The following is a 57,671-nucleotide window of genomic DNA, read 5'->3' as shown; positions in this document are numbered from 1 at the left end:
TTTTATTAAACAAAGATGATCTGCTGATACCAATATCTAGTGAAAATTGCTCAACGGAAAAATCAGGGTTATCTATGTTTTTTTTAATTATTTTTAATGACTTTTCTAGAAAATCTTGATCTAATTTACTGGATAATTCTTTCCATGATTCAGAACTAGATTCAGTGTTAAATTTCTGAGCCCATAATCGTTTTGTTCGCAGAATATTATCAACTCTAAGCTTTAAAACTTCAACATTAAAAGGTTTTAAAATAAATTCATCAGCTCCTGTTTCTAATCCTTCTTTTTCATTTTCTATACCGGCTTTAGCAGTTAATATAATTACTGGAATATGACTTGTATTTAAATCAGTTTTTATTTTTTTACACATTTCAATACCATTCATTTTTGGCATCATTAAATCACTAATAATAATGTCTGGCATATTTTTTATAGTATATTCTAAACCCTCAATACCATTATTCGCGGCAATGACATTAAAATAATTTCCAAAATAATTAAATAAGTATTCTTGTAAATCTTTATTGTCCTCTACAATTAATATGGTTGGTGTTTTAGAGGGGTGTTCAATAGTTTTATTTTCTTTTTGTAATGTTAATATGTTTTCTTTTATATCGATTACTTCTTTTTTTGTAAAACTAAAATCGTATTGCTTTGGTAAAAGTTCTATAATTGAATCGTCAATATAATCACTTTTTAAAATTGGAATTATTATTGAGCAAGTTGTTCCTTTATCTTCATCACTTTCAATGGTGATATTGCCCTTGTGAATTTCGACCAAATGTTTCGTATAGGCCAATCCTAAACCTGAGCCAATGTGAATGGAGCTATTTTCTTTTTTAGTTTGATAAAATCGTTCAAAAATACTTTCCAATTCATCTTTTGGTATCCCGATTCCTTCATCAGTAACTTTAATTAGGGCTTGTTTTTTGTTATTAATAAATACTTCTTCAATACTTATTGAAATTGTTTTATTGGGAGGCGTAAATTTAAATGCATTGGATAATAAATTGTAAAGAATTTTTTCAATTTTATCATTATCAAACCAGGCATCTATAGAATTTTTTTTGGAGATGAATTCAAATTTTATTGATTTTTCTGTGGATATTTCTTCAAATGCAAAATAAATTTCTTTTACAAAAGAAACTAAGTCACCATTTTGAACAATTAAATTGATAGAGCCCGATTCAGCTTTTCTAAAATCTAACAATTGATTGATCAATTTTAATAATCTCACCGAATTTTTGTACATAATTGAATTTAATTTATGTAAGTATTCAGGATTTGTATTGCCCCTCATAATTTGTTGTAATGGGCCAATAATTAGGGTAAGCGGAGTTCTTAATTCATGAGAAATATTTGTAAAAAACTGAAGTTTCATTTTAGTGATTTCTTCTGATTTTTCGTGTAATGCACTTTCTAAAATCAATTCATTTTTAAGTTTTATTTGGTTCATTCTAAATTGAATGATTAGAACTGTAATACCCAAAATGATTAGCGTAAACAGTATAAGTGCTATAGGTGTAAGATACCAAGGGTTTTTAATAGTTATTGAAATTTGTTTGGGTGTATCTGTCCAAATTCCTGCACTATTAGAACCATAAACTTTAAAAGTATAATTTCCTGGAAGTAAATTTGTGTATGAAGCAAATCGACGATTATTGCCAGTTGCATATTGCCATTTTTGATTAAATCCTTCTAAAATATATTTATACTTATTTTTTTTAGGGTTTGAAAAATGCATACTTGAAAATGCAAATTCTATAGAATTTAGATAATGAGGTAAAACAATATTATCAGTTTTATCAATACTTTTTGTCAATATAATATTGTCTTTTACGCTTTGAAATGGTTTAATTGATTCGTCAAAGAGTTTAAAATTTGTAATTGTTAATTGGGGCTTAAACTTGTTCACTGACAAATTGTTTGGTTGAAAAAAAGTTAAGCCATTTACCCCTCCACAAAGCATAATTCCTGAGGATGAAAAGATCATAGCATTGTCTCTAAATTCATTTACATTAAAGCCATCTTGTTTTTCAAAATGTGTAATTTCACCTGTAGAAGGATTTAATTTAGAGATTTCTCGTACGTGCATCATCCAAATATTACCGTCAAAATCCTCTTTAATTTGGTAAACAACATCACTAGGTAAACCATTTTCAACAGAATAGTGAGTAAATTTTAATTCTTTATTTTTTGATATTTCAATTTGATTTAATCCGCCACCAAAAGTTCCAACATATAATTTTCCATCTTTAGATTGAAAAATATCAAGCACATAATTGTTGCTTATACTATTTTTATTATTTGATTGATGCAGATAGCGAATAAATTTATCATTTCCATAGTTTGAATTTTCTAATTTGTTTAAACCTCCGATTGTTCCAACCCAGATATTTCCTTCATAATCTTCAAGAATATCTCTTACATAGTTATTTGATAAACTATTTGTGTCATTAGCTATTGGGTTGTAATTAATAGTTTTATAAGGTTGATTTTTTTCATCAAAAGAAATTTTCAATAGTCCATTATTCCAATAACCAGCCCAAATATTTCCATGATTGTCTTCTTCTAATCCAAATACAGCATTTACTATTGGTTCTCCTAAGTTATCTTTAAAATTGTTGAAGGTTTCAACCATGTAAGTATTTGTTTTTTCAGACAATTGGATTCTACTTAGGCCGTTTTTGGCTCCTACCCATATATTTCCATTATGGTCATTCATTAAACGCTTTACTTCAAATAATTCAGGAACGTTTAACTTTTCATTCTTCTCAGTCAAATAATTATAAACCCAAGGGGTATTTGAATTGTTGAAAATACTCTGTTTAAGTTCCTTTTTATTAATGACAGCAATACCTCCTTCTCCTTGAGAACCTAACCAAATATTTCCTTCTGTATCTTCACACATAGAGAGGATGGGGAAAGATTGGAATATCGCCTCATTTTTAGGATCTAAAAACTCAGTTGAATTAAAAAAAGTATGGCTTTCTAAGTCAATTTTATATAAACCATAATTTAAAGTTCCTAGCCATAAAATATTAGTTTTATCAATTAATAATTCTTGAGCTTGTTGCGTGTATATTAATTTTTTTAGCTGATTGTTTTTGCCAAAATTCGTGATTTCCCCCTTATTAGTATCATAGTTTAAAAGAAGTCCATTACCCGCAATCCATAAGCGCTCATTTTTATCAACCACCATGTTTAACTTTCTATAAACTTTACTAGTCTTCATTTCATCATTTGAAACTAAATTTATCAATTGTTTATCAATTACCTGTAGTTGTTCGTTTAACTTTATTTTTAACATTTGCAGTTTACTGCTAACTATCCAAATAGTGTTTTTAGGATATTCAAAAAAATCTACAGCATAACCTTCTTTAAAAAGGTTTTCTTTTAGATTGGTCTGCGTAATATTTATTTCAGGAAAATCTAGTTCGTTAGTTATTTCAACTTGGTGTATTTTTGTTTTTCTTTCGGGAGTTAAAAACCAATGCTTCCCGTTTTTAGCAGGAATAATTTTTTTGATACTTAAATCAAACCCTTTGGTTTCTTTTAAAAATTTCTGAAACAATAGTTCTCCATTTTCATTGACCTTAAAAAAATTAAGTCCTTTGAGCGTATTAATAAAAAAAATACCACTGGTTGATTGGTAAATATTGTTGATATCAAAAATAGAATTGGGTTGGTTTGAATTGTTGAAATAAACGTTAATTTCTCCTGTGTCAGGGTTAATTCTATTTAATCCGGCATCTGTAGTCCCAGCCCATATATATCCATCTTTGTCTTCGAATAGTTTAATTATTATATTACTGCTTAATCCACGAACATCAGTTTCGTATTTATAATGCTCCATGGAATATCCATCATATTTATTAATTCCGTTATAGGTGCCTATCCAGATAAAACCATTTTTATCTTGGATAATACTCTTAATGGTGTTTTGCGACAAACCTTCTTCTCCAGAAATTTGGTTAAGTCTCCATTGAGAATAAATAGTGTTACTTATAAATAAGTAGATGAAAAATAATATTATTCTAATTGAATTTGTCATTTAAAGCTTTTAAAATATAATTTAGCAATAAAGTTAATGTTTTTTGAAATGATGAATTAGGATTAATTTCCTAATATATTTTTACTATAATTTTTATGAAGTGTGTTGTGTAAAGTATTCACAATTTGAGCATAGTCACTATATTCTGCTACATTTTCATTTTCGTCAGGATCAATTTCGTGGTCAAACAACATGCGAGCAAATGTTTCATTGTTATTTGGATTTATATATTCTGTATAACTGTATCGCAGTGTTTTAATACTATACCCATTAGAGTTGTTAAAAAATACTTCAGTTTTTCCTTTTAAGTTTAGGTTCTCTAAAATGGGCAATAAACTTTCTCCTTCCAATTGGTTTTTGGGAATTTCTAAATTACACATAGCTGCCAACGTAGGAAAAATATCAACCAATTCAACCAAAGCATTGGTAATTCCTTTATTTTTGTTAAAAGGTGAGTAAATGATTAATGGAACTTGTGTTGAGGTTCTGTGACTTGTCCATTTAGCCCATTGCCCATGTTCTTGTAAATTATAACCGTGGTCAGAAACAAATACTACAATCGTGTTTTTATCCAATCCAGTAGCTTTTAGTTTTGCAAGTATTTCACCTATTAAGGTATCAACATAGCTAACAGTTGCGTAATAGCCGTGTATTAATGAAATGGCCGTATCATCACTAACAGTTTCTCCAATTGGAGGAATTCCAGTATACTGTCTTAATTCTGCAGAGTTGCTTATAGAAATGGCAGGTGCATTTTTGGGAGAATAATTATTGTATGGCTTATGAATAACATTTTCAGGATATTTATCCCAATGACGGGCAGGTGCATTAAAAGGTAAATGTGGACTAATGAAGCCAGCAGTTAATAAAAAAGGTTGATTGCTATTTTTTAGTTTGTCTAAATCTCCAATCACTTTTTGAGTCATTAAACCATCAATATAATCTGTGTCATTTACAGCTGCTTTTTCATACGCGGGTCCGGTATTGGTTTCTTTATATGTTAAAACATTTTCTGGAAGCAAATAATCTCTCCATAAACTTTGCCACCAATCTGTAGGTGCTAAACCATCTGGATTTTCATCAAAAGCATATGGGCGCCATACTTCAGTCCAGTCGTTTATTCTGTCATCTAAATGGTGATATATTTTGCCATTTGAAATGGTAATATATCCATTTTCTTTAAAAAGTTGAGGAAGTGTGATTGCTTCTGGTGTGTCATCCTGAACAAAAACTTTATAATCTCTAAAAATATTTTTTGTAGGCCTAATTCCCGTTAACATACTGGCTCGTGATGCACCACAAACGGCAACATTACAATAGGCATTTTTAAATAAGACACCTTCTTTTGCAAGTTTGTCTATATTTGGGGATTGCATTTGAGTCTGCCCATAACAACCTAATTGTGGTCTTAGGTCGTCCATATATAAAATGAGGACATTTGGTTTTGGAGTTCCTGTAGCATTTGAAATATTAAATAGTAAGCCAAAACAGCAAGTGAGAATAATTTTTAAAGTATTCATATTTTTATTTAATTTTTTATGAAGTATTAAAAATACGATGTAATAATAAATCGTATCATATTTTTTGGATGAAATGTTAAATGTCTAAATCTATTTAATCTTTAATAAAACGTCTTATTAAGTTGGTATTGTTTTCTGGGTAAATTTTAGCAAGGTAAATACCTTTATTCAAGCTACTAACATCTATAGTATCACTATTTTCTTTGCTTAACATTTTTTGGCCTAAAATGTTGAAAACCTCAATTTTCAGCAATTCTTTTGAAGAGTTAATTTGCAAAGTGTTTTGTACTGGGTTAGGATAAATTTCAATCTTTTGTAAATCTAAATATTCAGTTGATAATGATTTTTGTGTCATACTTATAGCCGCTTTATTAAAACGAACGGCTCCATAGCCTTGGGTTATTTCAATTCCTAATTGAATATGATAAATATATTGATTAGGATTAATGTATCCTTCTGCCTGGAATCTGTCAAATAGGTTTTTAATATTTAAAGAGCCATTTAATAGTTTATTATTATCTTTTATAATCACTCTTCGCCATTCATAATTATCTTGAATGTCATATAGCCATGCAAATGGTTTTCCAAGTATTTGAGTATCGGGAAGGGTATATGGGTAGGGTGGAATCCAAGTGCCATTTTGATCAAAGACAAAGAAAAAATCACCATCATTTTTTGAAAAATTGGTTAAATAGCTTTCATCTGTTAAAAACATATTCATAGCTATTTTATATTCTTCAGTTCCAAATAAGTGTTCAAAATCAAAATCTAATGATAAAGACTCCAGCGAACTAATTTGAAAAGGAAAGCTTGATAAATCTTCTCTTATATTTTTTCTATTGCCCCAAAATACATTTACATAACTCCAAACGGAAGCACCTCCATAAGCATTTGCTTTTGAGGGTGTATCCCATAAAAATATGGTGGATTCCGGGGCGTTTGTTTTATAAATTGTTGCCATTCTAAAATCTACATTCGGAACGGCTGTTCCTCGTCCCCATAAATTATTTAATACAGTCCAATCATTTGCTGAATTTATATAAGATTCATTGTGTAGATCCAAAATTTGATATGAACTATCTAAATTTTGAATAGTATAATCGTATCCATCGACAATTTCAATTGTATAGTTTGTTGCTGAAGCATTTATTTGAAGGATATCTGTGTGTATTACATTATATGTATCTGGTATTATATTGTTAATTTTAATAACGCCAGTACTTTGATTAATAGTATAGTATGAATTGTTGTTACCAGAAGTTATACTATAAGTGACAGAACCTTCTTGGGAATCGTTAATATCATAAATTACATCTCCAATTTTTTCATATTCACTTCTAAAAACTAAAGCCATTGTTTGGGCTTTCAAATTTAAAATTGGAATAAACACTAATAATATTAAAAGAATTCTATGTTTCATTTTTGATTCTATTTAAAATGCCTTCTTGGTTGCTTCTCCAATAGATACAATGCGTAATATTTAATTTAAAAGTATAATTTTATAAAACAAGCCAATAAATATATTTATTGGCTTGTTTTATAAAAAGGTTAAAAAATTATTCTTTAATAAAACGTTTTGTTGAAATTATATTATTTTCTTGGTAAATTTTAGCAATGTAAGTGCCTTTATTTAAGCCACTAACATCTATTGAAGAATCATTCTCTTTGCTTAACACTTTTTGACCTAAAATATTAAATACTTCTATTTTTTCTATTTCATTTAAAGCATTTACATTTAATATATTTTGTACTGGGTTGGGGTAAATCAAAATGCTGGCATCATCTTTAAAATCAATATCATCAAGACTTAATGTAGCTGAATTATTAAAAACTATTCTATCAATTATAATATCTTCTAATGAAGCCGCATTACTTGCATTATTTGTATTTCTAATTATAATTTGGATATCTTGTGTAATTCCTGTCCATTCAGTTTTTGCAGTTGCTAAATCAATTGGAATTGATTCAAATGTTGACATATTTTGATTTATACTAACATTTGTACCAATAAAGCCAACGTAATTATCAGCCGAATGTCTAAATTGAATTCTGAATTGATTATTATTTGCATTCTCATTTTTATAAACAATATGCATAAATGTATTTGCATCAGCATCAACAGAGTTTACTAGGTTAGTAATTTTAGAGCCAATCCCGTTACCTGTTGGAGTTATTGTTAAAACATTCGCACTTACATTAATTGTACTAGTTACTTCAGACCATCCTTCTGAATCTCCATCAGTGTTAAATTCATAAATTAATTTTTCTGATCTTGGAATTGCATTTAAAAACTCAATTTTATCAATGTTAAGAGTCACACCGCCAGCTGGAGTTGTATAATTTGCATTTCCAGCAGCTTTAAAATGCATTTGTATATCATTTTCAGGGACATCATTTCCCCAATCAGCATTTGTTAAATTAAAATAATACGTTACATACCCAGTATCACCTGAAGTAATATCTTGTTCAATGTATATACGACCACCTGCAGCCTTTGCAAATGAAATTCTTAAAAATGTTGGTCCTTCGGTACTTAAATTTTGAAGTGTAACGGCACAAATTTTATTAGTTACTCCATCTACTCCAGCAGTTGAAGAACCAATTTTAGGATTTGATACAGCTTCAGTTAAATTTACTGCAACAAAAGTTGGGCTTGCTGTTAAAGTTGCACCCGTTATTGTAGCATCCCAGTTATCAACTGAATTGGTGAAATTAAAAGTTTGCCCAAACCCACTAAAAGGCAGTGCAGTTAATAAAAATAAAATGTAAAGTTTTTTCATAATAAATAGTTTTAAATTAATTGTTGATTATGACTAATTTTTTGTGTTGTTGTGAGCTATTGCTTAAAAATAATTGTAAAAAATAAACATTAGTACTTAGGTTTGAAACGTCTAAAGTATTCTTGTTAAAGGCACATTTTTTTTCCGACCCAGTTAAATCGTACACTTTAATTTTTACAATCTCTTGTGTTGTTTTGAAAAATACGTTTCCTTTTGCAGGGTTTGGATACATCATTACTTTTTCTATCAAAAGGTTTGTTTCATTAGATATGCTTAATGTTTGGTTAGTAAAAGCGTTAAAGTTGTCAAAATAATATATACCCGTTTTGGCGCCACATAATATTTGAAATTCCACTTCCTTTGTATTTAATGGGATGTCACAAGTGTATTCAAATAATTGGTAATCAGTTGTTAAGTTAAAAGCATTAGAAATTAAAGTATAGGAAACGGCATCACTGTTATCAGTTACTTTTAAACGAAATTTAAAATTTTGTGAGCTCGTACTGCCTTTTGCGACTGTTCTGAAAGTATAAGTTTTCCCTGAAATATTTTGGGTATATGGCTCATTCTTAAGTACTACTTTACTATGAGCAGTTCCTGCTGTTGTAACTTCTATTTTTAAAGATTCTAGATCTTCATAAATGTTTGGGCTTGTAGTATTTGAAATAGAAGCGACAGGACCATCATTGGCAACATAAAGATTCCAATTGCTGTTATAACCACATTCTATATCAGCATTTTTTATCATTTCAATATCTAAACAATTAATTCCTAATACCGCATTTCGGACATCACTTACCCAGGTTCTGTCAGTCACTTTATAAATAGTTTTATTTGCTTGGTCACCAGCATCCCAAACAGTGAATGCAAAACCTAAATCAATTGCTTTTTGTGCTAAATAACGGTGAAACTCAACTCTGGAAGCATTTTCAGGGCCACCAAAATCGCCATAGGTTTTAGTGCTATAATTATAACCACCTTCATTATCGGCACCAAACTCTCCAAATAAAATGGGAATATTGTTTGCTGTTGACCAAGTTTTAACTGCACCAAAATCCGTATCAACTTCTAATTTATCAGCATCTGTACCCCAATCATAATCTGTGTGTTGAGAACTCGAAGAAGCTGTAAATGCTCTTGGCCAATAATAATGATATGTGGCTATTAAATTGTCATCTAAACTTAATACACTGCTTCCAATTTGTAAAGGCGCTTCATAAGCATTTTTGGAACCTCCAGTAATTACAATATTTCTATCAGCGTTATTACTGCCAGTACTTCTAATAATGTTAATAATATCGGTATTTAAAACATCCATTTCAATATCAGTTATATTGAAATAAGGCTCATTTATTATTTCAAACAATAAATCATAGGAGAAATTTTTTAATCTATTTGAAATTTGTGTCCAAATGGCTCTAAATTTTGCGTTGTCAGCAGCTCTTTTTGCAGAAGTGGGATGTGTATATAATGCTGGATTTTTAGATTCATTAAAAGTTTCAATAAATTCATCTTTTAACGTGCTTCCATGAAAATCTAAAATAACTACTAAATTTCTATTCAAAGCCCAAGTTAGTACTTCTTCAATTCTATCTAAATAAGTAGAAGAAACAGTAAAAGTTAATGGGTTATTCGTGTAGTCGCTTGCCGTATTTGCATCTTTTGAATATCCAGAAGTATCACCTGAGGTTCTAGTCCCAAAAAAATCTGCAGGAATTCTAACTGTTTTAAAACCTACCGAAGCAATATCATCAAAATAAGATTCTTCAACAGCAGGAGCCCAGTTACCTTCAACAGGGGCACTTAAGGTATTTCCTAAATTAATACCTCTACCCATTTTAGCCACCATTTGTTGCGGTGTACTTTGGGAAAGCACCAATAGAGGAAAACTAATAGATAAAATTAAAAGATGTATTTTTCTTTTCATAGAGGAGTTTTTAACTTTTTTCTTTGGCGGCTTTTTTAGCAACTTGTTGTTGTTTATTTAATAAGCCATAAACTTTTTTGCCAAGCGCTTTATTAAGTGCTTGTATTTGTTCTTTTTGTTCGTTTTTGTCAGTTACTTCTTCTTTAATTTTTTTTATAGCCTTGCTTTTTTCAACATAAAGAGCAGTGATTTCTTTTTGCTGTTCATCTGTTAATGCTGCAGATTTATCAACTGATACAAGCTCCTTGTTTAATTCATCAACTTTTTTAGTAGCTTCAATTGTTGCTTTGTCTTGTGCAAAAGCATTAGCTGTTATTGAAACAAACAGAATGGTACTCAATAATAATTTTATTGTTTTCATAATTAATGTAAAATTTAAATTTGATTTATTTTGACGAAGTTAAATTATGAACCGAAATGTGAAGGGGAGAAATGTTTTTTTAGAAGGGCATTATGGTTTTAATACCTTATTTTGAGTGTTTTAAAAAATATGGATAATGTGTTGTTGTAAAATATTTAACTTTTATGTAGGTAAAATTAAAGTTGTTTTACAATTGTTGGATTTCCTTTAAGATATCCAAGTGAAGTTAAAAATAAGTCAGTTTCATATAAGGTTTCATCAAAATATTTCCCTTTATTAAAAAAGGAGTGTTCTTGCCCTTCATATAAAAACAAATCACAACGACTTCCAACTTCTTCCATTTTTTTCTTGTATTCTTTTGAAGATGCTACAGGGGTTGTTTTATCTTTTGTTCCAAAAAACACAATAGTTGGGGGTGCACCCATACTAATATTATGCAAAGGTGAAATTTCTAAATACCGACCTTCCATTCTTTGATGAGCAAAGCCGTTTGGGCCTAAATCATAAACAGGATTGAATAATACCAATGCATTTGGAACAGAACTAATACTTAAATCTTCAGAAGGGTCTTCTAAACCAATGATGTTTCCGCAGGAAGCAGCCAAATGCCCTCCAGCTGAGCCTCCTCCAGCAGCAATCATATCAGGGTTAATATGCAATTCCTTTGCATGTTTTCTAACATATCTTATAGCTGATTTGGCATCATTTACGGCATCAAAAGGTGTAGTTCCATGGGTGTTTTTAATTCTGTAATCTGCTGAAATTGCAATCATTCCTCTAGAAGCTAAATAGCTAGACTGTCAAGAAAAAGCCGTGTAATTTCCGTTGTTCCAGCCTCCGCCATGAAAAAAGATAATAGTATTATAGACTTTTGTTGTGTCAAAATCTATTGGGTAATACACATGTAATTTTAATGAAATCGTATCTATTTTTTTATATTCAATAGTTATAGGATTTATTTTTAGTATAGAGGTCTGACAGTGACCAATTGTTACAATTATAAAAAACAGGAAGAATTTTGTTTTCAAGAAATTCATATTTAGCTGTTTTAAAAAACAATGCTGGATTACTTAATTTTATTTTATTTGATGCATAACAATGTCACTTTCTTTAAAACCAATTCTTTCAGCAATGGTATAGATATACATGTTTTTTTCGGCTTTTATTGGAGTTGAATACAATTTCCAATGACTGTTATAATCTAATTCCAAATTAGGATTGTCACTTAAAATATAAGCAATTGAAGCTCCTTCTGTTGTTGTTGAAAGATAAATGGTTTCTTCTTCTTGTAGTAGTGTAACAATATCAGTTTGTGGTTGTTCAAAATTTGGCCACATCCTATTAATTAATTGTGCCTCGGGAATCATTCCTAAATCCGGAAAATTTTTAAAGTGTTCATCATTTACATTTCTTAAATCAATCAACACTTTATGATAATCAGGATTTTCAGCTAAATTTATTAAATTATAAGGATCCTTTTCGCAATCATACAATTCTTCTGTAGTTTTTGTATTGAACCAGTCAAGTTGTATTTCATTTAATTTATTTTGTTCTTTCAAATCTAAGAGCTCATTCATCATTGGAATGTTTTTTCTGTAGCTAATATCCTTGTATTTAGTTTTTTTAGGAAAATAATTTTTTAAGTATAAATATTGTTTATTTCTTACTGAGCGAATTCTGTCTGAACTTTCATCAAATCTATCAGAACTTCCAAAAACATAATCTCTCGGTTTTGCAATGTATTTACCTAGAAAAGCTGACCCATCCATATAATTTGGAGGTTGAATACCCGCTAAACTTAAAACAGTTGGAGCCAAATCGGTAAAAGAAATCAATCTGTCCGTTCTACCAATATCTGAACTTCCAATATTTTTCACCATAAAAGGAACTTTAAGACCTGAGTCTAAAATGGCTCTTTTTTGTCTTGGTAATGGGCCACCGTGATCACTATAAAAAAATATAATCGTATTTTCATACAAGCCATCTTCCTTTAATTGCTGAATAAGTTGACCAACTTCAGCGTCCATTATTTCAACATTGCTGTAATGACGAGCAATATCGTTACGAGCTATTTCTGTATCTTGAAAATAAGGGGGTACAGGTACAGTTTCTGGATTTACTGTTAGTGGTTTTTTTTGTAACCAAATTTTACTTTCATGTGTAGAACCAAAATTAAAAACTGAAAAAAATGGCATCCCTTTAGGCGTATTTCTCCAATGAGCTTTTGAGTTATTTTCATCCCAGGCCGTTATTGGTGCAGCAAATTGGTAATCGGTTTTTTGATTGTTCGTGCAATAATAGCCATCAGCTCTTAAATACTCTGTAAAACATTTTACGTTTGAAGGAACCACTGCAGAATATTGTCGAATGGTATCTCCTTCAATATCTGTAATTTGAATTTTATTTTCATATTTCCTAACACCCCAGGATTGAATATCTTTCCCTGTGCGCATATTCATAGTGCCAATACTTATTGGATACATTCCTGTAATTATTGAAGATCTAGTAGGCGCACAAACACCTACAGGTGCAAAAGCGTTGTCATAAACAATTGATTCACCTGCAAGTTTATCAAGATTTGGCGTTTTAGCCGTAAAGTCACCATACATAGATAATGTTGGACTTATATCTTCGCAAACAATCCAAACAATATTTGGTTTAATTGAATTGATGTGGTTTTGTGAATTAGATGTATTTACAACTAAAACCAGCGAAATTATAAAAAGTATGTTTTTTACGTAAATCATATAGGTCTAAATTAAGTTCTTTGTTGCCCGTAGTTTTATTTTACTATTAAATTTTGTTGTTGAACAATAAAATCAAAAGCCAATTCTTCCAATTTCTTATTGTTTACTGTTGCATCCCAAGCACCATGCTTTTTTCCCTCTAAGGCATAATAGGCAAAAGGCACTCCGTTGGTTTTATAAATAGATTTTAATTCTTCAGCATTACTGTAAGGTACTACTGTGTCTTCAGTTCCATGTGCAATAAACAATGAAGGGTCATTAGTATCAAATCGATGATATCCTAAAATTTCCTCAAGTGCATTTAATGCAATTTTTGACCCCCAGAGGTCTATTATAGTTCTTATTTGATATGATTGCTCCAAATTTGTACTAGCAAGGGTTGGATCTTGGCTGGTATCTATTTCATCTCTAAAATCTTCTTGATTTGAGATTCCAAGAGTTATCGCAGTGATTGCTCCTGCAGAACCACCGCCCACTGTTATATAGTTTGTGTTGATGCTATAAGTATGGGCGTTGGCAACAATATATCTTAATGCTGCCTTTGCATCGCGTATAGCAGGATATATTGATAAGAACTGACTAACTTTGTCTTTAGGAACTTTAGTTGAGTAATTTTCCCATAGTTGTGGTACTGTACCATTATTATTTTTTAATCTATAATCAATAGAGATAAATACCCAGCCTCTTGAAGTGTAATATTTAGCTAAATTTTTAATCTGAGCTTGTTGTTTTGATCCTCCAGCAAAACCTCCGCCATGGATAAACATATAAGCAGGTCTGTTTTTCAAATCATTATCTGGAACATAAATATCCAACTTTAATGGTATTATAGTGGCATTAGAACTATTGACACTCTCATGGCTCAGTCCCTCAGCATATATGATATCTTCCTTTAAGATTACATTATATGTAGCAGTAGATTGTACCATAGGAATTTCATTTTGTGAGCCTGTGGAAACACCATTTTCATTATGGCTAAAAGCTAAAAGATGAAATATTGATAGGGCAAATAGAAATAATATTTTCATTTTGACATTTTAAATATTTTTTTAGTTGGGCTGATTTTCTTTAAAATGACTAGTTACTAACAACAAATAGGCTATCTCTACTACAACTAGCTTTGATAGCCTTTTTGAAATAACTAAACCACTAGTATTAATGTTTTATAACAGCATTTACTTCTTTTCTCCAATCTTGTATCAGTTTTGTAAGTTCTTTTGTTTTTTCAGGCATTGATGCTGCCAGATTTTTTGTTTCACCAGGATCTTTGGCAATATTGTACAATTCAACATAACCATCTTCATAAAAATCCAAAAGTTTAAAATCTCCTTTTCTTACTGTTGTATTTGCAGTATCGCCTGTGCTGGTAGGTCTTGGTAATGGTGAATGCCAAAAAACAGTTCTTTCATTATCTTTTGTGTTAGTTCCTTTTAAAACTTCCGCAAAACTCACGCCATCTAAATATTGTTCTGGGTGAGGATTTAAATTTGCCATATCTACCAATGTTGGGTAATAATCTGTTCCAGTAACTATAGCATCAGTTGTTGAATTTTCTTGAGTAACACCAGGCCATTTTACGAACATTGGTACGCGAATACCTCCTTCGTAATTATGCCCTTTTCCAGCTCTGAGCGGAAGGTTTGAGGTGGCTAATTGTCTTTTATTACCTCTGTTTGACAATCCTCCGTGGTCTGAAGTGAAAACAATAATGGTATTTTCGTCTAGGTTCAGATCTTTCAACAATGCTACTATTTTAGCTAAACTTTCATCAACACTTTGAATCATAGCAGCATAAGTTGCATTGTCTTGATATATTTTAGTCTCACCAGTGTTGCCAACTGTTGCATATTGGGGACCATCTGGAACAGGATTTTCTTTTAGTTTTTCTTGATAATATTTTTCAAGTTTATCTTTTCCTTCAAAAGGAGTATGTACTCCATAATGAGATAAATAAATAAAGAATGGTTTGTCTTTATTTTCTTTTATAAAATCTAATGTTTTACGAGTCAAATGATCGGTTAAATAATCACCTTCTTTGGCGTCATCTAAATTTTCAATATTTCTTTCTTTTCCATTTCCACTGTTCCCTTTGGCAACATTATATGGGTAAAAATAGCTTTTTGGAGCACCCGCATGACCGCCACCAAAATTATAATCAAACCCTTCATCTTCAGGATATACCTCATTTGAAGCCAAATGCCATTTACCAGTAAAAAATGTGGTATAACCTTTTTCTTTGAAGGCTTTAGCAATCCCAAATTCTGATTTTTGTAAATTGCCAGCATCTCTTCCACCTTTTCCAGGCATACCTTCTCTGGCAGGATATTTTCCTGTAATCATGGCAAAACGTGATGGGACGCACCGCGGATGGGCTGCATACGCTTGATTGAAACGCATACTTTCATGTGCTAATTTGTCAATATTTGGTGTTTCATAAAAAGAACTTCCTTGATAACCAGTATCCATCCATCCAAAATCATCTACTAAAAAGAAAATAACATTTGGTTGTTTACTTTTATTTTGTGCATTGCTAGAAAATAATCCAACAAACAAAAAGATTATAAATATTTTTTTCATAATTTAAATTTTAAAGTCAATTATATTTTTGAAGATGTTTTTTTAATTTGCTCTTTAATTCAATAACTATAGAAGCGTATTCTGCTTCATTTACTAAATTTTTTGATTCCAATGGGTCTACTTCGTAATCATACAATTCTCGGGCAATAACAACACCTTCATCATAGGGTTTATAAGATCTGTAGCCTTCATCAAACCATTCTGTGTAACGATAACGATTTGTGCGCAACGAATAACCCATTTTTTCCTTATGTCTTCTGTATTGACTAACTGCAAAATCGACATCTATGGTTGATTTTTCATCATTATCCATTAAAGGAACCAATGATTTACCATCTACTTTAGGCGTTTTTACTCCAGCCAATTCAAATAAAGTAGGGAAAATATCTACCAATTCTACAGGGTTTTCAACTTTTCTATTTTTTGAAATTCCAGGGCCTGCGAACATTAAAACTGTTCTAGTTGCCTGTTCAAAATTTGAATGCTTATTCCATTCAGTATGATCACCTAAGTGGTAACCGTGATCTCCCCAAAGAACAATGATGGTATTATCTAATAAGTCTTTTTCTTCAAAAGTATCTAATAATACACCCAATTGAGCATCAATAAATGAAACGCAGGCCATATAACCGTGTGTTAATTCACGTTGCTTGGCTTCAGGTAGTTTTTCACCAACTTTTAAATTATTATCAATATCCGTATAGGCCCTTAATTCTCCAAAAGAGTGATAAGCAATATCTGGAGTACCTTCAGACAATTCCTGAAATTCAGCAAGCTTAATATCTTCTCGTTTGTATAAATCCCAATATTTTTTTGGAGCTACAAACGGTAAATGAGGTTTTTGATAACCAACAGCCAAAAAGAAGGGTTTACCTGTTTTTTGAAGTGTTTCTAAATTTTTTAAGGTTTGAATGGTATACAAACCAGCATTATAAGCTTCATCAGAAACATCTGCAGATTCAGTACTTGGGCGTAATTTTTTTAAAGCGTAGGCGCGCTGTTGACCTTCTTTTTTGATCCCTTTATCTAAGGCTTCTTTTTCAAGTGTTTTATATTTTTCCTTTGTTTCAGGGTTTTGATAAGCGCCAAATGCTGGTTCGCCATATTTTGGATCATAATAATCGGGTGAAACGTATGGAATACTCCAGCTTTTTGCATCATGTCCTTCAGAGGTAGAACCTTGATGATAAATTTTGCCTGTTCCTGTCGTTTCATAACCTTGAGTTATTAAATATTCGGGCATTGATATTAAATCGGGTGCAGATTCTCTGAAATTGGTTTGTAAGTCCCAAACTTTTGTATGGTCAGGATACATTGCGGTCATAATACTTGCTCGTGATGGCCCACAAACGGCTTGTTGTACTTCAGCATTTTCAAAAATAACACCCATTTCTGCTAATCTATCAAAATTAGGGGTATGCATTTGATGTGCTCCATATGCATTCAGCAGCGGTTTTAAATCATCAACAGCAATAAACAGTATGTTTTTAGGAGAGGATTCTTCTGAGGTACTTTTTGCTTGTTGTGATTTACAATTTGTAATTGCAAAAAGAGCACTGGCCAGTAAACAGATACCTTTATTTGAAATCATTTTAATTTTCTTTTTTTGTTAAAATTTCTTGAACAGACTCTTCATCTTTAATATTATCAACAATGCTACCAAAGTCTTTATCAGTAATTATTCTGAAGTCTTCAAGAGTTTTATTATCTTCAAATTTCACCATTAAATTTTTCAATTTAGCATTCAATTCAACAACAATATCGGCATAATTAGGGTCATTATAAACATTATTCAATTGGTTTGGATCCTTTTCTAAATCGTATAATTCCCAAACATCAATATTATAGTAAAAGTGAGCCAATGTATATTTTTGTGTTCTTATTCCGTAATGTGGTTGTACGTGGTGCCAGAAAGGAAACTCATAGTAATGATAATACATCCCATCTTGCCAATCTTTAGGTGTTTTGCCTTCTAACACAGGAACAAAACTAGTTCCCTGCATTTTTTGAGTCGTTTTTATACCTGCCAATTCTAATAAAGTTGGCGCAAAATCTATGTTCGTAATAATGTCTTCACTTACACTTCCGGCTTTAACTTTATTAGGATATTTTACCATAAATGGCATTCTTAAAGATTCTTCATAAATAAATCTTTTATCAAAAAAACCGTGATCACCTAAGTAAAAACCTTGATCAGAAGTTAATACGATTACAGTATTTTCTTCAAGATTATTTTCTTTTAAATAGTTTAATACTCTACCAATATTATCATCAACAGATTTCACACAGGCTAAATAGTCCTTAATATAAGTTTGGTATCTCCATTTTCTTCCTTCTTCAGCAGTCATGTTTTTAGGTTGAACAATTTCTCCAGGTTTTGCACCATAAAAGGCCCATTTAATTTTTTCTTTTCCTTTTAATCCTTCAGGTTCTGGTAATTTCATATCTCTATTACTGAAATATTCCATTGTCATTTCGGTATCACCAGCAGTTTTTTCTCTACCTTCATAGGTGTCATTGAAGGTTGCAGGGTATGGCATTTCTATATCTTCCCATAGTTGTTCGTATTTTGTGTCTGGTTCCCAAGGACGATGAGGTGCCTTGTATTGCAATATCATCATAAATGGCTTGTTGGTAGATTTGTTTGATTCTAACCAATTCAATGCAAAGTCGGTGCTTAAATTGGTTGAATACCCTTTTTCCTTTACATCAACCCCATTTTCATTATATACAGGATCCCAATAATGGCCTTGTTGCCCAGCCGAATTGTGATATTTAAATGTGTCAAATCCTACTGGTTCTGTCCCTAAATGCCATTTTCCAAATAAACTAGTGCTATAACCATTTTTTTGAAATTCTTGAGGGAAAGTCCATTGCGTTTTATCAAATTTCCCTCCACTTTCATTTTTGTAATAACCGTTTATATTGCTATAATTTCCAGTTAAAATTGCTGCTCTACTTGGACCGCAAATAGCATTTGTACATAATGCATCTTGAAATAACATACCTTCCTGAGCTATTTTATCAATATTAGGTGTGGGAGCAATATCTCTATATATTCCTCCATAAGCACTAATTGCTTGTGTTGTTAAATCATCGGCCATGATATAAATAATATTTGGCTTTATAGGTGTTTCAGGTTTTTCTTCTTTTTGAGAGCAAGAGCTAAAACTTATTAAAGCTATAGCAGAAAAGGCTTTTAAATATGTATTAAAAATGAATTTCATAATTATTAATTTTTTAAATTTATTCTTTTGGCAACTTCAAGAGTTATTTCTTTAAGATCTTTTGAGTCAGAAGAGGGGCCAGTCATAATTGTAAATGTTCCAGCTTCTACACAATAATTCATTACTCTATCGAAAAATGCCAAGCTTTTAGCATTTAATTTGAAATCTAAAGATTTGGTTTCACCGGCTTTTAAGAATACCCTTTGGTAACCTTTTAGTTCTTTTACAGGTCTTGTAGCACTGCTCACATCGTCCCTTATATACAGTTGAGCAATTTCTTCTCCGTCCATTTCGCCATTATTTGTTATAGTAACTGACACCTTGATTTCTTCATCAGCTTTATCTAATGAGGCTTTTGATATTGTTGGCTCACCGTATACATATTTAGTATAACTTAAACCATAGCCAAATGGATATAGAGGTGTTATTTTTTCTTCAGCATATTTATGAAAATATTGAGAAGGTTTGTGGTTGTAAATCATTTGTAATTGCCCAACAGAACGTGCAACAGTCAAAGGTAATTTACCACTAGGGTTTATATCTCCAAATATTGCTTCAGCAACTGCCTGTCCACCAAAATTACCAGGCTCCCACGCTTCCAAAATAGCAGGAATATTGTCTTGTAACCAAGGTTCTGATATAGGACGGCCATTTACCAATACAACAATTATAGGTGTTCCTGTTTTTTTAATATTTTGGATAAGCTCTAACTGGTCTCCAGGCAAATCTAATGATGCTCGTCCCATGTTTTCACCTGCAGTTTTTTCTTTCCAGTTGTAACGTTGTGAATTATCGCCAACAACTAAAATTACATAATCTACTTTTTTAGCTTTCTCTATTGCTTGAGGAATGATTCCATCTTCAATTCGTCTAGTGCTTTCGCCTGAATCAAAAAAACTAACATCGTAACCTTTTGAATTTCCAACATTTTTGATTCCCTCATAAACTGTTGTTACATTATCATCTGGTTGTTTTGCGTGCCAATCTCCCAAAATGGCTTGATTATTTGCATTAGGACCAGTAACCAATATTTTCTTTTTTGAAGTTGTTTCTTTTAGGGGAAGAATTCCGTTATTTTTTAGTAAAACAAGTCCTTTTCTGGCAGATTCTAGGGCTACTTGTTGATGTTCATCAATATTAACAGATTCACTAATCTTATTCAAATCAACAAAACGGTTTTCAAATAAGCCAAGCTTAAATTTAGCTGTCAGGATTTTTGAACAGGCATCATCTACTCTTTCAATAGGAAGCGTTCCTTCTTTTACTAATTCAATTATTGCTTCAGGAAAATCAACCCCGTGCATATGCATGTCCATACCCGCATCAACCGACAGATAAGAAGCTTCTTTTAAATCATGAGCGACATGATGTACTGTTTCAATACGTTCAATGTCCATCCAGTCACTAACATAGAAACCTTTAAATCCCCATTCATTTCTAAAAACATCTGTCATTAACCATTTATTCATATGGCAAGGAATACCGTTAAGTTCATTGTGGGCTGCCATAATAGAATAAACCCCTGCGTCAATTGCTTTTTTATATGGAGGTAAGTAAACTTCCTTTAATGTTCTAAGTGATACATCCATAGGTGAGGCATTTAATCCATTAGCTGGTTCACTACCTGCAATCATATGTTTTGCACAGGCAATTACTTTATCAAAACCTGTAAAATCATTTTGCTGAAAACCATTTATCATAGCTGCTCCCATATTTCCAACCATATATGGATCTTCTCCAAAAGTTTCTCCAACTCTTCCCCAGCGAGGGTCCCTTAAAACGTCAATATTTGGTGAAAATGCCCAGTGGCTTCCTGTGGCACGCATTTCTTTAGCTGTTTGTTTCCCTACTAAGTATGAAAAGTCATCATTCCAAGTTGCTGCCAATGTTATTGGTGATGGGTAGACAGTAGTTCCTGAAACTAATGCATTTCCGTGAATAGCATCTATACCAATTAATACTGGTATTTTTAATCTGGATTTTAAGGTAAGTTCTTGCAAAAGATTGGCTTCCTCAGCTGTTAATACATGTAAAAAAGAACCAATTTTACCCTCTGCGCACATTTGCGCTACATCATCACTAAATAAACCTTTATAAAACCCTTGTGCATCATTACTATGTAATTCTTCTACCGTTAAATCTTTTTCAGCTTTTCTCATATGATCTAAACCAACGAATTGATTCATTTGATAGACCTTTTCTTCCAAAGTCATTCTTTCCATTAGATCGGCTACTCTTTTTTCAACAGATTGAGAAGCATCCAAGTAGAGAGCATCGCTATTTGAAGTTGAAGTTTCTTTTTTTTGATTGCAAGCGGCTAACGTAATGAAAAGTAAACCCAAATAGATTAGTGTGTGTTTTTTAATTTTCATTTATCAAGTTTTAAAAATTAGTTTATTCTTTACATTTTATTAATTCATCTTTTATGGCAAAATAGGCAGGTTTTGGCTTCAAATTTTCATCATAAATAAATCTGTGTGTATTTTTTCCGTCATCTAAATCTGTAATTCCCCAAGTGTTAAAAGTTACGAGACCCGTTTTGCTTTTTTCTAATAACACAGCGAGTATTTTTGTGTAGGCGTCGGCTTGTTTTAGATAGTTCTCAGGAGTGTTTTCACCTGGTTTTAAGTGATAATCAAATTCGGTGATATGAAAATCAAGATTATTTGCATGAGCCCAATCAATTAATTCAGATAGGTATTTTAAGTTTTTAGGATCATCAACGACTCTTGAATTTTCTTTTAAATGTCCCTGCCAACCTAGACCGTCAATTTTGTAGCCTTTATCCTTTAGGTATAAAATTGTTTTTTTCACCTTCTCCCACATCACAGGTTCCATACCTCCATGTTGGTTATAAACCTGACTAATATTTGGAGCATATTTATTTGAAATTTCAAAGGCTTTTAAAATATATAATGGAATGCTATCTTTGTTATATCCAATTTTCACCCATGGATTTTCCCATTCTTTCACACCAGGTTTATCTTTAAACCACTCTCCATTTCGTTCAACAGTTTCGTTTACCACATCCATCCATTTTATAGTGGCAACATTGTTTATTTTTTTGCATAAGGCAGTCATAAATTCGGTCATGTTTTTTTCTAATTCTTTGGCTGTTCTAGAATCAGTCATTGCCCATTTTGAAGCTTGTGGACTTATAGGTGAGTGAAATCGTAAATCGATATTATTTTTTTTTCCAAAGGCAATAAACTCATCAATTTTATCCCATCTCCAAACATCAGGCTCAGGATGAATGTATGTTTGTTTTGCAAAATTTCGTGAAGTACTGTAATTGAAGTCCTTTAAGAATAATTTTTCAACATTTGTACCCAATTCTTTATCACCTAAGGTAGCACCAATAATAACATTATTTGAAGGATAGTTTTCTTTTACTAGTTCTTTAATACTTTTTGATGCCGATGTTTTTATGAGCGTTTTTTTTTCTGAATTCTTCTTATATTCATCTTTAAAAAATGCTTCTGAAAATGCAATTAACTCTGACTGAACTGCCTTGTATTTAGCTTCTCCAAAATGATTTACGGTTTCTAAAGGATCTTTAATATAATCATAAAGCTCTTCGGCTACAATATCATTTGAAGTAATTTTATCGGTACTTTTTTTGTCGTCCTTAAGCCAAACAGTATATCTGTATTTTTCTGATCTAAAGCTATAGCCAGTTATTTTACCTCTCGGTTGTTGGCTAACGGCAAAATCTTTTACTTTTTTTTCATCACCATTAAGTAGTGGCAACAAACTTTTTCCATCTAAATTTTCAGGAATAGCTAAGTTTGACATTTCACATAATGTTGGGAAAATATCTAAAAACTCGGTTGGAGAAGTAATCTCAACTGGTTTGTTAATAAATGGTGAATATACAATAAATGGTGAGCGTGTAGCTTGTTCTAAATTGGTATGCTTATTCCATAAACTGTGATCTCCCAAATGCCAGCCATGGTCACCCCAAACTACAATAATTGTATTTTTGTCTAAGCCTTTTTCTTTAAGTTTTTCTATAATTTTACCAACTTGAACATCTACAAAACTGGTACAGGCATAATAGCCATGAATTAACGTTCTTTGCACATCATCATCTAATGCTAATAAGTCTTCTTTATTAATGATATATTCAATGGATGGATCTTTATAGCTACATAATTCACCAGAATTATGATAAGCTAGATCTGTCCCGTTTTTGGCTTTTTTTTGATAGGGGGCCAGTTGGAATTCATCTCTGTTGTATAAATCCCAATATTTTTTTGAAGCAACAAAGGGTAAATGGGGTCTTTTAAAACCAACTGCTAAAAAAAATGGTTTATCTGAATTTGTAACATCATCTAATAATTTTAATGCATGTGCAGCAATTGCGCCATCAGTATAAGCTTCATCTGGTACATCGCTAATTTCAAAGGGAGGTTTATAATTATTAATAACGTAACTTCTAAGGTTTTTAATGCCTTCATTTTTGGCTTTCTCTTCAAGTTCAGCATATTTTTTTTTGATTTCAGCATTCTGATAATAACCACTAACTGGTTTTCCATATTCAGCAGGATATGGAATATCATTTTCTGAAATATATGGAATAGACCATGATGGTTTATCTCTAAATTCATCTACACATCTTGGATCGTATATTTTTCCAGTTCCTGCGGTAATGTAACCATTTTCTTTAAAGTATTGAGGAATGGTTAATATATCCGGATTGATATCGCGCATCTTGGTTTTTAAGTCTCTAACCTTTGTATAGTCCGGGCGTTTTCCTGTCATTAAACTAGCTCTTGAAGGGCCACATACAGCTTGTTGCGTATGGTTGTTTAGAAAAACAGCTGCATTTTCTGTTATTTTATTAATATTTGGGGTAATTGCATATGTATCCCCATAACAAGCTAAAGTTGGTTTTAAATCATCAATAGCAATAAACAAAATATTGGGTTTTGTTGTATTTTGTGATTGAATTTGAAAGACACTTGTTACAACAATCAGTAAACAAATTAGCTGTTTCATTTTTATAAATATTTATTAATATTAAATTTGTTATGTGTGATAAAGAGGCTATAGCTTAATTCTATAGCCTCTTATAAAAATATTATTGTTCTTCAGCTGTAAAAGCTACTGAAACTTGTGCGTTGCAGTAGTCGATCGCATATTGACCATTTTGAGCAGTATCTCCACCAATATACCATGCTAATTTTAAAGTGTTACCAGAAATAGCGCTTAAATCAACAGCAATATTATCAATTGGATTTGGTATTCTTGAAGACCACGTACTTGAGCCTGGCCAGCGAGTATCTGTTTTACCCATTATCTCTGTCCAACTCGCAGGATTAAACGAACCACTTTCTAAATCGGAAGTTGACTCACCTGCATACAAAGCTCTTTGATAAGTCTCTGTAGCAAATTTATCATTATACCCCCATTGTTCTCCAAATGAAATTTTCATGGCTTTAACGCCAGTTATATCAACTGTGCGCACTAAATAATGATGGTCAGTTCCTGGGTTTTGAACTCTGACACCCTGAATAGTAGGAGATCCTGCTTTTTCAATAATAGCTTTATTCCAGCTATTAATAGTTCCTAATGTATATCCTGCAAAATCAGGATATAGAGTATTTCCTGGATCTATTGGACCAGTTAAATCATCGTCAAAAGTATCATTAAATAAATCGGTTGTTTCCCAACGTGTTTCTACAGTTAAGGTAAAAATATTGTCAAATGAAGCACTAATGCCAGCTATATTTGTAGCAATAACACCTAAAGAATGTGTACCTATTGGTAAGTTTTGGTCTACTAATACAGTTATAGTACCATCATTATTCGCAATTACAGATCCAGCAGTAAGTGTTTCTGGTAATATTATTTCATAAGAAACTGCATTCATGCCAACCATTTGAGGTGCTGAAGATGCATAAGCTGTCCAGGGAGATAAAACAACATTTGTTAAGGGAGTTGTATTGTCAGCTTTCACATAGGTTAGTGATGGAGCATCTCCTACAGTAACTTTTAAAACATTTGAAAAGGTTTTAGGACCTATATTTGAATTGATAGTCACAGAAATATCATGAACACCAGATGTTGCATCTGTGTTTTTTGAAATTACACCTGTTGTACTATTAATTGAAAAACCAGCAGGAGGGTTACTTAGACTATAAGTAATATCTGACAGTACATCTCCATTTTCTGAAGTGTCAACATAAGTTACAGTTGCAATATCTGCAACTTCAAGATATTTGGCATCATAAGTTGAATTGCTGATAGTATAATTTAATGGTGTATCATAAATTTCTAAACTGAAAGCGTCATTATTTCTAATAATACCATTTACATTACCAATACCAATATCAAAGCTATATATTTCACCAGGAGTTAAACCTGCATTTTTATTATCAATGGTTACAACTCCAGTTGCAGGATCAATTGTAAATATAGAAACACCAGTTGTTATTGTGGCACCTCCTTTTTTAATTGTTAAAAGAGAGAAGGCATATTGAGATTTATCGATATTAAAACTTGGTTTTTCACTTTTCAATAGTTCTTGATATGAGTAGGTACTCATATTTTCGTATTGCAATCCAATATCACTGTTAAGTATATATGGGTTATCTTTATAGTTGTCTGCATCTTCCACACAAGAAAACAAGTTTCCTATGATTAAGAATGTAAAAACAACTTTTATCCATTTAATATTTTTTATATCCATCTTGATTTATTTTTTTAATTAGTACCCAGGGTTTTGATCAGCAGCTGAAATTTGCTGATTTGCATTTATTTCAGAACCTGGAATTGGCATTAACATTGTTTTGTTATTGTCAGGATACACAATGTCAAAAGCTTTTTCATTTCTTGCATTGTGAGGGTCTATGATATTTTGTTTAAAATAATCATATCCTCTTCTTCGGTTGTTAAACCAATCTTGTCCTTCTGCAAGTAATTCAAATTGATACTCTTTCATAATGGCACTTCTAAATTCTTCTTGGCTTAGGCCAGACCAATCGGCAGGTTGTACAGAGTTTCCTGTATTTCTTGCTCTTGCTAAAACTTCATTCACATATTTGTATGCGTTTGCAGGACCATTTAATTCATTTTCAATTTCAGCCAGCATTAATAATAAATCGGCATATCTAAAATGAACATAATTGAAATTGGTTGCATCAGTAGTCGCTGTGAGATCCTTTGTCCAATATTTGTAAATAAATGGGTAGGCATTATTTGTATTTGATCTTGAAGTATTTGTTGGATACACTTTAGATGTAGAACCATTAACTTGAATATAAGAAGATATAAAAGTTAAATCTATTCTTGGATCACCTGGGTATCTTGCCATATGGTCATCAATAGTTTCAGGGTTTGGTTTAATACGTTGCCATCCTACACCTGAATAAGCATTGGAATGAGTGAAAAGTCTTACCAATTTTGAAGGTACTTCCTCATTAAACTGAATTTCAAAAATAGATTCACTGTTGTTATTTGCAGTACTCTCGCTATTCCATAAATCTCCATAATTGCCTACCAGACTATATTTTCCATACATTTGAATGGCTTCGTTATAAGCAAGTTGCCAGTATGGGCTATTATCGTTATTTCCTGCCAAAGTCATATACACTTTAGCTAAAATCATATTTGGTGCTAAATTTGAAGGTCTGCCTATGGTTTGAGTTGACTTATCAAAAAGTAAGGTTTTAGCTTTATTGGCGTCAGCAATTATTTGATTGTAAACCTCATCAACAGGAGTTCTTGCCATATGTAAATTATCAGCTGTTGATGCTTCCACTCTTAATGGAACGGCTCCATATAAACGTACTAAATTAAAATATACGTGAGCTCTTAAAAAATAGGCTTGTCCTAGTACGTTTCTTATTTGAGGATTTTCATTCGTTTCAGAAATATTGGTAATAATATCATTAGTAACTGCAATGGTACTATAACTTAATGCCCATAAATTTTCTACATAATTCTGAGAAGAAGATGGGTTTAATGCTGCAATATCTTTTGTGTCAGAAGCTTTTCCTGAAGTAAAAAATCCGCTTGTAAAATCTGTCAAATGGTGGTAATCTGCTGCATAGAAAAAGTGATTGGTCAATTTTCCATAAGCACCATTAAGCGCCACATTTGCACCTTCTACCGTTGTGTAAATATTGTCAGATGCTAAAAATGGAGGGGTTTCCTCTAAATCGCACCCTACAAATGAAATTGAACTTATAATAGTCAATATCAAAAATTTATATAATGTTTTCATAATTTGTTTCCTTTAAAATTTAATATTAACACCTAATAATACACTAGATACATTTGGAGTACTTAACCAGTCAACACCTATAATTGTTCCGTCATATAAAAAGCTGGTTATTTCAGGGTCATATCCACTATAATTTGTAATGGTAAATAAATTGTTTCCAGCAATATAAATTCTGGCATTATCAATAAATTTTTGTTCATCTAAATCTATATTATAGCCAACTGTTATGTTGCTTAGTCTAAAATAACTTCCATCTTCAACAAGTCTGTCGGTTGGTACAGTAGTTGAAGTTAAAGAACCAATTCTTGGATAAGCACCTGTTGGGTTTTCAGTAGACCAAGCGTCAAAATACGCTTCTGGACGAATATTATTACTGTTTCCTGCAGCAACATTTTCTTCCAATAAATTTCCATTCAAAATATCATTTCCCTGAGATCCATTAAATAACATAGAAATATTAAAGTTTTTAAAATCAAGATTTGCATTGATACCATAAACAAAATCAGCATTAGGATTTCCAATGTTTGTTTTATCTTCATCATTTACGTTACCATCTCCATTTTTGTCAACAAATCTTACATCTCCAGCTAAATTTGCAGCTCCCTGATAAGAAGGTCCTTGTGCCGCTTCTGCATCACTGGTATATATACCATCAGTTTCAAAACCCCAGAAAAGTCCAACAGGTTGTCCTTCAATAAAAATATTTGCTGGAGATTTAAAATTATTACCCGTAGAAACACCATTTCCTAAATAAAATGATTCATTGACTAATTTTCCGTCTATCCAAATATCTCCTTTAGGTAAAGTTCCCAAATCAGTTACTTTATTTTTGTTAAATGAAATGTTTCCACCTAATGAAAATTTAAAGTTCTCATGGTCAACTATCAATCCGTCAATGCTAATATCTAATCCTTTGTTTTCAAGTCCTCCTTGATTTGTCAAATAAAAAGGAAAACCAACAGAAGGAGGAGTAGGTAAGTTGATTAATAAATCCGAAGTTTGTTTATGGTAAACATCAATAGATGCAGATAATCTGTCTTTGAAAAGACCAATATCTAAACCTAAATTTAATTGTGTTGTTGTTTCCCAAGTTAAGTCCTCATTACCTATATTCAAAGCAATTACTCCTAAAATTGTTGAGTTATTAGCATCTGAATACAACTCTGGACCATAATTACTATATGTTTGATAAGGATTAATAGCTTGATTTCCAACTTCTCCCCAGCTTGCTCTAATTTTTAAATTATTAATTGTTTTAGAGTTTTTTAAGAAATTTTCTTTGGCAGCCATCCAAGCAAATGAGAATGATGGAAATAATCCAGTTTTATTTGATCCTTTAAATTTTGATGATTGGTCAACCCTAAAAGTACCGTTAAACACATATTTGTTATTTAAAGTATAATTTACTCTTGCTAAATAAGATAAAATGGCATCTCTAATATCTAAAGAACTAAATGGAGCAATAACTAATTCTCCGTATTGCGGACCTCTGTCTTCTAAGGTGTTAATTGGAAACTGACCAACTTCGTAAGTCGTGTTGTGGGCATCAGAACCATCATAAGTAACACCAATAGTAGCATTTAATCTATGTATTTTATTAAAAGTTTTGTTGTACATTAATAGATTATCAAAAGTATAGGCTGTTTTTTCTAAGGTTGATAAGGAAAGATCTCCATTTGTTTGTGCACCTTTAAATGTTTCAGGACCATACCAGCGAGAACGATATTTGTTCCAGTAATTTGTACCAGCTCTAAATACATATTTTAACCCTTCAGTAATATTATATGTTAAATCTAAGGAAGCATTAAGTCTCTTTTCTTTAATTTTTTCTTCAAACCCTTCTAGAAAAGTAAAAGGATTGGTTCCTCCAATTTCTTCATCAGCTAATTCGCCATCAATCAAAGGATTATAACTTACTAACTGACGTGTGAAACTTCTTTGACCACCCGATCTGCTTGCGCCTTGATTCATATTCCCTCTACTTAAATAAAAACCAACACGAGTGTCTATTTTTACTTTGTCAGAAACATTAGTTGTGTAATTCAATCTAACATTTGCATTATGTAAAAATGTATTTGGAACGTTTCCTTCAAGTTGATTATAATCGCCTGAAAAATAATAATTTGATTTGTCTGATGCTCCGCTTAAATTTAAACCAGCATTCATAGAATAACCTAATTTGTAAATATCATCCTGCCAGTTTATTTGACGCAACGGAGTTTCGTTAGGAACACCATTTTGTATTAAATAAACATTTTTACCGTCTATTTGATAATTAACAGAATTGCCATTTATTAATGCTGATTGATTTCTGTATTGTGCATAATTTACGGGATCTAAAACGGAAATTTTATTAGAAACCTGTGAAATAGTTGCAGAATTATAAATATTGAAAACGGCTTTTCCTTCTTTCCCTTTTTTTGTAGTAATAAGCACAACCCCATTAGCACCTCTTGATCCATAAATGGCAGTGGCTGAAGCATCTTTTAATATTTCCATACTTTCAACATCTCTCATGTTTAAACCTGTTAAACCATTTTGAGTTTGTTGAACTTCATTGGCATCGTTTGTGGCATTTATAACATCTTCACCAGCAGAACTTATAATAACACCATCTATAACATATAATGGTTCATTATTTCCTCTTAAACTATTTGTTCCTCTAATTCTAACACTTGCAGGGGCATTAGGCGACCCAGTATTATTTAATACCTGAACACCGGCGCTTCTTCCCTGTAACATAGCACTTGCCGAAGTGTATTGTCCTGCAATTTCAGTTGTTTCTTTAATTTTTGAAACAGACCCTGTAATGTCTTTTCGTTGCAATGTTCCATATCCTACAACTACAACTTCTTCTAAAGTATTTCTATCAGAAGCTAATTGAATTTTATATATAGTTTCATTAGTTATTTTAACTTCTAGAGGTATATAACCTAGATAAGAAACTATTAATGTCGTTGCTTTTTCGGGTATTACAAGAGTAAAATTTCCATCAAAATCTGCAGAAGTCCCAATAGTTGTTCCCTTAACTACAATACTTGAGCCAGGTAGCAGGTTATTGTTTTCATCTACTACAGTTCCTTTGATTTCTTTGCTTTGTGCAAAAAGTATCATAGGAAATATAATTAGTAAATAAAGAATTTTTGCTTTTTTCATATATATATAATTTAGTTTGGTTATTTGAGTTACAATGTTAGATACAATTTAATTAACCATAAGGGAATTATGTTTTTTTGATAGGGAGAAATGATTTTTAATTTTTAAAATTAGAAAAAGATGTTTTAACCATTTGGTTTTAAAAGGCAATAATTATTTTGTGGTAATTTTTAAATCATTAAATGGTTTTAGTAAACGCTGTTGTTAACATTCCTAAATAAAAAAAGTTACTTAAATATTAAAGTGTGAATTTTCAGTTCATTTTAGGAGAACTAATTTAGGTGGGCTCTCTAGAAAAAAATGAATTTTATTATAATAAGTTCATTTTTTAGGTTTATTTGAGTAAAATATTATAATAATCAAAAGCTAAAATCGGAACACGTTTTGGAACACGATTTTGCAAATTTATAGCTCGGGAGCCCTATAAAACAGTTGAAATTTAACTTTTGCTTGGAACTTATAACCCGAATGTCACAGGTTCAAGTCTTGTTCCCGATATTAAACAAAACCCATCACTTAAAGATAGTGATGGGTTTTTTATTTTACCTCTCTTATCCCTTAATATTACTGAGATTAAAGGGGGTGTCAAAAAGTTAGTGAAGTTTTGTTTTAAAGGTTGGCATAAGATATTTAGCCTGCCAATAGGCTGCTATTAATTATGTACATTGTTGTTTAATTATATACAGATCTTTCCACTTTATTCTTGATAGGAGGTATGGTTTGGAGATATGCAAATATAGCTTCTGCTTCCTGGTCTGAAAGCTGGGTATATGGTGTCATTGGGTTGGTAAGTGCATTTTCACCTTTTTTAATCCCGTATTTTACAGCATTAACAAAGTCATCTTTCGACCAGTTTCCAATTCCTGTTTCTTTGTCTGGTGTTAGGTTAGGTGTAAACTTTACCCTTCCCTCTTCATCCAAAGGTTTATTTCCTCCTGCAAAATATCCCTTACTTAATTCGGGTTCAAGAAAATTATTGGTCTTAAAATCAGACGAATGGCAAGAGAAACACTCGAGGTTGTATGCCAAGTATTTTCCCAATTCTACTTTATTATTGGTGTCAGGTAGTGCAATCTTCTCTGTCGGCATGGGAAATGGTTTAAATGCGATTCGGCAAAGAAGTTTGGTTAAAAAAGAAGGGGCTGGTGGAGTATCTGGAGTTGAATCTTCCACAACCATTGGATTGTCTGATTTTAAAAACGATATAATTGCATTTATATCTTCATCAGCCATGTTTGGTAATTTAGCCATGTAAGGTGGACTGTATTGTCCGTTCCTTTTAATTCCAGTTCTAAAAAGATAGAGCAATTCGCCATTTGTCCATTCTCCTATTCCGTATTTCTTATCCTGAGTGATATTTTGAGAATAGATATCCCCAAATTCGGTAGGAGCTTCAAGCAATTTTTTCCCGGTTAATTTTCCGGTCTCTTTATTTAAATGGCAATTTGCACATAGCATCATGGTCAGATTCTTTCCCCTTTCAATTGATTCTGGAGTGCTTTTTACTTCAAATTCAATTTTTTGAACTTCATAAGAGGGTATATCAGACATACCAATATACACAAATACAATTCCAAGTAATACGATGATAGATGTGATAACAATTCCGAAAATCTTTAATGTTTTTTTCATGTTTTCATTTTTTAAAAGTTGACTAATTGCCTTAAGCGTTTATTTATGTAAGCTGTGTTGTGTTTTCATCATTTTAAATGTTTAAGTCAATATTTTTTTACTCTTTTGAAGTTAAATGTTAATTTATATTTTGTTTTATTTGTTCAATAATAAGTTCGGTTTGTTCTTTTAGAGGCAGATAAAATGTTTTATTTAGATTTACGGATGCTACAATAAACAGGTACAGATTGCTTTCAAACTTAGGATTTGTAAGAAAACGAAAGTCATTGTCTGGAAATCTACTTGGTTTCACATCAATAAGGGTTTCATCAATCAAATTCAAGTGTCTTCTAAAATTCCCATTGTTGATAAAAAATTCATGAGCATAGTCTCTTCCTTCAACAACATAGTTTTCCTGATTTTTAACAAGCTCAAATTGTGATTGCCAGTTAGAAATAGCCTTTCTTAAGTTTGGATCAGATATGAGTGATAATTTACCTGAATTGTTTAGCTCATTAATAATTCCCTGATTGGGTACATATCTCGACTCATATTTAAAGGCTCCCACCATATATTGGGATAATTCTTTTTCACTTATTATTGGTAATGAGGGTCCAGTGAATTTTCCAATCTTAACACAGGTTTCAAAAATTTTGGTATTGGTTTTAATAGTACTATCAAGTATTTCTTGGTTGGTTTCAAACTCTTGAAGCAGCGATGTTAATAATTGCTGTTCGGCAGCCTTATTTTTCCTAGTTTCATTCCAATTATTAATCTGTAGCGCTATCAAAATTCCGATAACTACCAAAATGATTTCACCAATTGCATATACCAAATAATTATTGAATTTATTTTCAGTTAGCATTTTTTGTCTAATTTTTCTGAAGAATTTAATCATTTGTTATAGGTTTGTTTTAATGAAGCACAACCCATTACATCCCAATAAATGTACTATGTGACAGTTTTATGGTCTGGATATATCAATGTTCAGTTGTTTTTTTGCTTTTCACAACCCCGAAAATTTGTAGATAGGATAGGGTAACATATTTTATTATCGTAATTTTTATAATAAATGAATAACGTTTAATTGTTACTTCAAACATCAATAATTATTGATTTAAATTATTTCTTAATTTACATATGGTAAATAATTACAGGAGTCAATTTCAAATATAAATTATAAATCAATTTATAAAACCACATAAACATGTAGTCTTTATAAATTGATTTATATCTTCTTAATAACAGCAGCTAATATTTCCATGTTTTATTAAAAGCAATTTAATATTAGTTTAAAGTGTAGCAATACACTTTTATGCGTAGATAATGTTAGGCTTGGGAGTTGTATCTTGTGAAGCCACCATTACCATAATATGATGTTGACGGACTTATTTCACAATATCAAAACGGTCTGCATTCATCACTTTTACCCAAGCATTCACAAAATCGTTTACAAATTGCTCTTTGTTATCATCTTGCGCATAAAATTCAGCATACGAACGTAAAATAGAATTAGAACCAAATACCAAATCAATTCGGGTGGCTGTAAATTTTAAGGTTCCAGTTTTTTTAGAACGAATGTTATACAAGCCATTTTCTAAAGGTTCCCAAGCGTAGCCCATATCAGTTAAGTTTACAAAAAAGTCGTTAGACAAAGTTCCAACAGCATCCGTAAATACACCGTGTTTGGTTTCGCCATAATTGGTTCCCATCACGCGCATTCCACCTAACAACACCGTCATTTCAGGAGCCGTTAAGCCCATTAATTGTGTGCGATCTAATAGTAATTCCTCAGGACTTACAATGTAATCTTTTTTCAACCAGTTTCTATAACCGTCAGCTAATGGTTCTAAAGGTTCAAAAGATACTGCATCTGTCATTTCATCAGTTGCATCACCACGACCAGGCGCAAAAGGAACTGCAATATCCATTCCTGCTTTTTTTGCGGCTTGTTCAATACCCACATTTCCAGCTAATACTATTGTGTCTGCAATGCTTATTCCAAAATCTGCAGCAATTGGTTCTAAAACAGCCAATACTTTTGCTAATTTTTTTGGTTCGTTACCTTCCCAATCTTTTTGAGGCGCTAATCTAATTCTAGCACCATTTGCGCCACCTCGTTTGTCTGAACCTCTAAATGTTCTGGCGCTATCCCAAGCAGTCCCAACCATTTCAGAAATGCTCAATCCAGCATTTGCAATTTTATTTTTAACAGCAGCAACATCGTAAGTTGTTTTTCCTTTAGGAATTGGGTCTTGCCAAATTAAATCTTCTTGCGGAACATCTGGACCAAAATAGCAAGATTTAGGCCCCATATCACGATGTGTTAATTTAAACCAAGCACGTGCAAAAGCATCAGAAAAAGCATCAAAATTGTCCATGAATTTTAATGAAATTTCTTTATAAGTTGGATCAACTTTCATTGCCATATCTGCATCAGTCATCATAGGTTTGTGATGGATCGAAAAATCCTCAACATCAACAGGCATATCGACTTCTTTTATGGCTTTAGGTTCCCATTGCCAAGCGCCTGCTGGACTTTTTTGTAATTCCCAATCGTGTTTAAAAAGCATTTCAAAAAAACCATTATCCCATTTTGTTGGGTTTGTGGTCCAAGCACCCTCTAAACCACTTGAAACGGTATAACGCCCCTTCCCTGTTTTGTTAGGATTGAACCAACCCAAGCCTTGCTCTTCAACATCAGCAGCTTCAGGAACGGGACCTAAAATACTTGCGTCTCCATTTCCATGCGCTTTTCCAACAGTATGGCCTCCTGCTGTTAAAGCAACCGTTTCTTCATCGTTCATTGCCATTCTTTTGAATGTTTCACGCACTTGTGCTGCAGTTTTTAACGGATCAGGCACACCATTTACACCTTCAGGATTTACATAAATTAAACCCATTTGCACTGCCGCCAACGGATTTTCCATGGTAGCGGGATTTTCTAAATTTTCATAACGACTATCACTTGGTGCTAACCATTCTTTTTCTGCGCCCCAATAAATATCTTGTTCAGGATGCCAAATATCTTCTCGTCCAAAAGCAAATCCAAACGTTTTTAAGCCCATATTTTCATAAGCAATGGTTCCTGCCAAAATAATTAAATCGGCCCAACTTATTTTGTTTCCATATTTTTTCTTAATTGGCCACAATAAGCGTCGTGCTTTGTCTAAATTTACATTGTCTGGCCACGAGTTTAACGGTGCAAAACGTTGGTTTCCTGTTCCGCCACCACCACGACCATCGGCAGTTCTATAGGTACCTGCAGAGTGCCAAGCCATACGAACCATTAATCCGCCATAGTGACCCCAATCTGCTGGCCACCATTCTTGACTGTCTGTTAGTAGGTGATGTACATCTTTTTTTAAAGCTGCAACATCCAATTTTTTTAACTCTTCACGATAGCTAAAATTGGGTTTTAAAGGATTTGTTTTTGTATCGTGTTGGTGTAAAATGTCAAAATTTAATGCTTTAGGCCACCAATCCATTACAGATTTATCTGTTGATGTATTTGCACCGTGCATTACAGGGCATTTTCCCATTTCGGTTGTTTCTTCTTTTTTGGTAAATTGATTGTGATCAACTGGGCATTTACCGTCTTTTGAATTGCTCATGATTTTCAATTTTTAATTTATTACAAAATAAGTATAAAAATTAACTATTAATTAAAAACAATAATAGATAATATTTATATAAAGATAAGTGCTTTACGTTTGGAGTGAAGTTAAAAACCATTACCGCACTGAATAACAGCTTAGTAAATTTAATGTAATAATTTTATTTTTTGAAGAAAACGGTTAATTATTATTCAACCAATTTTTTAGAAATTCTACTACTAGCTATTTTTGAAGCTAAAAAGCCTAAAATAAGTATGGTTGAAGCTACTGTAAATACATTAAAAAATGTAAATTCTACGGGGTAGGCTAAGTTTTGTGTAATCATAAATAGTTGGTATTTTTTTTGAAGAAATACCAAAATAACACCTGTAGAAAGTCCAATAATAAGTCCGAAGAGACTAAGTAAAAAACCTTGTAAAATAAACACTTGCTTAATTTCTTTGATGGTTGCGCCTAAACTGTAAAGTGTTTTTAGATTGTCTCGTTTGTCTATAATCATCATAATAATTGCGCCAATTACATTGAATAGTGCAATAATTAAAATAAGTGTAAAAATTAAGTAAGAAGCCAAATTTTCAGTATTTAACATTTTGTAAAATACTGCGTTTAATTGCTCTCGAGTTTCAATTTTGTAATTAGGGCCTAAAGTATTTTTAAGGTTTGTAATTAACAAATCGCGATCGTAGTTTTGCGCAACTTTTATTTCGATAGCCGAAATTTGATTGGGTGTATAATTCAACAAAACTTGCGCCAAGTCTAAAGGTAAAAATGTGAATTTTTTATCAATTTCATCGGTTAAAGCAAAAATACCAATGGGCTGTGTTTTTATTTGGCTAAATGCATTTTTAGGATCTGTAATATAGCCTTTTCCTGGTTTTGGAACGTAAATTTTAAGCGGCTCAAGATATTCAAAAACACCTACAGAAAGTGTGTTAGAAATACCATTACCAACAACAACGCCAAGCGGAATATCTTTGTCTAACCAGCTGCCAATATAAACGGTTGTGTCCATTTTGTTGGTATGCACGTAATTAGAATCTACACCTTTTATAAAGGCAATATGTGTTTTGTTGTGAAAATCGAAAAAAGCGCGTTCTTCTATTACTTTTGAATAGGATGCGATGCCTTTTTCTTGATCAAAAGAGGTTTGTAATTTGCTATTAAAATCGAACGATTTTCCTTTTGTTGCTGTTATTTTTAAATCGGGGTCGGCAATGTTTAAAAATCCAATACTAAAAGTACGTAAACCCGAAAAACCAGACATTACTATAAACAAAGCTAAGGTGCCAATAATTACGCCAATAGCAGCAATAAGTGTAATAATATTGATGGTGTTGTTACTGCTTTTTGAAAATAAATACCGTTTTGCGATGTATAGCGGAAAGTTCAAATTACTTTTTTTGACGTTTGTTTAAAATTTCAGGATTTGTAATTGGATTTTCGTTTTTACCACGCAAAGCATTGTCAATACCTTCAATATAATCCAAGCTATCATCTATATAAAACAATAAATTAGGCATACGACGTAATTGTTCTTTAGTGCGTCTTGCCATTTCATAGCGTATGGTTGCCGTATTTTCCTGCACACCTTTTAAAATAATTTCACGCTTTAATTGTGGGAATACACTTAAATATACTTTTGCCTGTGATAAATCTGAAGTTACATTTACTTTGGTAACAGATATAATCACACCTTTCATTCCGTCTTGTGCTGCGTGTTGTAAAACTTCTGCCAAGTCTTTTTGTAATACACCAGCTATTTTTTTTTGTCTGTTTGTTTCCATTTTGCAAAGATAATAGTTAAATGTACACAAATTTTGTTTTTTTATTTTTGAAGGTTGAAAAGTTGGGAAGGTTGAAGGGTTGAAAGTTTTAATAGTATAAAAGTATAAGTGGCTGAGCGTAGTAGAAGCTTTAATTAAGTTGAAAGTGTAAAGGTTTGAGGGCGCAAAGTTTTAAAAACGCAGCAAAAAAAGTTTTAGGGTTGAAAACAAATAAATTATTCATTTTTAATTTTTCACTATTAATTGTTTTGCGTTAGGGATACCGCTTTTGTTTGAGCTCTTTTTTAAGTTTTTTTAACTTAAAAAAAGCGAGTAGCGGTAGCCCGACCCATAGGGGAACGCCCAAATAAAAAAAACTAAAAACCAATCAATAAACAACTCGCAACTAATTTGTATATTGCGACGTAATTAATACCTGTTACTCTTGGATAAATCGTTTGAAAAATATCAAAAAAGAAGATTGAGATCTTCGTACTTATCTGTTATTATTAGCATTGGTTTGGTGTTGTTTTTAGTGGGACTTTTAGGAATTATTGTGTTAAAAACCAATAATATAGCTAAACATTTTAAAGAGCAAGTTGCCATAACAATTTTTTTGAAAGACAACGCTGGTAAAAGTGATATTGAAATTTTACAGGCTGAATTGGCTAAATCGGATTTTACAAAATCTGTTGTGTATGTTTCAAAAGATGACGCCGCAAAAAAATATAGTGAAGATATTGGTGAGAATTTTTTAGAGTTTTTGGGTGAAAATCCGTTGAAAAATGCCATTGACTTGTCGTTAAAATCTGAATTTGTGACGCCTGAAAAAATGGCTGAAATAGAACAAAATTTAGTAATAAGAAGCATAGTTGCTGAAGTGACTTATGATAAACCGTTGATTGAATTGCTGTCTAAAAATATTACACGTTTGAGTTTTTGGATGTTGTTATTTAGTGCATTGTTTGCGGTTATTGCGGTGGTTTTAATTAATAGTTCTATTCGACTTTCGGTTTACTCAAAAAGGTTTACCATAAAAACCATGCAAATGGTTGGAGCGACTAAAAGTTTTATTAGAAAACCATTTATTTGGCAAAGTGTTAAACTTGGAATTATTGGGGCTTTTGTTGCAATTGTAGGTTTATTTGCATTTGTTTTATATTTAAATGCTAAAATTCCTGAAATTGAATTGATGGGCGATTATAAAATTATGGGAATTGTAAGTGCTGTAATTGTTGTTTTAGGAATTTTAATTACTTGGTTGAGTACTTTTTTTGCAACTCAACGCTTTTTGAATTTAAGAACTGACGAAATTTATTATTAAAAATGAGCAATAAAGAAATACAAAAAAACGAATTCCTTTTTGGAAAAAAGAACTACATATTAATGTTAGTTGGAATTGCAGTTATAACCTTGGGCTTTATTTTGATGGCCGGTGGTGGTAGCGATGATCCTGAAGTATTTAATGAAGCAATTTATAATTTTAGAAGAATTCGCGTAGCGCCAACATTGGTTTTAATTGGTTTGGCTATTGAAATTTATGCGATTATGACAAAGTCAAAAAAATAGTATGACGTATATTGAAGCCATTATTTTAGCTATTATTGAAGGAGTTACAGAGTATTTGCCAGTTTCTTCAACAGGGCACATGATTATCGCCTCGTCGTTTATGAAAATTGCAAACGACGATTTTACAAAACTTTTTACCATTGTGATTCAGCTTGGGGCAATACTTGCTGTAGTTGCTTTGTATTGGAAACGGTTTTTTCAAAGTGTCGATTTTTATTTAAAATTATTGGTAGCTTTTATTCCTGCTGTTATTTTAGGTTTGTTATTTAACAATGTAATTGATGAGTTGTTAGAAAGTCCGCTAGTTGTTGCTGTATCGTTAATTTTAGGTGGATTTATTTTATTGAAAATAGACGATTGGTTTAAATCAAATGAAGTGTATGATGATAAAAACCCTACAGCTCATACCGAAATAAGCTATTTAACAGCGCTAAAAATTGGATTATTTCAATGTATTGCCATGATTCCTGGAACTTCACGCAGTGGTTCTACCATTGTTGGTGGAATGACGCAAAAGTTAAATAGAAAGACAGCTGCAGAGTTTTCGTTTTTTTTAGCCGTTCCAACTATGTTTGGTGCAACTGCTAAAAAATTATACGATTATTTTGGTGATGGTTTGGTATTATCTAATCAGCAATTAAATTTATTATTTATTGGTAATGTACTGGCTTTTGTTGTTGCTATGATTGCTATTAAATCTTTTATTGATTATTTAAGCAAACACGGCTTTAAAATATTTGGTTATTATCGCATTATTTTAGGAATCTTATTATTTGTGATTCACTATTTTATTTACCCATTATCTGTTATTTAATGTTGACTGTTGAAGATTATAAAAACGGACAAGTTTTATTAATTGATAAACCTTTGAATTGGACTTCTTTTCAAGTGGTAAATAAATTGCGATGGCACATTCGTCAAAAATTTAATTTAAAAAAAATTAAAGTCGGTCATGCGGGTACTTTAGATCCTTTGGCATCGGGCTTGTTAATTATTTGCACTGGGAATTTTACCAAAAAAATTGATGAATACCAAGGTCAAATTAAAGAATATACTGGTGAAATAACTTTAGGAGCAACCACACCAAGTTACGATATGGAGTCGGAAGTAAATCAAACTTTTTTAACCGAACATATTACCGAAGAATTAATTAGACAAACTGTACTGCAATTTACAGGCGAAATAGATCAAAAGCCACCTATGTTTTCGGCATTAAAAAAAGATGGTGTTCGTTTGTATGATATGGCTCGTGAAGGAAAATCTGTTGAAATAGCCTCTCGTAAAATTACAATTTCTGAATTTGAAATCACCAAAATCGATTTTCCAAAGGTTGAATTTAGAGTGGTTTGTAGCAAGGGAACTTACATTCGTTCTTTAGCTTACGATTTTGGAAAAGCATTGAATTCTGGCGGTTATTTGTCTGCTTTACGACGCACTAAAATAGGTGAATTTAGTGTTGAAAATGCAAAAGAACCACTGACTTATATTGAAGACGAATTAAGTTAGGTGATTATTAAGTCACAAGTCGAAAGTCGAAAGTCACAAGTCACAAGTCCAAAGTCCAAAGTCCAAAGTCCAAAGTCGAAAGTTGCAAAGGGGTGAATAATTAGTGATGCAATGTTTGGCTTACTTGAGACACAAATTGCAAATAATTATTTTAAAAAACGTCCCAACCAACTGTCGGTAATGTTAATTTCCCAATCGTTTTCCAATTCTTCTTTGGTGGTAATCATATTGTCAAAAACAATTGTTTTTTCAGAAACACTTTTGTTTGTCATTAATTTTTTAAACTCAATTAAATCTTTGTATTGTACAAACTCACCTTGTTTGTAGCAAACATTAATTTTATCGAGTAAAATTACGTCTAACTTTTTTTCAAGTTCTAATATAAACAGCGACAATTGGTCATGTGCTTTAAGACTTAAACTGGTTTCAGAATTGTCAACAGCAATAATTATAAAACGCTCGTATTTTAATTGATAAGCACTTTTAATTGGTTCATTATTGCTTGTCCAACTGTTTAAAAATGCTTCAAGAGTTTCTGTAATACTCGAAATCTCTTGGTCGTAAAATTTTCTGCTCGAAGGAAAAACCCACAATTTACACCACGCAGGAATTTCATTAAAATCAATTATCATAATTATAAATTATGGTACAAAGATAGCTTAAAATTAAATAGTTAAAACCATAGCATTTTCTAATAATTCAACAATATCATTTTGAATGTTTTGTCCTTTGTTTTTGTTATACCAAAGTTGCAGGTCTTTTTTAAATTCGGCATCCAAAGCACCGTGTTTTTCTTTATAATCCTGCACCATTTTTGTTGCAACAGATGGGCGAGGTCCCCAACTATTTATGACTTCATTTTTGTTATTTATAAGAATTACTTTCGGAATAGATTTGCTTCCATTGGTTAAAAAAGCATTCATCAATTCGTCGTTTTCATCTCTGCAAACTAGTTTTAAATTTAATTTTGGGGATGCTTCCGCCATTTTATTTAAAACAGGTAAAACTTGAGCAGCATCGCCACACCAACCTTCAGCCAATACCAGTAACCAAAAGTTTTCGGTTAGGTTATTAAGTGCTTGTTGAGTTTCTTCTGAAATTTTTAAAGTCTTGTCTAATCTATCCATTCTAGCATCGTTCAATTTGCTGTAATTTAAAAGATCATCGCTTTGTTCTTTTCCTGTTGATTTTCCTTCAACAAGCAATCCTTTTATCAAAGTTCTATAAGTTGAATAGCTTACTCCTTTTTTTAAACTATTTTTTATGAGGCATTTATTCATTTTTAAAATTTTTAGTTCTTGTTTTGGACGAAAGTTATTTGTTTATCTTACAACAAAACAATTAATTTATTTAGTTTGTAAAAATAAAGCTTGAATTTGAATAAAAAATGTTACTTTTGTTACTCAAGATATAAAGATAAAAAAATCTTAATATCTTTAACGTACATTTAGCTAATTGTAACTTGTTGTTTATTAGTTAATTTGTTGTATATTTAGATAACTTAATATTTTAATTATGAAAAAAATCAAACTAATTTTATCGCTTTTAACATTAATTACGCTTTTCATTACTTCCTGTGGTAATGGAGAAAAAAAACAAGAAGTAAGCGACTCAGCTGTTCAAAATGCAACTGAAGTAACTGTAGAAGGTCAAGGTCAATCAGCAGTTTCTGATGATGTTTCTGCAGCAAATGCATTGCAAGTGGCAAAATCAATTGAAGATTTTTCAACCTTAGTTGCGGCTATTGAAGCTGCTGGTGTTGAAGATGCAGTTGTAAATGTTGGTCCATTAACCATTTTTGCCCCAGTAAATTCAGCTTTTGATAAACTTCCTGAAGGTACAGTAGCAAATTTATTATTACCAGAAAACAAGTCTCAACTGGCTTTTATTTTAACAAATCACGTAGCGCCAGCTAATTATCCAGATTCTCAATTGGCAAAAGAAGCTAAAAAGGGACGAAAATTATACATGGCTTCTGGGAAATATTTGGTAGTTGAAGAAAAAGAAGATGGCTTATATGTTGGTGGAACCAAAATTTTAAAAACAGTACAAGTAAGTAATGGTTGGATACATGTTATTGACAATGTATTAGTACCAGCTGAATAATAATTAAACGTTCTCAAATAATGAAATTAAAAATATTAGTATTGGCTGCAGTTGTAGCATTTTTGTCAAGTTGTAGTGGTAGTGAAAAAAAATCTGAATCAAATTCAGAAGCTAAAGAAGAAGTAAAAGTAGAGGTTGAAGTAGATCCTATGCAAAACAAAGGGATTGGTCCAATTACAAGTATAACACTTGGTGAAATTGACGATACTTTGGCAGCTGAAGGTAAAACTTTATTTTCATCTAAATGTTCTGCCTGTCATAAAATTAGCAAACGTGTTGTTGGACCAGCTTTAATTGGAATAACTGAAAGACGTTCTCCAGAATGGATTATGAATATGATGTTAAATCCTGAAGTAATGGTTACTGAAGATCCAATAGCCAAAAAACTACTTGCGGAGTATTTAGCTCCTATGGCAAACCAAAGTTTAACAGAAGTTGAAGCTAGAGCAATTTTAGAATATTTTAGAACAAAAACATCTTCTAATACAGAAGAATAGTGAAATAAAAATTAACAACAAATAATTTATAGTATGAAAACAATTTTTAAATCTTTATTTGCAATTACAGTGCTTTCAATGGTTCTTAGTAGTTGTGGTAATGGTGGTTCAAAAAAAGGTTCTCAAGGTGCTTTATCAAGTAGTGCTGCAGAGAAAGTTTATGTTGCACCAGGAGAACATGATGAATTCTATGCATTTATTTCAGGAGGCTTTAGTGGTCAACTTGCCGTTTATGGTCTTCCGTCTGGAAGATTATTTAAAGTAATTCCTGTTTTTTCAGTAGATGCAGAAAAAGCATACGGTTTTAATGAAGAAACCAAGCCAATGTTAAATACTTCGCACGGTTTTATACCTTGGGATGACTCACATCACCCAGATATTTCTCAAACTGCTGGTGAATTAGATGGTCGCTATTTATTTATTAATGGAAACAACACACCTCGTATAGCTAAAATTGATTTAACAACTTTTGAAACTACTGAGATTATTGAAATTCCAAATTCAGCAGGTAACCACAGCTCTTCTTTTGTAACTGAAAATACAGAATATGTTGTTGCAGGAACTCGTTTTAGTGTTCCTTACCCTCAAAAAGACATGCCAATTGACGAATATAAAGGGAATTTTAAAGGTGCATTAACTTTTATAAAAGTAGATCCTAAGGATGGAGGTATGGATATAAAATTTCAAATAATGATGCCTGGTTTTAACTATGATTTATCTCACCCAGGTAGAGGTGCATCTCATGGTTGGTTTTTCTTCACAACATATAATACTGAAGAAGCAAATTCATTGTTAGAAGTAAATGCTTCTCAAAATGATAAAGATTTTATTGCAGCAATCAATTGGAAAAAGATTGAAGAATATGTAAATAATGGTGGTGGAACAAAAGCTCCTACAAATTATGCTCATAATGTTTATAGTGACGAAACTCATTCAGCAACTTCGACAATGAAAAATGAAGTTGTAATTGTAAATCCAAGTGATGTTCCGGGTGCTATTTATTTTATGCCTACTCCAAAATCACCTCATGGTTGTGATGTAGATCCTTCAGGTGAATACATTGTTGGTAGTGGTAAGTTAGCTGCAGAGTTAACAATACATTCATTTAGCAAAATGGTAAAAGCTATTGAAGAGAAAAAATTTGATGGCGATGCTTATGGAATTCCAATCATACAATATGAAGCTACTTTGGCTGGTACAGTAAAGCAACCTGGTTTAGGCCCATTACATACCGAATTTGATGGTGAAGGAAATGCTTACACTACTTTCTTTATTTCTTCTGAAGTTGTAAAATGGAAATTAGGGACTTGGGAAGTTATTGATAGAAAACCTACTTATTATTCAGTTGGTCATTTAATGATTCCTGGTGGTAACTCTCGTAAACCATTTGGTAAATATGTATTGGCGATGAATAAAATTACTAAAGACCGTTATTTAGCAACTGGTCCTGAAGTTACTCAATCTGCTCAGTTATACGATATTTCAGGTGAAAAAATGGAATTGTTATTAGATTTTCCAACTATTGGTGAGCCTCATTATGCAGCAGGTTGTCCAGCTAGTTTAATAGAAGCAAATTCTAAGAAAATTTACAAGTTAGAAGAAAATAAACATGAATTTGCTATAAAAAGTGAAGCTGAAGCAAAGGTTGTTAGAAAAGGAAATGAAGTTCATATTTACATGACAATGATTCGCTCTCATTTTGCACCAGACAATATTGAAGGTGTTCAAGTTGGAGATAAAGTATATTTCCACGTAACAAATTTAGAACAGGATTATGATGTGCCACATGGTATTGCTATGATTGGCGCAAACACATCAGAATTGTTAATTATGCCAGGGCAAACTGAAACTTTTGTTTGGGAACCAAAACAAGTAGGTGTTTGGCCTTTTTATTGTACAGATTTTTGTTCAGCATTACATCAAGAAATGCAAGGTTATGTGAGAGTATCTCCTAAAGGATCTAATGTACCTTTATCATTTACTTTAGATGGTGATGCTGTTGATGCCGAATAATATTTTTTAGATTGAGTTTTATTCTATTATTGATAAAACGGGTAGTGTGATTTCTACCCGTTTTTCAATCAAAAAAAATAAGATAAAAGAATCCTTTAATGTGAGTTTTGTTACATATTTATAATTGTTATTTTGTAAATTGATATCAATAAACAATTATAAATAACAGTTGAAAATTTAACTTCAAAAACAATGAAAAAATCTAGAATATTAATGATAATAGGTACTTTATTATTGCTAGGGTTATTTGTATTTCCTTTGTGGAATATCACTTTAGAAGCACCTCAATATCCAATTCCATTGGGAATGGACATTCATATCAATAAATTTGCAGATACGCACGAGTTTGATATTAAAAATATCAATTTAATGAATCATTATGTAGGTATGCAATACATTCCAGATACAATACCTGAGTTTAAAATATTTCCAATTGTGATTGCAATTATGGTCGTATTGGGTGTAGTAATAGGTTTAAAAGGGAATTATAAATTGTTTTTGGCTTGGTTTGTTTTAATGACTATTTTAGGAACTGCTGGGATGTACGATTTTTATATGTGGGAATATAATTACGGACACAATTTAGACCCAAAAGCAATTATGAATTTTAAAAACCCTGATGGTTCAGTAATGGGGTTTCAGCCACCTCTTTTTGGTACAAAATACATTCTTAATTTCACAGCCCATTCTTATCCTAAAATTGGAGCTTATTTTATGTTTGTAGGTATGTTAATGACATTAGTAGCGTTTTTTGTTGGAAAAAATGAAACCAAAGCATAAGTTAATCTATACATTAAAACAATTGGATTTTTTAATTCACTTGTTATAACATATATTTAAGGGCTAAAAAAATCAAAATAATGAAAGTAATTTTTCTAAAACCATTTATTGGTATATGCATACTATTGCTTACAATTTCTTGTAAGATAGAACCTGAATCTATTGCTTATGGTAAAGATCAATGTAGTTTTTGTATGATGAGCATTGTTGATAAAACACATGCATCTCAATATGTAACTAACAAAGGAAAGCAGTTTAAGTTTGATGCTATCGAATGTTTGATAAATGATTTGAGTGAAAAAAATGAAGGTGATTTGGCAATAATTTTGGTTGCAAATTATATAAAACCTGGTGAAATGATTGATGCAAAATCTGCAACTTATTTAATAAGTAAAGAAATAAAAAGCCCAATGGGTGCAAATCTTTCAGGGGTTTCAACTATAGAAAAAGCACAAGAACTTCAACAAAAATTTACAGGTGAAATTTACACTTGGGAAAAACTAAAAGAACGACTTTCTGATAAATAACAATGAGAAACTATCTTTTTCTTTTTTCGCTATTTTGCATTACCATACTTCAAGCAAAACAAATTGAAGTATGTAAATCATGTTCAATTTCAACCATAAAAAAGGCAGTTGAAATCGCTGAAGATGGCGATGAAATTTTTATTAAAAAAGGTATTTATAAGGAAAATGATATTGAAATAAATAAATCATTGATCATTTTTGGAGAAGAAGGGACTATTCTAGATGGCACCAATAAAGGAAGTGTTTTACATATTTCAGTTGATAATTTTGTGATTAGAAGTCTTAAAATTATTAATGTTGTAGTAAGTTATACAAAAGATTATGCCGCTATAAAAGTAGTGAGAAGCAATAATTTTACCATTGAAAATATTGTGCTCGATGAAGTCTTTTTTGGCGTTTTAATAGAAAAATCTCACAATGGTAAAGTTTTAAATAATAAAATTTCAAGCACTTCAAAAGATGAAGCTAATTCAGGAAATGGCATTCATATTTGGCATAGTTCAAATATGGAAGTTTCAGGAAATGAGGTTTATGGAATGAGAGATGGAGTTTATTTTGAATTTGTTACTGATAGTAAAATTCATAACAATTTAAGCCACAATAATATTAGGTACGGTTTACATTTTATGTTTTCAAATAATGATACCTATTTTAACAATGAATTTGTAAATAATGGCGCAGGAGTAGCCGTTATGTTTTCAAAATTTATTAGTATGTATCAAAATAAATTTACGCATAACTGGGGTTCAGCATCCTATGGTTTATTGTTAAAAGAAATTTATGACACTCAGATTTATAACAATATTTTTGAAGAGAACACAATAGGAATTAAAGGTGAAGGTTGCACAAGAATCAATTATAAAAATAATACTTTTATTAGAAACGGCTGGGCAATAAAAATTGCAGGAGCTTGTTATGGTAACATTTTTGAACAAAATGATTTTATGCATAATTCTTTAGATTTAGCATACAATACACAAGTAAATGACAATAGATTTGAAAGTAATTATTGGAGTGAGTATACTGGCTATGATTTAGATAAAAATGGTATTGGAGATATTCCATATAGACCTGTAAAATTGTTTTCTTACATTGTAAATCAAACTCCAGAAGCTTTGGTTTTATTGCGAAGTTTATTTGTTGATATTATTAATTTTTCGGAAAAAGTTTCACCGGTTTTTACTCCAGACGATTTAATGGATAAAAAACCAATAATGAAGAGAATAAATGATTGAGTTTAAAAATTTACATAAAAATTTTGGAAAATTGGTTGTTTTAAACAACCTAGATTTGAGTATTAGCGAAGGAGGTATTTTTGCTATTTTAGGCCCTAATGGTTCTGGTAAAACAACCTTAATAAAATGTTTGTTGGGTATGGTAATTCCGCAAAAAGGAGAAATTACTTATAAAGATAAAAGTGTCTTAGGTAAATGGGATTATAGAAACGATTTAAATTATTTACCTCAAATCGCAAATTTTCCACCAAATTTAACAGTGCAAGAGCTAATTGAAATGGTTAAAAACCTTCGTCCAAAACAAGCTAATGAAAAAGATTTAATCAAACTTTTTGGGTTGAATGATTCTCTTCAAAAAAAATTGGGAAACCTATCTGGAGGAACAAAGCAAAAAGTGAATATTGTATTGACTTTTATGTTTGATAGCAATCTAATTATTTTAGATGAACCAACAAATGGTTTAGATCCAATAGCCTTAATTAACTTAAAAGAGCTAATTCAAAAAGAAAAAGAAAAAGGAAAAACCATTTTAATTACTACACATATTATGAGTTTTGTTGATGAAATGGCCAATGAAATTGTGTTTATTTTAGATGGTAAAATCTACTTTAAAGGAAGTGTTGATGCATTAAAAGAGAAAACCAATAATTCAAATCTAGAACATGCAATTGCTAATTTAATTTCTAAACAATATGCTTAAAATATTAAAATATAGTTTTTATGACTTAATGCGTAGTCGTTGGAGTTATGTTTATTTTTTATTCTATCTAATTTTAGGTTTTGTATTGTTGTTTTTAAATAACGATGTTAACAAGGCTGTAATTACATTAATGAATATTATAATTGTTTTGACCCCATTAATTGGAACCATTTTTGGAGTTATGTATTATTATAATTCACGCGAATTTACAGAGCTTTTATTGGCACAACCTATTAATAGAAAAAAGATTTTTATGGGCCAGTATATAGGTATTTCAATTTCTTTAACCTTGAGTTTGGTTTTAGGTTTGGGTATTCCATTTGTGTTATATGGATTGTTTAAATCAGCTGCAATATTTAATTTTGGTTTGTTGCTGGTTGTTGGCTCTTTTTTAAATTTCATTTTTGTTGCGCTTTCATATAATATTGCGCTTTCAACCGAAAATAAAATAAAAGGTTTTGGTTTTGCTATTTTAATGTGGCTGTTTTTAGCGGTAATTTATGATGGGGCTTTTTTAATTTCTTTGGTGATGTTTGATGAATACCCATTAGATAAATTTTCGCTTATAGCAACCATGTTTAATCCAATAGATTTGTCTCGAATTTTAATACTACTTAAATTAGATATCTCTGCTTTATTAGGTTATACTGGAGCTGTTTTTAGAAAGTTTTTTGGAACTAATTTAGGAATGGTGTTGTCTATGTCTATTTTGGTTTTATGGGTGTTAATTCCTGTAATTAGAATAAATCTAAAACTTCGTAAAAAAGATTTTTAAGTTATTTTTTAACATTTTTAAGTGAATAAAAGGGAGCTGTATAATGGACTCTTTTTTATGAATATGCTTATCTTTGACGTTTATAAAAATGAATAAGTAAGCTATAAATGAAGAACTACAAGCCAAAAGGAAGATTAACTGCTGCTGCATATATTGATGGAATTTTAAAAGGTGATAGGGTGCTATTGTCTAGAGCAATTACTATTGTTGAAAGTAATTTAGAAAGCGATAAAATATTAGCTAAGGAAATTGTACAATCTATTTTACCTTATTCAGGAAAATCTATCAGAATAGGTATTACAGGTGTTCCGGGTGTTGGTAAAAGTACTTTTATTGAAGCTTTTGGAAAATATTTAATTACCCAAGGAAAAAGAGTTGCAATTTTATCTATTGATCCAAGTAGCCAGCGTTCTAAAGGAAGTATTTTAGGTGATAAAACACGTATGGAAGAATTGGCAACTATGCAGGAAGCCTATATTCGTCCTTCTGCTTCTGGTGATACTTTAGGTGGTGTTGCCAATAAAACGGGTGAATCAATGCTTTTATGTGAAGCCAATGGTTATGATGTTGTTTTAATTGAAACAGTAGGAGTAGGGCAAAGTGAAACGGCTGTTCATGGTATGACGGATTTCTTTTTATTGTTGATGCTTTCGGGTGCTGGAGATGAATTACAAGGTATTAAAAAAGGGATTATGGAAATGGCTGATATGGTTGTAATTAACAAAGCCGATGGCGATAATGTGCGAATGAGTGAAATGGCTCGTTTACAATATCAAAATGCACTACATATTTTTCCGCAATCAGAGTCGGGTTGGAGTCCGGTAGTTAGTACTGCATCTGCAATAAAAAATATTGGAATTGACACTGTTTGGACCGAAATTTCAAAATTTAAAGAGTTGGTTGATGGAAATGGTTATTTCTTAAAAAACAGAAATCATCAACAAATTGATTGGATGTACAACAATATTAATGAAGAATTAAAGCATCTATTTTACGGCTCGGCCAGTATTAAAAAGCATCTTTCTGAACTGAAAAACGATATTATTTCAGCAAAAATATCACCTGTAAAGGCTGCTGAAATTTTAATAGAGGAATTTAAAAATTCCTTAGGTTAATTTCTCGAATTTATCAATTGTTCTAAAACCAATTCAACACCAAAGTTGTCATTGCTTTTGGTTTCATATTTTGAAATGCGTTTTACATCGGGATGTGCATTTTCCATAGCATAACTAAAATCTGCCAAGGCAAGCATTTTTAAATCGTTGTTATAATCGCCAAAAACCATGGTTTCTTCTTTTGTAATTCCAAGTTTTTGTTGCAATATATTTAACGCAAAACCTTTGTTGGCATTGCTATGCGAAATGTCTAACCAATGTTCGCCTGAAACAATAACCTGAAGTTCACTTTCTAAGTGTTTTACAGCAGGATAAATATGAGTTTCAGAGCAATCAAAATGATAAGCTGCGATTTTAAAAAAAGTATCGTTGGTAATTTCAGTTAAATCATCAACAAGCTTATATTCTGAATAATAATTTTTAAACATATTGATGAAGTTTTCATCTTTAGTTTCAATATAAGCAGCGTTTTTTCCGCATAAAACAATGTAAACATTGTCAAGTCTTCGCAATGTATCAATGCAATTGTGAATGTATTCAAAAGGCAATTCAGAAGTAAATAATTCTTGATTTCCGTGCATGGCAAAAGCACCATTTTCGGCAACTATGGTTATTTCATCTTTAATGGTTTCAAATCGGTCTACAATGCTATAATATTGTCTGCCACTTGCAGCAATAAACTGAATATTGTGCTTTTTTAATTGTTTGTAAACATTAAAAAATCGGTCGCTAACTTTACTTTTTGAGTTTAGCAAAGTACCATCCATATCTGTAACAACCAATTTAACTTTTGAAAAATCCATAAATTAATTTTTGAAAGGCAAAAATAGTGATTAAAATGATGCTTGTAGTGTATTAATTTAACTGATAATTATTTTAAATAACCATACAAAAAAAGCCCAGCACTATTAATGCTGGGCTTTAAAATATTAATATCTAAAAATTATTCTTGTTCTAAATATTTGTCCATAATAGTTATGGCAGATTCAGAAATTACAGTACCAGGACCAAAAATGGCAGCTACTTTTCTTTCTAATAAGTAATTGTAATCTTGTGCAGGAATAACTCCACCAGCAAAAACCATAATATCAGGTCTTCCTAATTTTTCTAATTCACCAATTAATTGAGGAATTAAAGTTTTGTGACCTGCTGCTAAACTTGATGCACCTACAAAGTGAACATCGTTTTCAACTGCTTGTTTTGCAACTTCTTCAGGAGTTTGGAACAATGGTCCCATATCAACATCAAAACCTAAATCAGCAAAACTAGAAGCAACAACTTTAGCACCTCTATCGTGACCATCTTGTCCCATTTTTGCAATCATTACTCTTGGTCTACGTCCTTCAATTTCTGCAAATTTATCAGCTAATTTTTGAGCTTTTGCAAACGTACTATCGTCACTTACTTCTTTACTATACACACCACTTATTAATTTAGTATCAGCTTTATGTCTTCCAAAATGAACTTCTAAAGCGTCAGATATTTCACCTAAAGTAGCAAAATTTTCTGCAGCATCAACAGCTAAGGCTAATAAGTTACCTTTTCCAGTTTCAGCACAAGCTGACAGTGCAGCAATTTTTGCATCAACAACAGCTTGATCTCTGTTTGCTCTTAATTTGTTTAAACGTTCAATTTGAGAATTTCTAACAACTGTATTGTCAACTTCTAAAATTTCGATATTAGATTTTTCAGTAGTTTTAAATTTGTTAACACCTACTAAAATATCTTGACCAGAATCTAAACGCGCTTGTTTACGAGCCGAAGCTTCTTCAATACGCATTTTTGGAACACCAGTTTCAATAGCTTTTGCCATTCCGCCTAGTTCTTCAACTTCTTCAATTAATTTCCAAGCTTTTTCAGCAATCTCTTTAGTTAAATATTCAACATAATAAGATCCAGCCCAAGGGTCAACCGCTTTAGTCATTTGCGTTTCATCTTGAATAAAGATTTGCGTATTACGAGCAATACGAGCCGAGAAATCTGTTGGTAAAGCAATAGCTTCATCCAATGCATTTGTGTGAAGTGATTGCGTTCCACCTAAACCAGCAGCCATTGCTTCAATACAAGTTCTAGCTACGTTGTTAAAAGGATCTTGCTCACTTAAACTCCATCCAGAAGTTTGACTATGCGTACGCAATGCCATTGATTTTGGATTTTTTGGGTTGAAAGATTTTATGATTTTTGCCCAAAGCATACGTGCAGCACGCATTTTTGCAATTTCCATAAAGTGATTCATTCCTACTGCCCAGAAGAAAGATAAACGTGGTGCAAATTCGTCAATTTTTAAACCAGAAGCCAATCCAGTTCTAATATATTCCATACCATCAGCTAAAGTATAAGCCAACTCAATATCTGCAGTTGCACCAGCTTCTTGCATGTGGTAACCACTAATAGAAATAGAGTTGAATTTTGGCATGTTTTTAGTGGTATAATCAAAAATATCACCAATAATTTTCATTGAAGGTAATGGTGGGTAGATGTAAGTGTTACGCACCATAAATTCTTTTAAAATATCATTTTGAATGGTTCCACTCAATTGATCTAAAGGCACACCTTGTTTTTTTGCTGCGGCAATGTAAAATGCCATAATTGGCAATACAGCACCATTCATAGTCATAGAAACAGACATTTTATCTAACGGAATTTGGTCGAATAAAATTTCCATATCTAAGATAGAGTCAATAGCAACACCAGCTTTACCAACGTCTCCAGTTACACGTGGGTGATCTGAATCGTATCCACGGTGTGTAGCTAAATCGAAAGCAACTGACAATCCTTTTTGACCAGCAGCTAAGTTTCTTCTGTAAAAGGCATTAGACTCTTCTGCAGTTGAGAAACCAGCATATTGACGCACTGTCCAAGGACGCATTGCGTACATTGCACTATAAGGTCCTCTTAAAAATGGAGGTACACCAGCTGCATATTGTAAATGTTCAGCATCTTTTATATCTTCTGCTGTGAAATGTTTTTTTACAGGAATTCCTTCAGGAGTATTCCAAACGTCTTGATTCTTTGAAGATCCAGCAGTTTGTTTTACTGTTGAGTTTATTTTTATATCTGAAAAATCGGGTTTCATACTTCTTAAGATTTTAATGTTTTTTGAACTTTTTCTTGTATGCTTGAAAGCGTTGTTAAAACGTCTGTACGCATATTAACCACACCATCTAAACCAGCTTCAGTTAATTCATCCATATTTTTTGGAGCACCAGCCAAGATCAATACTTTTTTAGTAGTTATTGCTCTAAATGCTTTAACAAAATCAAGAGCGCTTTCGTCGTAATCTTGATCTGAACTACAGATAACTACAACGTGAGCATCTGATTTTGCACTTTCAGTAGCTGCTTTTTCAGCACTTTCAAAACTTTGTTCTTGTAAAACTGTAAAACCACTTACACCAATAAAGTCGTAAGCAAAAGCAGCTCTAGCTTTACGCATGTTTAAGTTACCAAAACTTGCTAACTGTACAACAGGACGTACTTTAGTAGCGTCTACTAATTCTTCAGTTTTTCTTCTTAATGCTTCAATTTCTAGCGATGCTCTTCTTGGAGTTAAAACTTTTGAATTTTCAACAGCTCCTTCTGAAAGAATAGTAGCAGGAACTTTTTCCATTAAGTTAGGGTATTTGTTAATACCAACTAAAGGCATTCTTCTTTGACTGATTAATTTTAGTTTTTGTAAACGAATTTCAGCAATTTGTTGTTGAATTGTTTCGTTTTCAAAAGCTGTATAAAAACCACCGTTAGCTTCAATAGATTTGAATAATTCTAATGCTTTTTCAGCCAATTTAGTAGAAACTTCTTCAATATAATAAGAACCATCAACAGGGTTTGCAACTTTACCAAAGTAAGATTCTTCTCTTAATATAGTTGTAATGTTTCCTGCAATTCTACTTGAAAAATCTGAAGCGTCTTTAAATTCTTTATCGTAAGCATCAATTAAAATACCATCTACATTTCCTAAGATTGCAGACATAGCTTCTGTAGTGCAACGTAATAAGTTAGTTTCTGCATCTGTAACAGATTTTGTCCAGATACAAGTTTTAGCAGTTACTGTATTTGAAAATTCAGCAACACCAAATTTTGCAGCAATTTCAGCTAATAAGTTATTAAATGCTCTAAATTTTCCAATTTCAACAAAATACTCTAAACCTATTGCTAAGTTAAAGTTAAGGTTGTTAAAAATTGTTTGAACTTCAAGACCATTTTGAGATAATTGTTCAATAGCGTATACCAATGAGTTTAAAGTGTATGCAACTTCTTGTGCTTGGTTAGCACCTGAATCTAAATATTCAGTTCCTGAAATTGTAATTGCTTTAAAATTAGGATAATTAGCAGCTAGTTTAACCAATTGTGCAACAGTAGCAAAAGCGTTAGCTTCAAAAGCTCCTGTTGTTACGTAATTTGAAATTAAAGATGTATTGAAATATCCTTTTAAGTTTTCAACGGCAACACCACTGTTATTAACAAAAGCAAAGAAATCTGTAGCAAATGCAACAGCATTTTTTTCTAAATTAAATGCAACAGTAATTTCGTTTAAGTTAATGTCTTTTAAAAGTTCTGCAGGTTTGCAGTTTTCGCAAATGTTAAATATCAATCCGTTCATTCCTTCTTCAATAGCTTTTAAAGCTAATTTATTGTTGCTTTCGTTGCAACATGCAGAAATCAAACGGTAGTTTACAAGAGATTGAGAATTTTCTCCTGTATTTTGTAATTGTGTAATGCTGTCTTCTGTGTTGTAAAAAGGTTGGATACTGATGTCGCTCAAGTTTTTCCAAACAAGTGTTTTGTCAAAATCTGCACCTTTTAAATCAACATTCACTTTTTCAATCCATTCTTGTTTTGAGACAGGATTAAATTCAGGAAAAAGTGATTTTTTTGTTTTGTTCATATTTTTCTATTAATAGTGAAAATTAAATTGCTGGTAAATTTACAAAATACCAGCAATTTTTAAAAGTTATTTTATAGCTAAACTACTTCCAAATCTTTCGAAAATAGCTTCATCTAATTGCGCTTGGTGATCTGGGTGTGCAATATCTCTTAAAGCTTGTGCACGTTGTTTTAAGTTTTTACCAAATAATTCAGCAATACCAAACTCAGTAGCCACATATCTTGCGTGTGCACGTGTAGTTACTACACCAGCTCCTTGTTTTAACATAGGAACAATTTTTGAAACTCCTCTACCAGTTACTGATGTAATTGCAATAATTGGCTTACCACCTGGTGATAAAGCAGATCCACGCATAAAGTCCATTTGACCACCTACTCCAGAATACATTCTTGGTCCAATAGAATCGGCACAAACTTGACCTGTTAAGTCAACTTCAATAGCTGAGTTAATAGCGGTAGCTTTTGGATTTTGACGGATAATTGCAGTGTCGTTAACATAGGCAATATCTCTCATTTCAATTTCAGGGTTGTTGTCCATAAAATCGTATAAACGTCTTGTTCCCATTGCAAATCCTGATACAATTTTGTAAGGGTTTGTTTTCTTTTGAGAACCATTTACAATTCCTTTTTCAACTAAGTCAACCAATCCTTCAGAGAACATTTCAGTATGTACACCTAAATTTTTATGGTTGTGTAAGAAAGTTAAAACTGCGTTTGGAATACCACCAATACCCATTTGAAGCGTAGCTCCATCATCAATAATTCCAGCGATATTTTTACCAATTGATTTTTCTTCTTCTGAAGGGCTCACAAATTTCATTTCGTAAATTTCTTCAACAACTTCAATACAAGCTGTAAAGTTTCTTAAGTGAACTTGAGCATCACCAAAAGTTCTTGGCATACGTGGGTTAATTTGTGCAATAACTGTTTTTCCGTGTTCAATACCAGCAAGTACAATATCGACAGAAACTCCTAATGAACAAAATCCGTGGTTGTCAGGTGGTGAAACATTTACTAAAACCACGTCTAAATTCATATAACCTTGACGGAATAAACTTGGAATGTCACTTAAAAAGATTGGAATATAATCTACAGTATCACCTACCATTTTTCTTATATTTCCACCAAGAAAAAATGCACTGGTATGGAAGCTTTCTCTTAATTCAGGTGCAGTATATCCGCATGCTCCTTCAGTATGTAAGTGACATACTTCTACTCCTTTCAATTCTGGTGCTCTTGCAACCATTGCATTAATTAAGGCTTGTGGCGTTGCCGACCCTCCTTGAATTAAAACTCTATCTCCTGATTTGATTAATTTTACAGCCTGATCTGCTGTCATTAAATTTGGTATCTCCATCTTATTTTAATTTACTATAATATTTAATTTGATAATTTTTTTTAACCTAAAAAGCTCAGTATAATACCTGCCGCAATTGCTGAGCCAATTACACCAGAAACATTTGGTGCCATTGCGTGCATTAATAAATAATTGTTTTTATCGGCTTTTAGACCTTCAGTATGTACAACTCTTGCGCTATCTGGTACTGCTGAAACTCCTGCGGCACCAATTAGCGGATTTAATTTGTCATCACCTTTTAAGAACAAGTTCATAAATTTAGCGAACAATAAACCGCCCATTGTTGCGATAACAAACGAGATAGCTCCTAAACCAAATATCAGCATAGAATCTTTGGTTATAAAAATATCGGCTTGTGTAGATGCTCCAACGGTAACTCCTAAAAGAATGGTAACTATATCTATCATTTTGGTTCTGGCAGTATCTGCCAAACGTTCTGTTCTTCCAGATTCTTTCAATAAATTTCCAAAGAAAAGCATACCTAATAAAGGCAATGCACTTGGAGAAATAAATGTTGTTAATAACAAAGCAACAATTGGAAAAATCATTTTTTCTTTTTGCGAAACCGCTCTTGGAGGTTTCATTCTAATTAACCTTTCTTTTTTAGTGGTTAACAGTTTCATAATTGGTGGTTGAATTACCGGTACCAATGCCATATATGAATAAGCTGCAATGGCAATTGGGCCAATTAAGTTTTTAACAGTTGTACCATCAGGTAATATATTTATACCGTTTGCTAATTTTGAAGAAAGGAAAATTGCTGTTGGGCCATCGGCTCCACCAATAATTCCAATTGCACCTGCTTCAGGCAAATTAAAACCTAGGTATAATGCACCTAAAAATGTAGCAAATACACCAATTTGCGCTGCGGCGCCTAATAGCATTAATTTAGGATTGGCTATAAGTGATGAGAAATCTGTCATAGCACCAATTCCTAAGAAAATAAGCGGAGGATAAATCCCTTTTACCACCCCAAAATACAAGTAATTTAGAACTGAGCCAGTTTCGTAAATACCAGTTTGATTTCCTGCTACA

Annotated in this window: 42 protein-coding genes and 1 pseudogene (2 of these 43 cut by a window edge); 13 read left to right on the top strand and 30 right to left on the bottom strand. The window is 31.8% G+C overall.

What is annotated here, in order from left to right:
- The 23 genes and pseudogenes from EC396_RS17300 to rbfA all read right to left on the bottom strand — a co-directional run.
- On the bottom strand, window positions 1-4,054 hold the 5' portion of the coding sequence (locus EC396_RS17300; RefSeq protein ID WP_129368110.1) for a two-component regulator propeller domain-containing protein. Its footprint begins 212 nt before the window's first position; only the first 4,054 of its 4,266 coding nucleotides appear in the window; it begins with the start codon at window positions 4,052-4,054; the stop codon falls past the left edge of the window.
- Between the two features lie 62 nt (window positions 4,055-4,116).
- On the bottom strand, window positions 4,117-5,574 hold the full coding sequence (locus tag EC396_RS17295; RefSeq protein ID WP_129368109.1) for a sulfatase: 1,458 nt from the start codon (window positions 5,572-5,574) through the stop codon (window positions 4,117-4,119).
- Window positions 5,575-5,668: 94 nt separating this feature from the next.
- Window positions 5,669-6,994, bottom strand: a complete 1,326-nt coding sequence (locus EC396_RS17290; RefSeq protein ID WP_129368108.1) for a T9SS type A sorting domain-containing protein — start codon at window positions 6,992-6,994, stop codon at window positions 5,669-5,671.
- A gap of 136 nt (window positions 6,995-7,130) precedes the next feature.
- Complete coding sequence (locus EC396_RS17285; RefSeq protein ID WP_129368107.1) at window positions 7,131-8,354, bottom strand: T9SS type A sorting domain-containing protein; 1,224 nt, start codon at window positions 8,352-8,354, stop codon at window positions 7,131-7,133.
- A gap of 16 nt (window positions 8,355-8,370) precedes the next feature.
- Entirely contained in the window at window positions 8,371-10,281 is a 1,911-nt protein-coding gene (locus EC396_RS17280) for a cellulase family glycosylhydrolase (protein ID WP_129368106.1), read from the bottom strand.
- A 10-nt stretch (window positions 10,282-10,291) separates the two neighbouring features.
- Window positions 10,292-10,642 carry a hypothetical protein gene (locus EC396_RS17275; RefSeq protein WP_129368105.1) on the bottom strand — a complete coding sequence of 117 codons (351 nt, stop codon included), beginning with the start codon at window positions 10,640-10,642 and terminating at the stop codon, window positions 10,292-10,294.
- 176 nt (window positions 10,643-10,818) lie between these two features.
- Window positions 10,819-11,424: pseudogene (locus tag EC396_RS17270) on the bottom strand (alpha/beta hydrolase); the annotation flags it as partial.
- An 18-nt stretch (window positions 11,425-11,442) separates the two neighbouring features.
- Window positions 11,443-11,679 (bottom strand): hypothetical protein, encoded by a 237-nt coding sequence (locus EC396_RS18050; RefSeq protein WP_205757985.1) that lies wholly within the window; start codon window positions 11,677-11,679, stop codon window positions 11,443-11,445.
- A gap of 39 nt (window positions 11,680-11,718) precedes the next feature.
- The gene (locus EC396_RS17265) at window positions 11,719-13,389 is read right to left on the bottom strand and encodes a sulfatase (protein ID WP_129368104.1); all 1,671 of its coding nucleotides are present in this window, start codon (window positions 13,387-13,389) and stop codon (window positions 11,719-11,721) included.
- A gap of 35 nt (window positions 13,390-13,424) precedes the next feature.
- The gene (locus tag EC396_RS17260; protein ID WP_240665773.1) at window positions 13,425-14,417 is read right to left on the bottom strand and encodes an alpha/beta hydrolase; all 993 of its coding nucleotides are present in this window, start codon (window positions 14,415-14,417) and stop codon (window positions 13,425-13,427) included.
- A gap of 127 nt (window positions 14,418-14,544) precedes the next feature.
- Window positions 14,545-15,966 (bottom strand): sulfatase, encoded by a 1,422-nt coding sequence (locus tag EC396_RS17255; protein ID WP_129368103.1) that lies wholly within the window; start codon window positions 15,964-15,966, stop codon window positions 14,545-14,547.
- Between the two features lie 16 nt (window positions 15,967-15,982).
- On the bottom strand, window positions 15,983-17,557 hold the full coding sequence (locus tag EC396_RS17250) for a sulfatase (RefSeq protein ID WP_129368102.1): 1,575 nt from the start codon (window positions 17,555-17,557) through the stop codon (window positions 15,983-15,985).
- 1 nt (window position 17,558) lies between these two features.
- A complete protein-coding gene (locus EC396_RS17245; RefSeq protein WP_129368101.1) occupies window positions 17,559-19,193 on the bottom strand; it encodes a sulfatase in 1,635 nt (544 codons plus the stop codon).
- 5 nt (window positions 19,194-19,198) lie between these two features.
- Window positions 19,199-21,565: a glycoside hydrolase family 3 N-terminal domain-containing protein gene (locus EC396_RS17240; RefSeq protein WP_129368100.1), complete on the bottom strand. Its 2,367-nt coding sequence runs from the start codon at window positions 21,563-21,565 to the stop codon at window positions 19,199-19,201.
- Window positions 21,566-21,587: 22 nt separating this feature from the next.
- Window positions 21,588-24,194 carry a sulfatase-like hydrolase/transferase gene (locus EC396_RS17235; RefSeq protein WP_129368099.1) on the bottom strand — a complete coding sequence of 869 codons (2,607 nt, stop codon included), beginning with the start codon at window positions 24,192-24,194 and terminating at the stop codon, window positions 21,588-21,590.
- Window positions 24,195-24,276: 82 nt separating this feature from the next.
- Window positions 24,277-25,887 carry a hypothetical protein gene (locus EC396_RS17230; RefSeq protein WP_129368098.1) on the bottom strand — a complete coding sequence of 537 codons (1,611 nt, stop codon included), beginning with the start codon at window positions 25,885-25,887 and terminating at the stop codon, window positions 24,277-24,279.
- 18 nt (window positions 25,888-25,905) lie between these two features.
- Window positions 25,906-27,423: a RagB/SusD family nutrient uptake outer membrane protein gene (locus EC396_RS17225; RefSeq protein ID WP_129368097.1), complete on the bottom strand. Its 1,518-nt coding sequence runs from the start codon at window positions 27,421-27,423 to the stop codon at window positions 25,906-25,908.
- Between the two features lie 12 nt (window positions 27,424-27,435).
- A complete protein-coding gene (locus EC396_RS17220) occupies window positions 27,436-30,579 on the bottom strand; it encodes a TonB-dependent receptor (protein ID WP_129368096.1) in 3,144 nt (1,047 codons plus the stop codon).
- Between the two features lie 672 nt (window positions 30,580-31,251).
- Complete coding sequence (locus EC396_RS17215) at window positions 31,252-32,211, bottom strand: cytochrome c (protein ID WP_129368095.1); 960 nt, start codon at window positions 32,209-32,211, stop codon at window positions 31,252-31,254.
- Window positions 32,212-32,329: 118 nt separating this feature from the next.
- Window positions 32,330-33,088: a DUF6090 family protein gene (locus EC396_RS17210; RefSeq protein WP_129368094.1), complete on the bottom strand. Its 759-nt coding sequence runs from the start codon at window positions 33,086-33,088 to the stop codon at window positions 32,330-32,332.
- Between the two features lie 490 nt (window positions 33,089-33,578).
- Window positions 33,579-35,804, bottom strand: coding sequence for a catalase/peroxidase HPI (katG, locus tag EC396_RS17205; RefSeq protein WP_205757984.1), 2,226 nt, complete (start codon window positions 35,802-35,804; stop codon window positions 33,579-33,581).
- 190 nt (window positions 35,805-35,994) lie between these two features.
- Entirely contained in the window at window positions 35,995-37,197 is a 1,203-nt protein-coding gene (locus EC396_RS17200) for an ABC transporter permease (protein WP_129368093.1), read from the bottom strand.
- 1 nt (window position 37,198) lies between these two features.
- Window positions 37,199-37,591, bottom strand: coding sequence for a 30S ribosome-binding factor RbfA (rbfA, locus tag EC396_RS17195; protein ID WP_129368092.1), 393 nt, complete (start codon window positions 37,589-37,591; stop codon window positions 37,199-37,201).
- A 424-nt stretch (window positions 37,592-38,015) separates the two neighbouring features.
- Here rbfA and EC396_RS17190 point away from each other — a divergent pair, with 424 nt between their 5' ends.
- Genes EC396_RS17190 through truB form a run of 4 tightly spaced genes read left to right on the top strand, consistent with a single transcriptional unit; the run spans window position 38,016 to window position 40,645 of the window.
- Window positions 38,016-38,894 carry an ABC transporter permease gene (locus EC396_RS17190; protein WP_129368091.1) on the top strand — a complete coding sequence of 293 codons (879 nt, stop codon included), beginning with the start codon at window positions 38,016-38,018 and terminating at the stop codon, window positions 38,892-38,894.
- Between the two features lie 2 nt (window positions 38,895-38,896).
- Window positions 38,897-39,139: a DUF3098 domain-containing protein gene (locus EC396_RS17185; protein WP_129368090.1), complete on the top strand. Its 243-nt coding sequence runs from the start codon at window positions 38,897-38,899 to the stop codon at window positions 39,137-39,139.
- Between the two features lies 1 nt (window position 39,140).
- The gene (locus EC396_RS17180; RefSeq protein ID WP_129368089.1) at window positions 39,141-39,953 is read left to right on the top strand and encodes an undecaprenyl-diphosphate phosphatase; all 813 of its coding nucleotides are present in this window, start codon (window positions 39,141-39,143) and stop codon (window positions 39,951-39,953) included.
- Entirely contained in the window at window positions 39,953-40,645 is a 693-nt protein-coding gene (truB, locus tag EC396_RS17175; RefSeq protein ID WP_205757983.1) for a tRNA pseudouridine(55) synthase TruB, read from the top strand. Before EC396_RS17180 ends, truB begins: the two co-directional genes overlap by 1 nt.
- Window positions 40,646-40,791: 146 nt before the next feature.
- Here truB and EC396_RS17170 read toward each other — a convergent pair whose 3' ends face one another.
- Entirely contained in the window at window positions 40,792-41,277 is a 486-nt protein-coding gene (locus EC396_RS17170; RefSeq protein ID WP_129368088.1) for an ABC transporter ATPase, read from the bottom strand.
- A gap of 33 nt (window positions 41,278-41,310) precedes the next feature.
- Window positions 41,311-41,925 carry a thioredoxin family protein gene (locus EC396_RS17165; protein WP_129368087.1) on the bottom strand — a complete coding sequence of 205 codons (615 nt, stop codon included), beginning with the start codon at window positions 41,923-41,925 and terminating at the stop codon, window positions 41,311-41,313.
- Between the two features lie 235 nt (window positions 41,926-42,160).
- Here EC396_RS17165 and EC396_RS17160 point away from each other — a divergent pair, with 235 nt between their 5' ends.
- The 9 genes from EC396_RS17160 to meaB all read left to right on the top strand — a co-directional run bounded on the left by EC396_RS17160 (window position 42,161) and on the right by meaB (window position 50,393).
- On the top strand, window positions 42,161-42,751 hold the full coding sequence (locus EC396_RS17160; protein WP_129368086.1) for a fasciclin domain-containing protein: 591 nt from the start codon (window positions 42,161-42,163) through the stop codon (window positions 42,749-42,751).
- A 20-nt stretch (window positions 42,752-42,771) separates the two neighbouring features.
- Window positions 42,772-43,248 (top strand): c-type cytochrome, encoded by a 477-nt coding sequence (locus EC396_RS17155; RefSeq protein WP_129368085.1) that lies wholly within the window; start codon window positions 42,772-42,774, stop codon window positions 43,246-43,248.
- A gap of 33 nt (window positions 43,249-43,281) precedes the next feature.
- Window positions 43,282-45,261 (top strand): Sec-dependent nitrous-oxide reductase, encoded by a 1,980-nt coding sequence (nosZ, locus tag EC396_RS17150; RefSeq protein WP_129368084.1) that lies wholly within the window; start codon window positions 43,282-43,284, stop codon window positions 45,259-45,261.
- A 192-nt stretch (window positions 45,262-45,453) separates the two neighbouring features.
- Window positions 45,454-46,041: a hypothetical protein gene (locus EC396_RS17145; protein WP_129368083.1), complete on the top strand. Its 588-nt coding sequence runs from the start codon at window positions 45,454-45,456 to the stop codon at window positions 46,039-46,041.
- Window positions 46,042-46,121: 80 nt separating this feature from the next.
- Window positions 46,122-46,568 carry a nitrous oxide reductase accessory protein NosL gene (locus EC396_RS17140; RefSeq protein ID WP_129368082.1) on the top strand — a complete coding sequence of 149 codons (447 nt, stop codon included), beginning with the start codon at window positions 46,122-46,124 and terminating at the stop codon, window positions 46,566-46,568.
- Between the two features lie 2 nt (window positions 46,569-46,570).
- On the top strand, window positions 46,571-47,803 hold the full coding sequence (locus EC396_RS17135) for a nitrous oxide reductase family maturation protein NosD (protein WP_129368081.1): 1,233 nt from the start codon (window positions 46,571-46,573) through the stop codon (window positions 47,801-47,803).
- The gene (locus EC396_RS17130; RefSeq protein ID WP_129368080.1) at window positions 47,796-48,503 is read left to right on the top strand and encodes an ABC transporter ATP-binding protein; all 708 of its coding nucleotides are present in this window, start codon (window positions 47,796-47,798) and stop codon (window positions 48,501-48,503) included. Before EC396_RS17135 ends, EC396_RS17130 begins: the two co-directional genes overlap by 8 nt.
- The gene (locus EC396_RS17125; protein WP_129368079.1) at window positions 48,496-49,278 is read left to right on the top strand and encodes an ABC transporter permease; all 783 of its coding nucleotides are present in this window, start codon (window positions 48,496-48,498) and stop codon (window positions 49,276-49,278) included. Before EC396_RS17130 ends, EC396_RS17125 begins: the two co-directional genes overlap by 8 nt.
- A gap of 107 nt (window positions 49,279-49,385) precedes the next feature.
- Window positions 49,386-50,393, top strand: a complete 1,008-nt coding sequence (gene meaB, locus EC396_RS17120; RefSeq protein WP_129368078.1) for a methylmalonyl Co-A mutase-associated GTPase MeaB — start codon at window positions 49,386-49,388, stop codon at window positions 50,391-50,393.
- On the opposite strand, the gene EC396_RS17115 is transcribed toward meaB, so the two are convergent.
- The 5 genes from EC396_RS17115 to EC396_RS17095 all read right to left on the bottom strand — a co-directional run.
- Entirely contained in the window at window positions 50,390-51,196 is an 807-nt protein-coding gene (locus tag EC396_RS17115; RefSeq protein WP_129368077.1) for an HAD family hydrolase, read from the bottom strand. The genes meaB and EC396_RS17115 overlap by 4 nt on opposite strands.
- A 140-nt stretch (window positions 51,197-51,336) precedes the next feature.
- Window positions 51,337-53,469 carry a methylmalonyl-CoA mutase gene (gene scpA / locus EC396_RS17110; protein WP_129368076.1) on the bottom strand — a complete coding sequence of 711 codons (2,133 nt, stop codon included), beginning with the start codon at window positions 53,467-53,469 and terminating at the stop codon, window positions 51,337-51,339.
- 5 nt (window positions 53,470-53,474) lie between these two features.
- Window positions 53,475-55,280 (bottom strand): methylmalonyl-CoA mutase family protein, encoded by a 1,806-nt coding sequence (locus EC396_RS17105; protein ID WP_129368075.1) that lies wholly within the window; start codon window positions 55,278-55,280, stop codon window positions 53,475-53,477.
- Window positions 55,281-55,346: 66 nt separating this feature from the next.
- Complete coding sequence (locus tag EC396_RS17100) at window positions 55,347-56,636, bottom strand: acetyl-CoA hydrolase/transferase family protein (protein WP_129368074.1); 1,290 nt, start codon at window positions 56,634-56,636, stop codon at window positions 55,347-55,349.
- Between the two features lie 41 nt (window positions 56,637-56,677).
- Window positions 56,678-57,671, bottom strand: the 3' portion of a protein-coding gene (locus tag EC396_RS17095; protein WP_129368073.1) for a sodium ion-translocating decarboxylase subunit beta. 326 nt of this gene lie beyond the right edge of the window; only the last 994 of its 1,320 coding nucleotides appear in the window; its start codon lies beyond the right edge, outside the window; the stop codon is at window positions 56,678-56,680.

Origin of the sequence: Lutibacter sp. HS1-25, assembly GCF_004121075.1 — a bacterium.
Classification (GTDB): domain Bacteria; phylum Bacteroidota; class Bacteroidia; order Flavobacteriales; family Flavobacteriaceae; genus Lutibacter.
The sequence above is the reverse complement of the archived record's forward strand: the minus strand, read 5'-3'. Positions and strand labels throughout refer to the sequence as shown.

Excerpts from the sequence above, each read along its gene's own strand:
- EC396_RS17295 (WP_129368109.1), bottom strand. The coding sequence starts at position 5,574 with ATGAATACTTTAAAAATTATTCTCACTTGCTGTTTTGGCTTACTATTT.
- EC396_RS17290 (WP_129368108.1), bottom strand. The coding sequence starts at position 6,994 with ATGAAACATAGAATTCTTTTAATATTATTAGTGTTTATTCCAATTTTA.
- EC396_RS17285 (WP_129368107.1), bottom strand. The coding sequence starts at position 8,354 with ATGAAAAAACTTTACATTTTATTTTTATTAACTGCACTGCCTTTTAGT.
- EC396_RS17280 (WP_129368106.1), bottom strand. The coding sequence starts at position 10,281 with ATGAAAAGAAAAATACATCTTTTAATTTTATCTATTAGTTTTCCTCTA.
- EC396_RS17275 (WP_129368105.1), bottom strand. The coding sequence starts at position 10,642 with ATGAAAACAATAAAATTATTATTGAGTACCATTCTGTTTGTTTCAATA.
- EC396_RS18050 (WP_205757985.1), bottom strand. The coding sequence starts at position 11,679 with ATGAATTTCTTGAAAACAAAATTCTTCCTGTTTTTTATAATTGTAACA.
- EC396_RS17265 (WP_129368104.1), bottom strand. The coding sequence starts at position 13,389 with ATGATTTACGTAAAAAACATACTTTTTATAATTTCGCTGGTTTTAGTT.
- EC396_RS17260 (WP_240665773.1), bottom strand. The coding sequence starts at position 14,417 with ATGAAAATATTATTTCTATTTGCCCTATCAATATTTCATCTTTTAGCT.
- EC396_RS17255 (WP_129368103.1), bottom strand. The coding sequence starts at position 15,966 with ATGAAAAAAATATTTATAATCTTTTTGTTTGTTGGATTATTTTCTAGC.
- EC396_RS17250 (WP_129368102.1), bottom strand. The coding sequence starts at position 17,557 with ATGATTTCAAATAAAGGTATCTGTTTACTGGCCAGTGCTCTTTTTGCA.
- EC396_RS17245 (WP_129368101.1), bottom strand. The coding sequence starts at position 19,193 with ATGAAATTCATTTTTAATACATATTTAAAAGCCTTTTCTGCTATAGCT.
- EC396_RS17240 (WP_129368100.1), bottom strand. The coding sequence starts at position 21,565 with ATGAAAATTAAAAAACACACACTAATCTATTTGGGTTTACTTTTCATT.
- EC396_RS17235 (WP_129368099.1), bottom strand. The coding sequence starts at position 24,194 with ATGAAACAGCTAATTTGTTTACTGATTGTTGTAACAAGTGTCTTTCAA.
- EC396_RS17230 (WP_129368098.1), bottom strand. The coding sequence starts at position 25,887 with ATGGATATAAAAAATATTAAATGGATAAAAGTTGTTTTTACATTCTTA.
- EC396_RS17225 (WP_129368097.1), bottom strand. The coding sequence starts at position 27,423 with ATGAAAACATTATATAAATTTTTGATATTGACTATTATAAGTTCAATT.
- EC396_RS17220 (WP_129368096.1), bottom strand. The coding sequence starts at position 30,579 with ATGAAAAAAGCAAAAATTCTTTATTTACTAATTATATTTCCTATGATA.
- EC396_RS17215 (WP_129368095.1), bottom strand. The coding sequence starts at position 32,211 with ATGAAAAAAACATTAAAGATTTTCGGAATTGTTATCACATCTATCATC.
- EC396_RS17210 (WP_129368094.1), bottom strand. The coding sequence starts at position 33,088 with ATGATTAAATTCTTCAGAAAAATTAGACAAAAAATGCTAACTGAAAAT.
- katG (WP_205757984.1), bottom strand. The coding sequence starts at position 35,804 with ATGAGCAATTCAAAAGACGGTAAATGCCCAGTTGATCACAATCAATTT.
- rbfA (WP_129368092.1), bottom strand. The coding sequence starts at position 37,591 with ATGGAAACAAACAGACAAAAAAAAATAGCTGGTGTATTACAAAAAGAC.
- EC396_RS17185 (WP_129368090.1), top strand. The coding sequence starts at position 38,897 with ATGAGCAATAAAGAAATACAAAAAAACGAATTCCTTTTTGGAAAAAAG.
- EC396_RS17180 (WP_129368089.1), top strand. The coding sequence starts at position 39,141 with ATGACGTATATTGAAGCCATTATTTTAGCTATTATTGAAGGAGTTACA.
- truB (WP_205757983.1), top strand. The coding sequence starts at position 39,953 with ATGTTGACTGTTGAAGATTATAAAAACGGACAAGTTTTATTAATTGAT.
- EC396_RS17170 (WP_129368088.1), bottom strand. The coding sequence starts at position 41,277 with ATGATAATTGATTTTAATGAAATTCCTGCGTGGTGTAAATTGTGGGTT.
- EC396_RS17165 (WP_129368087.1), bottom strand. The coding sequence starts at position 41,925 with ATGAATAAATGCCTCATAAAAAATAGTTTAAAAAAAGGAGTAAGCTAT.
- EC396_RS17160 (WP_129368086.1), top strand. The coding sequence starts at position 42,161 with ATGAAAAAAATCAAACTAATTTTATCGCTTTTAACATTAATTACGCTT.
- EC396_RS17155 (WP_129368085.1), top strand. The coding sequence starts at position 42,772 with ATGAAATTAAAAATATTAGTATTGGCTGCAGTTGTAGCATTTTTGTCA.
- nosZ (WP_129368084.1), top strand. The coding sequence starts at position 43,282 with ATGAAAACAATTTTTAAATCTTTATTTGCAATTACAGTGCTTTCAATG.
- EC396_RS17145 (WP_129368083.1), top strand. The coding sequence starts at position 45,454 with ATGAAAAAATCTAGAATATTAATGATAATAGGTACTTTATTATTGCTA.
- EC396_RS17140 (WP_129368082.1), top strand. The coding sequence starts at position 46,122 with ATGAAAGTAATTTTTCTAAAACCATTTATTGGTATATGCATACTATTG.
- EC396_RS17135 (WP_129368081.1), top strand. The coding sequence starts at position 46,571 with ATGAGAAACTATCTTTTTCTTTTTTCGCTATTTTGCATTACCATACTT.
- EC396_RS17130 (WP_129368080.1), top strand. The coding sequence starts at position 47,796 with ATGATTGAGTTTAAAAATTTACATAAAAATTTTGGAAAATTGGTTGTT.
- EC396_RS17125 (WP_129368079.1), top strand. The coding sequence starts at position 48,496 with ATGCTTAAAATATTAAAATATAGTTTTTATGACTTAATGCGTAGTCGT.
- meaB (WP_129368078.1), top strand. The coding sequence starts at position 49,386 with ATGAAGAACTACAAGCCAAAAGGAAGATTAACTGCTGCTGCATATATT.
- EC396_RS17115 (WP_129368077.1), bottom strand. The coding sequence starts at position 51,196 with ATGGATTTTTCAAAAGTTAAATTGGTTGTTACAGATATGGATGGTACT.
- scpA (WP_129368076.1), bottom strand. The coding sequence starts at position 53,469 with ATGAAACCCGATTTTTCAGATATAAAAATAAACTCAACAGTAAAACAA.
- EC396_RS17105 (WP_129368075.1), bottom strand. The coding sequence starts at position 55,280 with ATGAACAAAACAAAAAAATCACTTTTTCCTGAATTTAATCCTGTCTCA.
- EC396_RS17100 (WP_129368074.1), bottom strand. The coding sequence starts at position 56,636 with ATGGAGATACCAAATTTAATGACAGCAGATCAGGCTGTAAAATTAATC.